The sequence below is a fragment of the Thermosphaera sp. genome (assembly GCF_059755995.1).
This window is the reverse complement of record NZ_DBOUKL010000013.1, coordinates 1-52,979: the sequence shown is the minus strand read 5'-3', so window position 1 is coordinate 52,979 and position 52,979 is coordinate 1. Positions and strand designations below refer to the sequence as shown.

Annotated in this window: 51 protein-coding genes, 3 tRNA genes, 1 other RNA gene and 1 pseudogene; 41 read left to right on the top strand and 15 right to left on the bottom strand. The window is 48.0% G+C overall.

What is annotated here, in order from left to right:
- The first annotated feature begins 28 nt into the window (after positions 1–28).
- Positions 29–113 (top strand) — tRNA-Leu (locus tag AC3OH0_RS01435).
- A gap of 779 nt (positions 114–892) precedes the next feature.
- On the opposite strand, the gene AC3OH0_RS01430 is transcribed toward AC3OH0_RS01435, so the two are convergent.
- The 3 genes from AC3OH0_RS01430 to AC3OH0_RS01420 all read right to left on the bottom strand — a co-directional run bounded on the left by AC3OH0_RS01430 (position 893) and on the right by AC3OH0_RS01420 (position 3,184).
- Positions 893–1,882: a hypothetical protein gene (locus AC3OH0_RS01430; RefSeq protein ID WP_498344496.1), complete on the bottom strand. Its 990-nt coding sequence runs from the start codon at positions 1,880–1,882 to the stop codon at positions 893–895.
- 164 nt (positions 1,883–2,046) lie between these two features.
- Complete coding sequence (locus AC3OH0_RS01425) at positions 2,047–2,244, bottom strand: hypothetical protein (RefSeq protein ID WP_193436311.1); 198 nt, start codon at positions 2,242–2,244, stop codon at positions 2,047–2,049.
- 40 nt (positions 2,245–2,284) lie between these two features.
- The gene (locus tag AC3OH0_RS01420) at positions 2,285–3,184 is read right to left on the bottom strand and encodes an SDR family oxidoreductase (RefSeq protein ID WP_498344495.1); all 900 of its coding nucleotides are present in this window, start codon (positions 3,182–3,184) and stop codon (positions 2,285–2,287) included.
- Positions 3,185–3,305: 121 nt separating this feature from the next.
- On the opposite strand from AC3OH0_RS01420, the gene psmA reads away from it, so the two are divergent.
- From psmA to AC3OH0_RS01365, 11 genes are all read left to right on the top strand, one after another.
- A complete protein-coding gene (psmA, locus tag AC3OH0_RS01415; RefSeq protein ID WP_498344494.1) occupies positions 3,306–4,058 on the top strand; it encodes an archaeal proteasome endopeptidase complex subunit alpha in 753 nt (250 codons plus the stop codon).
- 69 nt (positions 4,059–4,127) lie between these two features.
- Positions 4,128–4,829: a ribosome assembly factor SBDS gene (locus AC3OH0_RS01410; RefSeq protein WP_193436313.1), complete on the top strand. Its 702-nt coding sequence runs from the start codon at positions 4,128–4,130 to the stop codon at positions 4,827–4,829.
- Entirely contained in the window at positions 4,826–5,572 is a 747-nt protein-coding gene (gene rrp4, locus AC3OH0_RS01405; protein ID WP_193436314.1) for an exosome complex RNA-binding protein Rrp4, read from the top strand. The genes AC3OH0_RS01410 and rrp4 overlap by 4 nt, the downstream gene beginning before the upstream one ends.
- Positions 5,556–6,287 (top strand): exosome complex exonuclease Rrp41, encoded by a 732-nt coding sequence (gene rrp41, locus AC3OH0_RS01400; protein ID WP_498344499.1) that lies wholly within the window; start codon positions 5,556–5,558, stop codon positions 6,285–6,287. Before rrp4 ends, rrp41 begins: the two co-directional genes overlap by 17 nt.
- Positions 6,288–7,157: an exosome complex protein Rrp42 gene (gene rrp42, locus AC3OH0_RS01395; protein WP_193436315.1), complete on the top strand. Its 870-nt coding sequence runs from the start codon at positions 6,288–6,290 to the stop codon at positions 7,155–7,157.
- Between the two features lie 14 nt (positions 7,158–7,171).
- A complete protein-coding gene (locus AC3OH0_RS01390; protein WP_193436316.1) occupies positions 7,172–7,432 on the top strand; it encodes a 50S ribosomal protein L37ae in 261 nt (86 codons plus the stop codon).
- A gap of 4 nt (positions 7,433–7,436) precedes the next feature.
- Complete coding sequence (locus AC3OH0_RS01385; protein WP_498344493.1) at positions 7,437–7,976, top strand: Brix domain-containing protein; 540 nt, start codon at positions 7,437–7,439, stop codon at positions 7,974–7,976.
- Positions 7,963–8,283, top strand: a complete 321-nt coding sequence (locus AC3OH0_RS01380) for a KEOPS complex subunit Pcc1 (RefSeq protein WP_498344492.1) — start codon at positions 7,963–7,965, stop codon at positions 8,281–8,283. Before AC3OH0_RS01385 ends, AC3OH0_RS01380 begins: the two co-directional genes overlap by 14 nt.
- Positions 8,207–8,578 (top strand): prefoldin subunit beta, encoded by a 372-nt coding sequence (locus AC3OH0_RS01375; protein ID WP_193436319.1) that lies wholly within the window; start codon positions 8,207–8,209, stop codon positions 8,576–8,578. The genes AC3OH0_RS01380 and AC3OH0_RS01375 overlap by 77 nt, the downstream gene beginning before the upstream one ends.
- Positions 8,565–8,876, top strand: a complete 312-nt coding sequence (locus AC3OH0_RS01370) for a hypothetical protein (protein WP_193436320.1) — start codon at positions 8,565–8,567, stop codon at positions 8,874–8,876. The genes AC3OH0_RS01375 and AC3OH0_RS01370 overlap by 14 nt, the downstream gene beginning before the upstream one ends.
- 89 nt (positions 8,877–8,965) lie before the next feature.
- Positions 8,966–11,176 carry an elongation factor EF-2 gene (locus AC3OH0_RS01365; protein ID WP_498344491.1) on the top strand — a complete coding sequence of 737 codons (2,211 nt, stop codon included), beginning with the start codon at positions 8,966–8,968 and terminating at the stop codon, positions 11,174–11,176.
- Here the strand turns inward: AC3OH0_RS01365 and AC3OH0_RS01360 are convergent.
- Positions 11,163–11,399 carry a hypothetical protein gene (locus AC3OH0_RS01360; protein WP_193436322.1) on the bottom strand — a complete coding sequence of 79 codons (237 nt, stop codon included), beginning with the start codon at positions 11,397–11,399 and terminating at the stop codon, positions 11,163–11,165. The two genes, AC3OH0_RS01365 and AC3OH0_RS01360, sit on opposite strands and share 14 nt — an antisense overlap.
- Before the next feature lie 96 nt (positions 11,400–11,495).
- On the opposite strand from AC3OH0_RS01360, the gene AC3OH0_RS01355 reads away from it, so the two are divergent.
- A tRNA-Asn gene (locus tag AC3OH0_RS01355) sits at positions 11,496–11,629 on the top strand.
- 12 nt (positions 11,630–11,641) lie between these two features.
- Here the strand turns inward: AC3OH0_RS01355 and AC3OH0_RS01350 are convergent.
- The gene (locus tag AC3OH0_RS01350) at positions 11,642–12,928 is read right to left on the bottom strand and encodes an MBL fold metallo-hydrolase (protein ID WP_498344490.1); all 1,287 of its coding nucleotides are present in this window, start codon (positions 12,926–12,928) and stop codon (positions 11,642–11,644) included.
- A 101-nt stretch (positions 12,929–13,029) separates the two neighbouring features.
- Here AC3OH0_RS01350 and AC3OH0_RS01345 point away from each other — a divergent pair, with 101 nt between their 5' ends.
- The 6 genes from AC3OH0_RS01345 (at position 13,030) to AC3OH0_RS01320 (ending at position 17,683) form a co-directional block, all read left to right on the top strand.
- Positions 13,030–13,398: a nascent polypeptide-associated complex protein gene (locus AC3OH0_RS01345; RefSeq protein WP_498344489.1), complete on the top strand. Its 369-nt coding sequence runs from the start codon at positions 13,030–13,032 to the stop codon at positions 13,396–13,398.
- A gap of 4 nt (positions 13,399–13,402) precedes the next feature.
- Positions 13,403–15,985: a DNA-directed DNA polymerase I gene (locus tag AC3OH0_RS01340; protein WP_498344488.1), complete on the top strand. Its 2,583-nt coding sequence runs from the start codon at positions 13,403–13,405 to the stop codon at positions 15,983–15,985.
- A gap of 77 nt (positions 15,986–16,062) precedes the next feature.
- The gene (locus tag AC3OH0_RS01335) at positions 16,063–16,350 is read left to right on the top strand and encodes a 30S ribosomal protein S26e (RefSeq protein WP_013130177.1); all 288 of its coding nucleotides are present in this window, start codon (positions 16,063–16,065) and stop codon (positions 16,348–16,350) included.
- Between the two features lie 3 nt (positions 16,351–16,353).
- Positions 16,354–16,809 carry an RNA methyltransferase gene (locus AC3OH0_RS01330; RefSeq protein ID WP_498344487.1) on the top strand — a complete coding sequence of 152 codons (456 nt, stop codon included), beginning with the start codon at positions 16,354–16,356 and terminating at the stop codon, positions 16,807–16,809.
- Between the two features lie 31 nt (positions 16,810–16,840).
- Positions 16,841–17,194 carry a hypothetical protein gene (locus AC3OH0_RS01325; RefSeq protein WP_013130175.1) on the top strand — a complete coding sequence of 118 codons (354 nt, stop codon included), beginning with the start codon at positions 16,841–16,843 and terminating at the stop codon, positions 17,192–17,194.
- Between the two features lie 54 nt (positions 17,195–17,248).
- Complete coding sequence (locus tag AC3OH0_RS01320; protein WP_498344498.1) at positions 17,249–17,683, top strand: protein-lysine N-methyltransferase; 435 nt, start codon at positions 17,249–17,251, stop codon at positions 17,681–17,683.
- On the opposite strand, the gene AC3OH0_RS01315 is transcribed toward AC3OH0_RS01320, so the two are convergent.
- The gene (locus tag AC3OH0_RS01315) at positions 17,680–18,456 is read right to left on the bottom strand and encodes a tRNA (adenine-N1)-methyltransferase (protein ID WP_498344486.1); all 777 of its coding nucleotides are present in this window, start codon (positions 18,454–18,456) and stop codon (positions 17,680–17,682) included. The genes AC3OH0_RS01320 and AC3OH0_RS01315 overlap by 4 nt on opposite strands.
- 116 nt (positions 18,457–18,572) lie before the next feature.
- Between AC3OH0_RS01315 and AC3OH0_RS01310 the strand changes: the two genes are divergently transcribed.
- A complete protein-coding gene (locus AC3OH0_RS01310; RefSeq protein ID WP_498344485.1) occupies positions 18,573–19,049 on the top strand; it encodes an ASCH domain-containing protein in 477 nt (158 codons plus the stop codon).
- Here AC3OH0_RS01310 and AC3OH0_RS01305 read toward each other — a convergent pair.
- Positions 19,020–19,199: a ribbon-helix-helix domain-containing protein gene (locus tag AC3OH0_RS01305; protein WP_052891753.1), complete on the bottom strand. Its 180-nt coding sequence runs from the start codon at positions 19,197–19,199 to the stop codon at positions 19,020–19,022. The two genes, AC3OH0_RS01310 and AC3OH0_RS01305, sit on opposite strands and share 30 nt — an antisense overlap.
- 54 nt (positions 19,200–19,253) lie before the next feature.
- Positions 19,254–20,696, bottom strand: coding sequence for a phospholipid carrier-dependent glycosyltransferase (locus AC3OH0_RS01300; protein WP_498344484.1), 1,443 nt, complete (start codon positions 20,694–20,696; stop codon positions 19,254–19,256).
- 69 nt (positions 20,697–20,765) lie between these two features.
- Between AC3OH0_RS01300 and AC3OH0_RS01295 the strand changes: the two genes are divergently transcribed.
- The 7 genes from AC3OH0_RS01295 to AC3OH0_RS01265 all read left to right on the top strand — a co-directional run bounded on the left by AC3OH0_RS01295 (position 20,766) and on the right by AC3OH0_RS01265 (position 28,215).
- A complete protein-coding gene (locus AC3OH0_RS01295; protein WP_498344483.1) occupies positions 20,766–22,007 on the top strand; it encodes a hypothetical protein in 1,242 nt (413 codons plus the stop codon).
- Positions 22,008–22,061: 54 nt separating this feature from the next.
- Positions 22,062–22,145, top strand: a tRNA-Ser gene (locus AC3OH0_RS01290).
- A gap of 294 nt (positions 22,146–22,439) precedes the next feature.
- Positions 22,440–23,645, top strand: coding sequence for a PLP-dependent cysteine synthase family protein (locus AC3OH0_RS01285; protein ID WP_498344482.1), 1,206 nt, complete (start codon positions 22,440–22,442; stop codon positions 23,643–23,645).
- A gap of 564 nt (positions 23,646–24,209) precedes the next feature.
- Positions 24,210–25,400 (top strand): DUF401 family protein, encoded by a 1,191-nt coding sequence (locus tag AC3OH0_RS01280; RefSeq protein ID WP_498344481.1) that lies wholly within the window; start codon positions 24,210–24,212, stop codon positions 25,398–25,400.
- Between the two features lie 76 nt (positions 25,401–25,476).
- A complete protein-coding gene (locus AC3OH0_RS01275; protein ID WP_498344480.1) occupies positions 25,477–26,196 on the top strand; it encodes a helix-turn-helix domain-containing protein in 720 nt (239 codons plus the stop codon).
- 108 nt (positions 26,197–26,304) lie between these two features.
- Positions 26,305–27,216 (top strand): dihydrodipicolinate synthase family protein, encoded by a 912-nt coding sequence (locus AC3OH0_RS01270; RefSeq protein WP_498344479.1) that lies wholly within the window; start codon positions 26,305–26,307, stop codon positions 27,214–27,216.
- 21 nt (positions 27,217–27,237) lie between these two features.
- A complete protein-coding gene (locus AC3OH0_RS01265; protein WP_498344478.1) occupies positions 27,238–28,215 on the top strand; it encodes a PfkB family carbohydrate kinase in 978 nt (325 codons plus the stop codon).
- Here the strand turns inward: AC3OH0_RS01265 and AC3OH0_RS01260 are convergent, their stop codons facing one another.
- Positions 28,216–29,250 (bottom strand): alcohol dehydrogenase catalytic domain-containing protein, encoded by a 1,035-nt coding sequence (locus AC3OH0_RS01260; RefSeq protein WP_498344477.1) that lies wholly within the window; start codon positions 29,248–29,250, stop codon positions 28,216–28,218.
- Positions 29,251–29,363: 113 nt separating this feature from the next.
- On the opposite strand from AC3OH0_RS01260, the gene AC3OH0_RS01255 reads away from it, so the two are divergent.
- From AC3OH0_RS01255 to AC3OH0_RS01205, 11 genes and pseudogenes are all read left to right on the top strand, one after another.
- Entirely contained in the window at positions 29,364–30,095 is a 732-nt protein-coding gene (locus tag AC3OH0_RS01255; RefSeq protein WP_498344476.1) for an amidohydrolase family protein, read from the top strand.
- Positions 30,096–30,155: 60 nt separating this feature from the next.
- The gene (locus tag AC3OH0_RS01250) at positions 30,156–30,416 is read left to right on the top strand and encodes a twin-arginine translocase TatA/TatE family subunit (RefSeq protein WP_498344475.1); all 261 of its coding nucleotides are present in this window, start codon (positions 30,156–30,158) and stop codon (positions 30,414–30,416) included.
- Between the two features lie 20 nt (positions 30,417–30,436).
- Positions 30,437–31,246 (top strand): twin-arginine translocase subunit TatC, encoded by an 810-nt coding sequence (gene tatC, locus AC3OH0_RS01245; RefSeq protein WP_498344474.1) that lies wholly within the window; start codon positions 30,437–30,439, stop codon positions 31,244–31,246.
- 96 nt (positions 31,247–31,342) lie between these two features.
- Complete coding sequence (locus tag AC3OH0_RS01240; RefSeq protein ID WP_498344473.1) at positions 31,343–32,965, top strand: ABC transporter substrate-binding protein; 1,623 nt, start codon at positions 31,343–31,345, stop codon at positions 32,963–32,965.
- A gap of 77 nt (positions 32,966–33,042) precedes the next feature.
- Entirely contained in the window at positions 33,043–33,930 is an 888-nt protein-coding gene (locus AC3OH0_RS01235) for a carbohydrate ABC transporter permease (RefSeq protein ID WP_498344472.1), read from the top strand.
- A 5-nt stretch (positions 33,931–33,935) separates the two neighbouring features.
- Positions 33,936–34,790 (top strand): carbohydrate ABC transporter permease, encoded by an 855-nt coding sequence (locus AC3OH0_RS01230; protein WP_498344471.1) that lies wholly within the window; start codon positions 33,936–33,938, stop codon positions 34,788–34,790.
- Entirely contained in the window at positions 34,787–35,896 is a 1,110-nt protein-coding gene (locus tag AC3OH0_RS01225; protein WP_498344470.1) for an ABC transporter ATP-binding protein, read from the top strand. Before AC3OH0_RS01230 ends, AC3OH0_RS01225 begins: the two co-directional genes overlap by 4 nt.
- Positions 35,893–36,975 (top strand): ABC transporter ATP-binding protein, encoded by a 1,083-nt coding sequence (locus tag AC3OH0_RS01220; RefSeq protein ID WP_498344469.1) that lies wholly within the window; start codon positions 35,893–35,895, stop codon positions 36,973–36,975. Before AC3OH0_RS01225 ends, AC3OH0_RS01220 begins: the two co-directional genes overlap by 4 nt.
- Before the next feature lie 134 nt (positions 36,976–37,109).
- Complete coding sequence (locus AC3OH0_RS01215; protein ID WP_498344468.1) at positions 37,110–37,961, top strand: fumarylacetoacetate hydrolase family protein; 852 nt, start codon at positions 37,110–37,112, stop codon at positions 37,959–37,961.
- Between the two features lie 148 nt (positions 37,962–38,109).
- A pseudogene (locus tag AC3OH0_RS01210) lies at positions 38,110–40,224 on the top strand (cation-translocating P-type ATPase); the annotation flags it as partial.
- Positions 40,222–40,746, top strand: a complete 525-nt coding sequence (locus AC3OH0_RS01205) for a cation transporting ATPase C-terminal domain-containing protein (protein ID WP_498344497.1) — start codon at positions 40,222–40,224, stop codon at positions 40,744–40,746. The pseudogene AC3OH0_RS01210 and the gene AC3OH0_RS01205, both read left to right, overlap by 3 nt.
- On the opposite strand, the gene AC3OH0_RS01200 is transcribed toward AC3OH0_RS01205, so the two are convergent.
- Genes AC3OH0_RS01200 through sufC form a run of 3 tightly spaced genes read right to left on the bottom strand, consistent with a single transcriptional unit; the run spans position 40,743 to position 43,943 of the window.
- Positions 40,743–41,804, bottom strand: coding sequence for a SufD family Fe-S cluster assembly protein (locus AC3OH0_RS01200; protein ID WP_498344467.1), 1,062 nt, complete (start codon positions 41,802–41,804; stop codon positions 40,743–40,745). The two genes, AC3OH0_RS01205 and AC3OH0_RS01200, sit on opposite strands and share 4 nt — an antisense overlap.
- The gene (gene sufB, locus AC3OH0_RS01195) at positions 41,801–43,201 is read right to left on the bottom strand and encodes a Fe-S cluster assembly protein SufB (RefSeq protein ID WP_498344466.1); all 1,401 of its coding nucleotides are present in this window, start codon (positions 43,199–43,201) and stop codon (positions 41,801–41,803) included. Before sufB ends, AC3OH0_RS01200 begins: the two co-directional genes overlap by 4 nt.
- Entirely contained in the window at positions 43,182–43,943 is a 762-nt protein-coding gene (gene sufC / locus AC3OH0_RS01190) for a Fe-S cluster assembly ATPase SufC (RefSeq protein ID WP_498344465.1), read from the bottom strand. Before sufC ends, sufB begins: the two co-directional genes overlap by 20 nt.
- Before the next feature lie 133 nt (positions 43,944–44,076).
- Here sufC and AC3OH0_RS01185 point away from each other — a divergent pair, with 133 nt between their 5' ends.
- From AC3OH0_RS01185 to AC3OH0_RS01175, 3 genes are all read left to right on the top strand, one after another.
- Positions 44,077–45,627 carry an extracellular solute-binding protein gene (locus AC3OH0_RS01185; protein WP_498344464.1) on the top strand — a complete coding sequence of 517 codons (1,551 nt, stop codon included), beginning with the start codon at positions 44,077–44,079 and terminating at the stop codon, positions 45,625–45,627.
- Between the two features lie 77 nt (positions 45,628–45,704).
- Positions 45,705–47,147, top strand: a complete 1,443-nt coding sequence (locus AC3OH0_RS01180; RefSeq protein ID WP_498344463.1) for a carbohydrate ABC transporter permease — start codon at positions 45,705–45,707, stop codon at positions 47,145–47,147.
- Positions 47,137–48,006 (top strand): ABC transporter permease subunit, encoded by an 870-nt coding sequence (locus AC3OH0_RS01175; protein WP_498344462.1) that lies wholly within the window; start codon positions 47,137–47,139, stop codon positions 48,004–48,006. Before AC3OH0_RS01180 ends, AC3OH0_RS01175 begins: the two co-directional genes overlap by 11 nt.
- A 6-nt stretch (positions 48,007–48,012) precedes the next feature.
- Here AC3OH0_RS01175 and AC3OH0_RS01170 read toward each other — a convergent pair whose 3' ends face one another.
- From AC3OH0_RS01170 to ffs, 3 genes are all read right to left on the bottom strand, one after another.
- A complete protein-coding gene (locus AC3OH0_RS01170) occupies positions 48,013–49,185 on the bottom strand; it encodes an ABC transporter ATP-binding protein (protein ID WP_498344461.1) in 1,173 nt (390 codons plus the stop codon).
- A gap of 53 nt (positions 49,186–49,238) precedes the next feature.
- Complete coding sequence (locus tag AC3OH0_RS01165; RefSeq protein ID WP_498344460.1) at positions 49,239–52,658, bottom strand: glucodextranase DOMON-like domain-containing protein; 3,420 nt, start codon at positions 52,656–52,658, stop codon at positions 49,239–49,241.
- Positions 52,659–52,767: 109 nt separating this feature from the next.
- Positions 52,768–52,976, bottom strand: an RNA gene (gene ffs, locus AC3OH0_RS01160) — signal recognition particle sRNA.
- Between the last annotated feature and the right edge of the window lie 3 nt (positions 52,977–52,979).

Genomic DNA, 52,979 nt, shown 5'->3' with positions numbered 1-52,979 from the left:
CTTGATCACAGATAACTTAATGAAAAGTGCGGGGGTGCCCGAGCTTGGTCAAAGGGGGCGGACTTAAGATCCGCTGGCATAGGCCTGCGTGGGTTCAAATCCCACCCCCCGCACTAATTTACTGGTGTATTCTTGCTTATGTGTGCTGAATTCATGGGGTGGTTAGATTCCCCAATTGGGTAAGTAAAATATCGCGAAAACCAAAAAGAACAATCTTAATGGGCCTGTCTTTGTTGGTATTTGGTATTGCTGGGACATTAGTAAACATAGTTCTTCAGAGAACTATTGGCGTAGTTTTATTTGCAAGCATGGCTTTCCTCGGCATTATTGTTCTATTTTTCTATGAATGATTAATGCGGAACGCTGATAGGCTGTAAAAGCCTTGAAACACAAATTCTTCCTAGAACATGCCGTGGATCAAGCCAGTAGCCACGTGAAACCTCAGAAACAAGATAAACACTAAAAGAGTTGCCTTCATCAATAAAAACCACACCGGAGCCTAAACCATTCAAACCCGTTGGAAAAACCCTGTAAACACATAAGATAGAACTATTGACCTATGATTTCTCAGAACATGGAAATACTCAATCCTACGTGGAGCTACAATTTCACTGACGACTAACCCAATGTCTATAGGATTTGCACAGTCAGCTGATGAGGTTTTGACCGAGATTCCTTTTAACACAGGTGAACTGAAAGAACGTCATAGGTTCAGTATGTAATGCATCAAACAACAGCAGATGCTAATTTGAAATCAGTGACCATAAACGACAATGTTGAAGAAGCTTTCAACCTGCCCGGATGAATTTACTGGGAAATTCAGCACGAATTCCCCCACACTAGCAGGAAAGGCTAGCTCTTACTACGCCTAGGTGGGGGAAGAGGGGAAAAACTACTTCCTCCTCCTGAGAAGGAAGACCATTGCGAACGCTGCAACCGCTGTGACGGTAACTACCATTAAGCCTGGCTCCGGGATCGGGTAGTGCGGCGGTGTGGTTGCAAAGTACAGGTCAATATAGTAGTCTACGAATCCATCGCTAACCTCCTCCCAGGTGTTACCCGTTACGTTGGTAATCGCGTCCAGCGCATTGCTTACATCGTTCCTATTCTGATCAATATCCCACAAATTTCCTCGATCTGCTCCGTCACCGTAACCCCTGCCCGTTATCAACCCCATCCTAAGGTAGAAGCTGTCACCACTTGGTATGCCTCCCAGCGTGTCCCACTTGATCCTGAACTCTATCGCATTGTATGATTTGTCAGCAGCCATTAAGCTACTGTCATCTGTGAGGCGGTTCCAGCCCTCGTCAAAGACTAGGAAGGCTTTGCCCCAGTTGTCTCCCAAGGAATTGCTACCTTGCGTGCCGCTGAGCTCTGCGCTGCCGAGGTTTACAATTACTTGTCTAAACCATTTAGCATCGGGACTTATTTTAGTCTCGGACCATAATCCGAACCATTCTTGGCTCCCCGCCCCGTTCCTGTTAATAGTGATCAACACTGCTGTCGCACCACTTTCCCCTAACTGGTTGAAATTCATGTTGTTAACAATTACCAGCCCGTACAGGTAGTTCTCGTCGCCGGTCACTCTGAACTGTACCAGGTCTGCCCTCGGGTCCGGGTCCGGGTATGAGAAGTCTGTTCTCTCATCTCCCAGGGGGTCGCACCATATCCACTGGGGTATCTCGTTGACTGTTTCAAGGTGTAGTCCTGGGGCTTTGCCGGTGCAGTCGAATACTCCCCACTCGACCGGGTCTCCGTCAACGCTTATTGATCCTCCTGATAAACCGGCTAACGGTAGTGCCTTGTCAACCGAGCCTGCTGATGCTGTGAGTGATACGCTGAGAACTAATAGTGTTATGAAAGCTAGTGCGAGAGATCTCATTAACCCACCTTCACATTCATATATATTATTTGCTAGTGGATCATATATAAGTATTCGCAGGGTTTAAACGCTTGTTGAAAAACTACTCGCTCTAACCTCCCGTGTTCAAACCTGCTACGCTGGTGCTGTCTAACCCCTCACTTCTTTACTATAAGGTTTCCCGCTCACTGCTTCCTACGTCCTATTCTGAAGTAGAAGTCGCTTTTCTTCCCCGTAGGGGTTGTGCCGTGGTAGTGGTTCACTCTTCCATGGCATTTCGGGCATTCAAGCATTTCGACAGTGTACCAGCGCATTCTCCACTGCTTTATCTTGAGGAACTCCCCTTCGAAACCGCAGTAGGGGCATTTCAAGCCTGATCCCACTATATATCTCCTGCTCCGGAAATATAATAATTTTTCCCAGCTAACGCATAAGCATAGACCTTATCTTCTCGAGAACAGCCTTATCCTCCCTGGCCTTGTAAGCCAGCTTCACAACCAGCTCGCCAAGCCCTGGGTCTCCGAGAAGGGTTGACAAGCCCTGCTTAATCACCTCCTCGTCAAGGTAGACCATTCTCGACGACACGCCTCCATCTATCACCACGTTAACCCCTGTCATCCACCCAGCCTCGTCCGAGGCTAGGAACGCTACCAGTGAGGCAACATCCTCGGGCTTGCCGACTCTCCCGGCAGGATGCCATGCATGGTCGAGCGGGGTGAGGGATGGCTTCCTCGGAGGCACCTGCCACTCACTAGTGTCTATCCAGCCTGGTGAGACAGCTAGCACTCTGATCCCGTACTTGGCTAGGGAGATGGCTAGCGAGTGTGTAAGAGCTAGCAGGCCGCCCTTCGAGGCTGAGTACGGCTCGGTGTTAGGTTCTGACTGAAGCGCTCTTGTAGAAGCAATGTTAACTATTACCCCGCCGGTTTTCTTCATGTATTTCACAGCGTGCTTGCTGCACAGCCACGGCCCTGTGAGGTTTACGTCTATTATTCTCCTCCACTCATCAATGCTCTGCTCTTCAATACTTCTGCCGGTGAACCCTATTCCCGCATTGTTTACTAGGACGTTGATCCTGCCGAAATCAGCGTAGACGTTTTCAACCCCGGTTGAGACCTCATCCTCTCTTGAAACATCAACCCTGTAGAAGCGTGCTTCAACCCCTGCCTTGGCGAGCTCTCCAACCCTGTAGACACCGGCCTCCTCGTCAATGTCGAAAACCGCTATGCTGCAGCCTTCAACCCCCAGCCTCCACGCTATTGCAGCTCCAATACCTTTAGCGCCGCCTGTTACAATGCATGTTTTCCCTTCAAACCTTTTCACAGGAGACTCCCCCAAGATATAATTGTGGTCCCCGCGTGTTTTAAACACGGTTTGAATGCGTGAGAAAAAGTCTTATTATTCCCTTTAAATGTAGTTTTTACCTAAAAGAGGGTTGATTGATATGGGTCTTTCAATGGCTGCTGCTTATGACAGGGCTATCACCATATTCTCGCCTGATGGCAGGATCTACCAGGTTGAGTATGCTTTCGAAGCGGTTAGAAGAGGCTGGACCACCCTAGGCGTTAGAACGAAGAACGCGGCCGTGGTGGTTGCTGAGAAGCAGAAGATCTCGCCTTTAACCGATGAGAAGGCTATTCAGAAAGTGTTTAAAGTAGACGATCACATCGGGGTAAGCTTCGCCGGCATGGCCGGTGATGGCAGGATCCTGATAGACTACGCTATTCACCAAGCCTTGATACACAAGTTCTACTATGATGAGCCAATCCCAGTGGAGTATTTGACGAAGCTGGTGTGCGATGTGAAGCAGGCTTACACCCAGCACGCGGGCGTGAGACCATTCGGCGTCTCAATGATATTCGTAGGCGTGGATGAAAAGGGTACCCAGTTATTCATGACGGAGCCGAGCGGTAGGTACCTCAGCTACTACGGTGTTGCAATAGGTGAGAAAAGCGGTAACGTCACGGAGTTCCTCGAGAAAAACTACAGCTACGACCTCAGCGCCAGGGAAACGATTAAGCTGGGGATTCTCGCAATAGCCTCCATAGTGGAGAGCAGGCCTCTCCAAGACTATATTGAAGCCGGCTACATAGATGTTGAGACGAAGCAGTTCAGGATTATGGGGAAGAGCGAGATAGAGGAGCTTCTCGCAGAGCTTGAGAAGGAAGGCCGTCTCAAACAGGAGGGTAGGAAGTAGCCTGTTTTTCAAGAATCATTTTAATCAAGTCTTTCAATAACTATATCTTATGGATGCATGGTGGTTTTTGTGAAGGATAAGCTGGTAGTAGCCAAGTATGAGGCTAAGGGGCACAGGTTTGAAATCCTCGTCGACCCCGACCTAGCCCTCAAGGTGAAGGAGGGGAAGCCGGTCAGCATTGACGAAGTTGTAGCAGGAGACTTCATATATAAGGATGCGAGGAAGGGTTTGAAAGCCTCGCCAGAATCCTTGAAGGCTGTGTTCGGCACTGACGATCCTAGAGTGGTCGCTATGGAGATTATTAAGAAGGGGGAGCTGCAGTTCACGGCTGAGCAGAGGAGGAAGCTACTGGAGGATAAGAAGAACCAGATCGTGAACTTGATAGCGAAGAACGCTGTCGACCCTAAGACAAAGCTCCCCATTCCTGCGAAAAGGATTGAGCTGGCGATGGAGCAGGCAAGGGTTACGATAGACCCTTACAAGCCTGCTGAGCAGCAGGTTGAGGAGATTGTGTCCAAGATAGCCAGGTTCATACCTATAAAGCTTGCTAAAGCATATGTATCGGTTAAAATACCCGCTGAGTATGCTAGCAAGGCATATAAGTCTGTGCAGTCACTCGGGGTTGTGAAGAAGTCTAACTGGGGGAGTGATGGAAGCGTGAGCGTGGAGCTTGAAATACCTGCCGGTATGCAGCAGGAGTTTATAGATAAGGTGAACGCGTTAACCAAGGGTAGTGCTGAAATAAAGATTGTGAGCGTGGGGGAGAAATGAAGCTCAGGGTAATCGTGGCTGACAGGCAACTGGTCAGGCCCGGGGATACTTTAGCATATATTGAGGAAGCCGGCGAGCTTATCAAGTTCAAGAAGATCCCGGATAAGCACGTGTACATTTTCGAGAACAAGATCATAAGCGACGTAGTAGGGGTTGTCAGCGTTAACGGTGAGGAAATACAGGTGATACCGCTAGAGGGTGTCTACATCCCTCGGAGAGACGACCTCGTGATAGGTATTGTTGAAAACGTTGGCGTGACAGCGTGGACCCTGGACATAAGAAGCCCCTACCCGGGCGTGCTGAACGCTGGCGAGGTAATAGAGGGCTTCAACCCTCTAACCCACAACCTGAGAAACTATCTCGACATAGGTGATTTCGTCATAGGGAAGATAGCGGTGTTCGACAGGACCAGGGACCCTGTAATAACCGTGAAGGGTAAGGGGTTGGGGAAGATAACCGAGGGAGTAGTGGTCGACGTGAAGCCTAGCAAGGTTCCAAGGCTTATCGGGAAGAAAGGCAGCATGTACAACTTGCTGACAAGCATGAGCGGGTGCGAGATAACCATAGCCCAGAACGGTTTCGTATGGCTTAAATGCCCTGATGAAAACAGGGCTAAGGTTTTAATACAGGCTATAAAGCTTATTGAGTTAAAAGCCCACATGCGTGGTTTAACAGAGGAGGTTAAAATGTTTCTGGAGAGAAAGCTTGGCGGAGGTGTTGGAAGCAGTGAGCAGCAAGCCTAGGTTGCTCAGGGAGGATGGCACGAGGCTGGATGGTAGGCGGCTGGACGAGCTGCGGCCCGTGAAGATCAGGGTAGGGGTTTTGAAGAACGCTAACGGAAGCGCTCTCGTCGAGTACGGGGGGACTAAGGTGCTGGCAGCGGTCTTCGGCCCGAGGGAGGCTTTGCCGAGGCATATAGCACTGCCGGATAGGGCAACGCTGAGGGTTAGATACCACATGGCCCCGTTCTCCACGAGCGAGAGGAAGTCGCCAGCTCCCTCAAGGAGGGAGATAGAGCTCTCCAAGGTTATCAGGGAGGCTCTCGAATCAGTTGTCTTCTCGGAGCAGTTCCCGAGAACATCTATCGACATATTCATTGAGGTTTTACAAGCAGACGGAGGCACCAGGACCGCGGGGTTAACCGCTGCCTCAATAGCTCTAGCAGATGCCGGCATACCTATGAAGGACCTGGTAATAGGTGTTGCGGTCGGGAAGATTGAGGGAAACCTTGCACTAGATATCAACGAGCTCGAGGACGAGTATGGCGAGGCAGACCTGCCCGTTGGGATAGCCCCGAATATTGGGGAAATCCTGCTTCTCCAGCTGAACGGTGTCTTAACACCCGAGGAGCTTAAAGCAGGGATCGAGCTTGCGTGGAGAGGTGTTGAATCCATTTACAAGGTTGCTAAGGAAGCCCTCTACGCTAAGTACATTAAGGCTTTCGAGGAGGTGAAGTAGGTGAGCATTACACCTGTTAAGGAACCGGTCCTGCCTAAAGCCCAGGCAGAGGCTATTATCAAGCTGTTGAGGAAGGGGGAGAGGATTGACGGCAGGGGTCTCCTAGACTACAGACCCATCAGCGTCTACTTAAACCCGATCGAGAAGGCGGATGGAAGCTCCCACGTCATACTGGGGACGACACAGGTGATAACCGGTGTGAAAATAGAGCTTGGAGAACCCTTCGCCGACAGGCCTGACGAAGGAGTTCTACAGGTTCACGCCGAGTTCGTCCCACTGGCGTCGCAGACTTTTGAACCGGGGCCGCCGGATGAGAACTCTATTGAAGTAGCCAGGGTGGTTGACAGGAGCCTGCGCGAGCCTAAGGCAATAGATTTCAAACAACTGGTTGTAGCCCCCGGGAAGAAGGTATGGGTAGTGTTCAACGACATATACCTTATAGACCATGGAGGAAACATCGTTGACGCCAGCATGCTGTCCAGCATGCTAGCGCTCGCCACGGCTAAAATACCCTACTACGAGGAGAAGGAGCCAGGGGTTTACGTAGTAGATAATAAGAGGCATGTGTCCTCTCTACCCGTGAACACGCTGGTGGCTACGGTAACAATGGGGGTTCACGAGGACATCATAGTTGTTGATCCCTCAATAGAGGAAGAAGTGGTGTTAAACACCTTCCTAACCATAGCTGTTGACGAGAAGGGCAGGGTGTGCGGGATACAGAAGAAAGGTATTGCAGGAATCAGCAGGAAGACCCTGGAGCAGGCTGTTGAGATAGCCCTTAAACAGGGAGGCTTCCTTATAGATTTAATAAGGAAAATATTAAATAATCCCAGTGACTACATGAAACCGTTAGAAACCAACCAGTATTAACGTGGTGCTTAGAAATGGGGAGGACTAAAGTAGTTAAGATAGCGGGAAGGTACGGTGCGAGATACGGGTCTACTTTGAGAAAGAAGGTTAGAGACATCTTAATGAAGCGCTACGCCCCTCACACATGCCCGTTCTGCGGATACCAGGGCAAGGTTGTCAGGGTTTCAACAGGGCTCTGGATGTGTAGGAAGTGCGGGAACAAATGGGCTGGAGGAGCTTACGTCCCCAGGACCGAGGTGGCCAGGTACTTCCCCAACGTCATAGTCAGGGAGTAAGTTTTTGATCCTCATAACCACATCTCACAGATCCTCTCAGAGAACAAGGAGTTTTGTGAAAGACCTGTCAAGCATCATCCCCTTCTCCGAGAAAACTACTAGAGGGAAGAAGACTCTTCAGGAATTGTTCACTGAAGCATACCTCAAGGGTTTTAAATGGCTACTAGTAGTTGATGAGAAAAACGGAAACCCTTCACGACTGAGATTCTACTATGTAGAGTTCAAGAGCGTTAAGCCTGAGGGAAGGGAGATCGGCTGGGTTACTATAAGAGGGGTGAGGCTTGTCCGGGAAAACCCTAGCGCTGTGAAGATCTCCAATCCTTCAACAATAAGCGTTGACTACGGATCATGCACCAGGGAAGAGTGCTTCAACCTGGCAGACCTTTTCCTAATGGTGTTCTCCAAGGCTTTAAGCAACCGCGCCGACGTTACCGTTAAGCTTGAAGAATGGAAAGGGTTGAGGGTTAGGTTTCTCGGGAAAGGAGGGGTTGAAATAGGGCCTTGGTTAAAGGTTTCAAGGGTTGTGCTGAATGAACGAGTATAGAGTTGAGTATTCTCTAAACGGCCTACCCCAGCAACTCTGCATGTCTCTTGAGAAAGCGTTGAAGCCTGAGGCTGGGTCAGCCCCTAAGAGTGTTGAAATAATAGTGGAGTGCTCGGAGGGTGTTTTAACCTTGAAGATGCGGTCGACGGAAATAAATATTTTAAGAGCTCTTCACAATAGCTTTATAGGATTAATTATAATGTTGCTGGAGTTGAGCGAGGGGTTAAGGAATGAGCAGGAAGACGCTTCCGCCCGAGGTTCAGCAGTTAATAGTTCAATACCAGACTTTAAAGGAGACTCACGCTAAGATAGACGCCGAGTTAAAGCTCACCGAGGCAGAGCTGACGGATGTTGACACTGTTTTAAACACTGTGAAGAATCTTGAAGACACGGCCGAGCTCTACAAGGTTGTCGGCCACATACTTGTTAAGAAGGGGAAGAACGACGTGATCAAGGAGCTGGAGGAGAGGAAGGAGATCCTGTCCTTGAAAAAAGATAAGTATAAGAAGCAGCTGGACTTCCTTGTGAAACAGATAAGCGAGCTTGAAGCAAAGCTTAAGGAAGCTTTAGGGAGATACGGGATTCCTGTTGGGCAAGCCTAGAGAGCTTAACTTAAAAATCAACGAGATCACTCCCGAGGTCATGGAGGAGCTGGCCTCGCTGGCCGAGGAGAAAATCTCCTCCTTCCTCAGCGAGAACCTCCCGTTTAAAGGCGATTTCTCAATCATAGTGAGTGTTGAAAAAGCCAGCGACTCCTTGAACATCGTGATGGACGTAGGGGTTCGCGGAGGATTCAAGGACATGGTTGACTACAACGAGTATATTGAGAAAGCGATCCAGTATGCGAGGAAGTTTTTAGAGGAGAAGCTTAAAGAGTACTCCTCCCGGGAGGCCGTGTAAGGTTTTCAGGCTAAATCTTTATAATTCGTTTATAAAATTATTGTTTTAAGCATCAAATGCTTATCCATGTGGGTATGGGTTGATAAATCATGGTTAGGTATAAGCAGACGAGCGAAGTGCTCAAGATAATGAAGAATGTTGAGCAAGTTAGGAACGTGGGTATAACAGCTCATGTTGACCACGGTAAGACAACGCTCTCTGACTCGCTACTAGGGGCTGCCGGGCTGATCTCTGAGAAGATAGCTGGGCAGGCACTGGCTCTCGACTACCTGGATGTTGAGCAGAAGAGGCAGATGACTGTTAAAGCAGCTAACGTCAGCCTTTACCACGAGTACAAGGGTAAGCCGTTCGTCATCAACCTTATCGACACACCGGGGCACGTTGACTTCCAGGCTAAGACAACCCGTGCTCTCAGAGTAATAGACGGGGCGATCGTTGTCGTTGACGCTGTCGAGGGAGTTATGACTCAGACGGAGATGTACCTGCGCGTAGCGCTGGAGGAGAGGGTTAGGCCAATCCTGTTCATCAATAAGATTGACAGGTTGATCAAGGAGCTGAGGCTGTCCCCTAACGAGATCCAGCAGAGGCTTATACAGATAATAAAGGATGTTAACTCCTTGATCGGCTCATACGCTGATAAGGAGTTCCAGCAGGCCTGGCAGCTGGACCCTGCTAAGGGGCAGGTAGCGTTCGGCTCTGCAAGGGATAGGTGGGGCTTCACAATCCCCATGGCTCAGCAAAGGGGTATAAAGTTCTCCGACGTAGTGGACGTGTACACCCGTGGGAAGGAAGCCGTGCCTGAACTGCAGAAGGTTGCACCCCTGCACGAAGCAGTTCTCGACATGGTTGTGAAGTTCGTGCCAAACCCGAGGGAGGCTCAGAAGTACAGGATTCCGAAGATCTGGCATGGAGATGTTAACAGCGAGCTCGCCAAGTACATGATGGATGCAGACCCGAACGGCCCGTTGATAATGCTCGTCAACGATGTTAGGGTTGACCCGCACGCGGGGCTGGTGGCTACAGGCAGGGTTTACTCCGGCACTGTTAGAGCTGGAGAGGAAGTGTGGCTTGTCAACGCGCGCATGCCTCAGAAAATACTCCAGGTCAGCCTCTACATGGGTCTGTACAGGGAGCTGGCTGACGAGATAACCGCTGGCAACATAGCAGCAGTGCTGGGAGCTGACAAGGCAAGGTCTGGTGAGACCCTGGTTTCAATGAACTACAAGGACTTGATGACGCCTTTCGAGAAGCTGAGAATGATCACCGAGTCAGTTGTCACAGTCGCCATAGAGCCGAAGAACCCGTCTCAGCTTACAAAGCTCATAGACTCCCTCCACAAGCTGAGCATTGAAGACCCGAGCCTTATAATCAAGATCAACGAGGAGACCGGTGAGTACTTGCTCAGTGGTGTTGGAACACTCCACATAGAGATCGCTCTAACACTGCTGAAAGACCTCTACGGCCTAGACGTGGTGTCCTCGCAACCCGTCATAGTCTACAGGGAGACTGTCAGGGATAAGAGCCAGGTGTACGAGGGCAAGTCCCCGAACAAGCACAACAGGTTCTACATCAGCGTCTCCCCGCTGAACGAGGAAACCATTAGGCTGATACAGGACGGGATCATAACGGAGGACATGGATGCTAGGGAGAGGGCTAAGATCCTGAGGGATCAGGCTGGCTGGGATGCTGACGAGGCTAGGAGGATATGGGCTATTGATGAGAACATCAACCTACTGGTTGACATGACCTCGGGTGTCCAGTACTTAAGGGAGATAAAGGACACTATTGTGCAAGGCTTCAGGCTAGCCATGAAGGAGGGGCCGCTTGCCAACGAGCCTGTCAGAGGCGTTAAAGTCGTCCTGCACGACGCAATGGTTCACGAGGACCCGGCTCACAGGGGTCCAGCCCAGATATTCCCCGCGGTTAGAAACGCCATATTCCTGGGCTTCCTAACCTCGAGGCCAACCCTGCTCGAGCCTATCATGAAGCTGGATATTAGGAGCCCGATGGAGTACATAGGCAACATCACCACAGTGCTGACGAAGAAGAGGGGTAAGCTGATCGACGTTCAACAGTCCGGCGCGCTTGCGAGAGTGATAGCTGAAATACCCGTGGCCGAGTCATTCGACCTTGCAGAACTCCTGAGAAGCGTGACAGCGGGTAAGGCAATATGGGGCCAGGAGTTCAGCAGGTGGTCCTATATCCCCGACAGCATGCTAATGGACTTGATCGCTAAGATAAGGCAGAGGAAAGGGTTGAAGCCGGAGCCTCCGAGGCCCGAGGACTTCATGAGTCTCTAAGACCGGTTCGCTTCACATCCGTTTTCAACAAGTATATTCCATTACCCCATTTCTCGAGAAAACCTTTTTCAGCCATCCTTGAAAGCAACCTCCCAGCACTCTTCTCCGAAATGCACAGGTATCCCGCGACCTCGTCAACCCTTACATGCATCTTGCCCCGCTTCAGAAGCTTCTCGTAAAGCTTCTCAATGTTCACGGAAACAGTGGATCTTCTCATAAACATCCTTTAAGCCTTCCGCCGGTTTCAAGCAGGGGGAGTGGTAAAACTATTGATTTATTTAGAGTTTATAAACCCGCTAAAGATTTAATCATTAATAGCGCCGGGGTAGCTCAGCACGGTAGAGCGCCGGGCTGTTAAAGGGGGTTGGAAACCAGCCCCCTGCAGAAACCCGTTTCGAAAAGCCTGGTATGGCGGATACCCGGTGGTCCGGGGTTCGAGTCCCCGCCCCGGCGCTACCCTGCTTCTCACGGGCTCAGGACTATCTCGTCACCCGTCCTGGGCGCGATGATGTTGACGTCTCCCCCAAGCCTCTCGCTCAGCTCCTTCCTGAGGGCTTCCTGGTCGTCGTCTCCCCCGTGGATCAGGACGATGTTTTTCACGCTTGCCTTGTACTTCTCAGCTATCTCCGCGAGGCCGTCCCTCCCAGCGTGGCTTGAGAAATCATACCACTCAACCCTGGCCTTAACCTCGTTAAGCTCCATCTCCGGGAGCCTGCCCTCCTCGAGGAGCTTGTGACCATTGCTCGCTGGTGCTTGATAGCTCACCAGGAGGACAGCGTTCCTCGGGTTATCCGCAATCTTCTTGAAATAGTACACGCTTGGACCGCCCTTCAACATTCCAGCGGAGGCTATTATCACGCAGGGCTTGTTGACAAGCTTCTTCCTCTCGCTCGCCTTGGTTACGAAGTTAACGTTCTCCACGGTTTTCATGAACAAGCTGGGGTCTCTAAGGAACTTCCTGTGTTTCAAGTAGATCTCGCTGATGTCTTTAACCATGCCGTCGATGTAGACGTCAACATATGGTAGCTCGCTCGTGAGAAGGGTCATCAACTCCTGGCTCCTGCCAACGCTGAAGGCAGGTATCAGTACTGTGCCCCCCTTGTCCACAACCTCCTCAACCGTTTCGACAAACCTTTTCTCCACTAAATGCCTCTTAGGATGGTTCCTCCCGCCGTAGGTTGACTCCATAATAATAGTGTCAACGCTCGCGGGCAGGAAATCAGCTCCGGAGAGTGTCCAGGTGGAGATATTGTTAACATCTCCCGTGTAAAGGATTCTCTCCCCGGTTGAGGTTTCGAGATAGACCATGGTGCTACCTAAGATGTGGCCCGCGTTTGAAAACACTAGTTTGAAACCCTGCTCAACAGACTCCTGGTAGTCGACGAAGACCGTGCTGGAGTACATTTTCTCAAACTCCAGCATGTCGTACTCGATCACCGCGGCGTTGAGCTTGAGGAAGTCTATTGTTAGAAGCCTAGCTATGTCAAGGGTTGGGCGTGTCGAGTATATCTTTGGCTTACCGGTGATGAACAGGTATGGAGCTGCACCCACATGGTCTAAGTGGGCGTGCGAGATTACGACAGCGTCAAGGTCGACAGGCCTCACGTGGAGAGGCAGCTGCGGCATATCCTTCTCGTCAAAGTTTACCCCGTAGTCGAAAAGCACTTTCTCCTTGCCTTCTAGGAGGTATGCAGCCCTGCCTACTTCCCTGCCGCCGCCTAAAATCCTTAGCTTAACCGTCAAACATATCACTCACTAACTACTTCTTTGGGAAACCTGGTTGATTAAGATATAAATCACATCTATTATATGTTTGTTTAACCAGTGAGAGAGGTGTTTTACACGTGTTTTCCATGAGCCCGAGAGAGCTTAAGCGGATGCTTAAGAAAATGGGTATTGATGTTGAAGAATACGGTGATGTTGACAGGGTTGAGATTTTCCTGAAGAACAAGAAGCTGGTTATAACCAGCCCGCAGGTTGTTGCGTTCAAAACAGGGGGTCAGGTCGCATTCCAAATCTCAGGCGTGGTGAAGGAGGAAGAGGTTTCAGCGCAGCCGGCTCCTCAGCAACCGGTTGCTGAGGAGGTTAAAATACCTGAGGAAGACATCAAGTTCGTCATGGAGCAGACAGGGGTTTCATACGAGGAAGCTCGCAAAGCCCTTGTTAATTCGAAAGGGGATATCATCCAAGCAATACTAGCTATCAAGTCTGCAAAGGGTTAGGTTGATGAGGATTAGCAAGATAGGCTATGTTGCATCCCTCCCTTCTGAAACATATGAGAAGGTTTTGAACAAGCCTCACTACCTTCTAGGAGTCTACTATGATGGTAAGATGGAGAAGGCTATCCTAGAATTCGTTGATGAGAAAGGGGAGAGGCTTGTTAAAATAGCCGACCCCACCAGGCACAAACCATACTTCCTAACATCTGATGACCCGTCGTTGATAAGAGAGAGGCTGGGGAACCTGGAGAACTCCGGGGTAGACTCTATCGAGGAGGAGTACAAGATCAACCCTCTCACCATGGAGAGGGTTCGCCTGGTGAAGGTGGTAACCAAGGACCCCTTGGTCGTGAGGAAGATTAGGAGCAAGTTCAACACCGCGTGGGAGGCTAAGATAAAGTATCATGCAAACTACATCTACGATAACAGGCTGATACCGGGGATGAGGTATGTCACAGACTTCTCCAACGGTGTCCAGAAGCTCGTAATGGTTAAGCCCGAGATCCCTCAATCCCTTGTTGAAAAAGTAAGGGAGTTGTTCAGGAATGAGCCTCCTGAAACAGTGAAGCTTGCCGAGGAGCTCCTCCTCCTGTTCGAGGAGTCCCCGCCAAAGGTGAAGCGTGTAGCAGTTGACATAGAGGTTTTCACCCCGTTCAAAGGGCGTGTCCCAAGCCCGAAGCTTGCTGAATACCCTGTGATTAGCATAGCGTTAGCCGGTAGCGATGGGTTGAAGAAAATACTCCTGCTGGCCAGGGAGTACAAGCATGATTTCGACTACATGATGGAGGACTACCCTGTTGAAGCCGAGGTGGAGGTGTTTGACTCTGAGAAAGACATGTTGCTGGAAGCTTTCAGAATAATGGGGGGTTACCCGGTAGTCCTCACTTACAACGGCGATAACTTCGACCTTCAATACCTGTACATGAGGGCTTTCAAGCTGGGCATACCGAGAAGCCACATCCCGTTGAAGATAGGGGAGGACATGATCAGGATTGACACGAGCATTCACCTAGACCTTTACAAGTTCTTCTCGAACAGGGCTGTTAAAAACTATGCCTTCGGGGGGAAATACCAGGAGGAGAAGCTTGACGCTGTCTCTGGAGCACTGCTCGGAGTGTCGAAAATAGGTTTTGAGGAAACCATAGGCGACATATCAGCCTCGCTGCTAGTTGCATACAACTATAGGGATGCTGAGATCACGCTGAACCTGACAATGTTCAGCAATGAACTCGTTTGGAAACTCATTATTCTTCTAGCCAGGGTTTCAAAGACAAGCATTGAAGACCTGTGTAGGAGGCAGATATCGAACTGGATTCAAAATCTGTTCTTCTGGGAGCACAGGAAGCTCGGCTACCTCATACCTAACAAGGAGGATATTCTGAGGCATGTAAGGAGCACTGGGACGAAGGCGATTATTGAGGGTAAGAAGTACGCTGGAGCCTTAGTGGTTGAGCCTCCGAAAGGGGCTTTCTTCAACGTGGTCGTCCTCGACATAGCCTCCCTATACCCTAGCATTATCAAAAAATACAATCTGAGCTATGAGACCGTTGACATGAAGTGGTGTAGCAAGACAATAGATATTGTCGATGAAACCGGGAGAAGGCTTCACGAAGTCTGCGTTGACAAGCCCGGGTTGACCGCGCAACTAACCGGTATTCTAAGGGATTACAGGGTTGGAATATATAAGAAGAGGTCTAAGGATAAGAGCCTTCCCCCTGAAACCCTAGCCTGGTACGAGGTGGTTCAGAGAGCTATCAAGGTCTTCATAAACGCTAGCTACGGGGTCTTCGGGGATGAGAAGTTCTCCCTTTACTCCCCAGCCGTGGCTGAAAGCGTTACCGCGATGGGCAGGAAGTCCTTCTACACTATTGTGAGGAAGGCCGCGGATCTCGGGGTTAAAACACTGTACGGTGACACAGATTCAATATTCGTCTGGGCCCCAACCCAGGAGCAGTTGAGGAAGCTGCAGTCATGGATCCTTGAGAAACTAGGGCTTGAGATCGAGATTGACAAGTCTTTTACATACGTGGTTTTCACAGGGCTTAAGAAGAACTACCTGGGCAGAACGGTTGACGGCGGCATAGAGATCAAGGGGCTTGTCGCGAAGAAGAGGAATACTCCGGAGTTCCTGAAAGACTTGTTCGAGAATGTTATCGAAAAGCTTAGAAGCGTTGAAAACCCCGCGGGTTTCATAGAGTTCGTCAAGTGGTTGGAGCATCAGGTGAAGACAATACATAACGATATTAGGAGGAAGGAGATAACGCTCGACCGGCTCGCCATAAGGGTGGCCTTAACCAAGACGCCATCCCTCTACACTAAGACTAAGCCGCCGCATGTTAAGGCAGCCCTCCAATTAATGAACTACGGGTACAGCGTGGAGGAGGGGGATATTATAACGTTTGTCAAGGTGAAGAGCAAGGAGGGCTATAAGGCTATACAGTTAACGAGGCTTCACGAAGTAGACCCTGATAAGTACATTGAGCTTGTTAAAAGCGGGCTTGAACAATTCCTCTCAGCCTTCGGAATAAGGTGGGAGGATATCATAGGCTCCGGCGGGTTAACCGAGCTTTTGAGAAACAATAGGGCGTAGCGGGCGCGGTGGCAATAGTTTTATAACAGTATTATTTTATAGATTCAGCAAGATTGTTTAACGAGGTGTTTACACACATGCCTAAGAAAAGGGAGAGCAGGGGTAGGCACAAGGGCGATAAAGGTAAGGTTGAGATTGTCCAATGCGATAACTGCGGGAGAAGGGTTCCAAGCGATAAAGCCATATGTGTAACCAGGATGTACAGCCCGGTCCCACCGCAACTCGCGGAGGAGCTTGAGAAGAAGGGGGCTGTGATACAAAGATACCCTGTGACGAAATGCTACTGCGTCTCGTGCGCAATCCACTACGGTATTGTCAAGGTGAGGGCTGAGGAGGAGAGAAAGCCTAAGCCCCCGCCAGTGTAGGGAATGAGACTCCTCTATGTGGAGTTAACGCCGGGTTTCAAGCGCAGAGATATTTTTGAAAGGATAAGAGCACTCTATGGGAAACTATCCTATGAAAACTTTGAGGTGGGATTGCTAACCACTGGTGGCAAGGAATACATTCTTGAAAAACTGGGGCGAGGCTCCTCCACGCTCCTGTTCTCCACAACTCTAGAGGATTTGTTGAAAGAGTTTTTCAATGGTTGCAGAAGCATCCATGTTTTAAGAGAGGACGGGGCAGTTTTAAGACCTGTCGAAGACTGCTTCATCTCGGGCGTTCACTCGGATCCTCCGGAGGAGCTGGAGCGGGTTTTAACAGCCCTATTCTACAGTGTTTTCAAAACCTCCCTAGGGCCCACTCCTTACTTGGCGAGCGCCCTGATCCCAATCCTGTATCGTTTGAGAAGTCTAGAGCACATATTTAATATGTTTACAGTATAATCTTAGATCTAGACATGGAGGTAGTTGATTAATGGTTAAAATCAAAAAGGTCGTATTGGTCACGGCTAAACACCACCCCTACCATAAAATGTGGGTTAAAATGGCCGAGGATTTGAGCAAGAGAGTTAACTCTGAGCTAGAGGTTAAGGAGGAGGATTACGTCTACCTTGTCGAGCACGGGGATAAGGATGAGTTCGGCATGGCGTGGGCGCCGCAAATACTCGTGGAGCTTGATGACGGAAGAGTCCAGTGGCTTCTTTCCCAGCTACCGTTAAACGAGGCTCTCCAGCCGGATGAGTCTAAGGCTCAGGAGATAATGCTGGAGAAGATCAGGAGCCTTGGCGTCGAGATTGCTGCTTCACCAACGGAGCATGAGGGAACCTGAGTTTTGCCACCCTACGTGCCATACGTTCCCTCCCCTTACCCCGTGGTAAGGGAGATGCTTAAATTATCGAACGCTGGCCCCGAAGACGTTCTCTACGATCTAGGATGCGGTGATGGCAGAATACTTATCACTGCCGTTAAAGAGTTCAACGTTAAGAAGGCTGTAGGGATAGAGAAGGATTTGGAAAGGGTTAAGGAGGCTTCCTTAAAGATAAAGAAGGCTAACATCTCCGACAGGGCGTTCATAATTCATGGCGATTTTTTCGAGGTAAGCATCGAGGAGGCAACCATTGTAACTCTATTCCTCCTCACATCAGTTAATGAAGCATTGAAACCGAAGTTTGAGAAAGAGCTGAGAGACGGGACTAGAATAGTTAGCCACGAGTTTAGAATACCCGGGTGGAGAGAGGAGAGGGTGGTGGACGTGAGAGATGATAACGGTTTATCCCATACTATCTACCTGTACGTGAAGGGGAAGCATCGCTTCTAGGATACTACTATTTTTCTCGCAAACACGATGAAGCCTGTATGCCCAACCATGAGAGTATGGGGTCTGGTGGCACCCTCCTCAACGCTGTACTCTCTAAGCAGTGTTTCATAAGCATGAATATCTGCGAACCCGCCGTGCCTCTCCATCGATAGGACTGTTTTCTCGACCTGGTTCACGGTGGGGACGTATGCTAAAACGGTTCCCGCTGGTTTAACCGCCTGGTAAACACTGTCGAGAGCGTTCCATGGATCAGGCATGTCCAGGAAGAACGCGTCAAGCCCTGTTACACCTAATGGTTCCCTGACATCGTGTTTAATCAGCCTTACCCTACTGCTCAAACCATGAATCTCTAAATGCGCCCTGGCATTCTCAAGAGCCTTCTCGTTCACGTCGAAACCGTATACTAGCCCATTCTCCCCCACTATTTCGGCTAGCGAGAGCGTTAGAACTCCTGAGCCAACCCCTGCCTCGCCAGCAATGCCGCCGGGTTTCAGGCCGGAGTAGTAAATCATTAGTGAAGCATCCTTCGGGTATATTATTTGAGTAATCCTCCTCACTGTGGATGAGTAATCATGTCTCAAGGGATGGAGCAGTAGGGCTTTAACCCCTTGGCTCGTGACCACGCTTTCACCGTAAAGTCTTCCTATCAGATCCTCGTGCTTGATGAAGCCTTTGTCTGTTCCAAGGATCTTCCCCGGCGTTACTTTCACGACAAACTTTCTCGAATCATCTATGTATACGAGTACGACGTCCCCGGGTTTTACCGAGCTCATTGCGATCATCTTCAGCACTGGTGTCAATCATCACTGATCAGATATACCAACCTTCAACATCAAGAAATAAATAATTCTAAGCAATCTTATTAAAATACTCGTTGAAAGGTGGTTAATTGGCCATCTACATCTTCAGCATTAAGCCAGTGTACGCTTACAGAATTTTCACCGGCGTGAAGAAGTATGAGTTGAGGAGGTACATGGGTTTCGAAGTGAGAAGGGGTGACAGGATAATCCTATATGTCAGCGGACGCGTCAAATCATTAATGGGTGAGTTCACCGCTGGAAAAGTTATAACTGGCACGCCCGAGGAGGTTTGGAAAAGGCTGTCTAAAATCCTTGACACAGGTGTTGGGGAAGGAGATTTTAAGTATATCAAGGGTTCGAGGCAGGCCATGGCTATTGAAGTGTTAAACCCTATAGTATACCCCACACCTGTTGAGCTTGAAACCCTGAGGAGAATACTACCCGATTTCAACCCCCCGTTAAGCATGAGGCAACTAGACGAGGACGACCCTTTAATAAAGCTTGTAATTAGGAGAATTAGAGAACGGTTTGAAAAATCAGGAGAACTCGCCTTCACTAATCCATAACTCCTTCTTCAACAAATCCCTTATAGCAACCCTGATAACCTCGCTCCTACTGCTATATCTCCCTATTTTAACAAGCTCGTCCAATCCCTCAACATAAATCTCAGGCATCTTAACAGTTATCAAACGCATCCTCGAGATAACGCCAGCCATGTTAAGCCCCGTTTAGAAATCGATACGTATTGATTTAAAAACCCGGGGATAGTGTTAAGCGATCACTGCTTTAAGGATCAACTCTTTAAGCCTACCCCAGTAGCCCAGGGTCTCTATCAGCAAGCCCCTGTCAAAGATTATGGAGGGTACAGCGTATACCAGGGTTGAGTAAACCAGTGGCGCTAGCTGTATACTGTAGAAGCTGTACTGGCTTCTACCCCCCACCACCCATAGGAGGAGGTAGCCTGAGAAAACCCCTATGTAGAAAACCCACAGCCTTCCAAACCTCCTATCCTTGAAGCACGCCGGGGCTAGTGTTATTGAAAGAGTGAGCGAGGAGACCCAGAAAGGCCAGGTGCCCGACGCCTTCAACGCCGAGCCGTCGGGATAAATGTAGAGTGGAAAGGAGTTGACGCTCATGAACCACTCCCACGGGGCTGATGAAATAGGGCAGTTAGCCCCAGTGCATTTCACGCTTGTATGCCATGTGAAAGACCCTATCAGAGAGTATTTAACCCAGTTTGAAAACCCCATGTAAGATGCTATTGGTAGGGAAACCAGTGTTGTCAGGGCAAGGAATAACGCCCCAGCCAACATGATGTTGAGGATGAGCGATGATATAAGCGTGGTGAAGGAGGGCTTGCTCCTCACATCCCTCCTAACCGTGAGGAAGACAACCGGGAGAAGGAGGAACAGTGCTGAGAACTTGAACGTCCCGCCCACCACAGCCGCGATCATAGCATGCTTCAGCAAGCCCTTCACAGCTAGAAGGGTTGTCAAAACCGTGAAGAATGCTATGTAAACGTCTAGCAACATTATGCTGGCCAAGGCCTTGGACAAGGGGTCCAACATTAACAGGAGGCTGGCGGTCAGGGATACCGCCTGATTCCCTGTAAGGCTAAGCATTAAAAGGTACGTTAGCACAACTGTTAAAGCCCCGGTTAATATTGCTGGAAGCCTCCAGTGAAGCGGGTAATCGCCTAGAAGCCAAATTGATGCTGCAACAAAATACTTGCCCACGGGCGGGTGCTCCCAGTTTATGTACTCGTTAACCCTCTCTGCATCAGGAAGCATCCACCCCGGCACAATATCTGTTACGTTAACATATTCCCTAATCCTCGACAAGTATGCGTTAAAACTTTCCTCAGAGGGCGCTACCACGTAGAAGCCTTTCAGCTTGGAGTAGTCTGCTCTAACAGATATGTTTAAATCCCTTGCATCTGCTTTAAGCCTGAACGAGTTGATGTATCCCTCGTAGATTATCGTTGCCCCGTAAGAACCGTTTGAAAGCCTCGGCTCCACGTGAAAAATCTTGTACAAAATATTCCTGGCTGACGAAACATACCATACCTCGTCGGAAACATAACCCCTCCCCCCTCTCTCAATCTCTAGCCTCGTGAAATCAGAAGCACTCTGGTAGAAAACCATGAGCGATAATGTGAAGAGCAAGGCTATGATCAAGTAGTGGGAAATACTTGTTAAATCAAGCTTTGACAATTCCCCCCGCCACCGATAGTATAATTAATGCTCTCCTTCAATATAAAACAAGGTATGGTGACCTCTGAAATGAGGTTTAAAACCCTTTTAGCATTAGTCATAGCGATCCTGGCCACAGGTTTCATCCTGCACATGCCTGTTGAGGTGCAGGAGTATGTTTTCCACGGTGTTTTCAACCCCCACCCGATCTACAATGACCTCTACAGCTCATATTATAAGGGGATTCTCGCAAACCCCTGCAGCAACCCGAACCAATGGTTTAACCAGGCAAAGAGGGGTGCGCTATGCAGTGGTGAAAACATCTTTCCCATCCCATACCTGGATTACAAGCTACCCGAGCCTCCCCTGGCAGGGTTGGCTTTTACTGTTTTAACCGCCTTAGCCTTCCTGTTCTCAAGCAATGTTTTCTCAACCGCTTACGCAACCGCCCTCTACACCGCACAGTCAATAGTCTCGATTATCTCAACCCTCTCAGCCCTAATCCTGTTCAAAAAGAAGCTCTCGAACAGACTTAATGAGCGGTGGCTTCCCATAGGCTTCGCGAGCCTCCTGGTTTACGGGATTTACAGTCTCGACTCTCTAGTACTGCCGTTGTACATTCCGTTTCTATCCAGCCTCCTCGATAAGGAGTATCACAAGGCCCTCTTGTACGCTGGGTTGTTAACGGCTTGGAACCCGTTTTTCACAATCCTATTCGGCCTAAGCCTCGCCTACATGCTGGGGTCGACGCGCCCGTTGAAACACTATGCCGGGCTTCTCCCGCCTCTCATAGCTTTCGCAACACTATACGTTGCCAACCCATCTTCCCTGGAGTATCTTGTTTCCAACTACCTTACCCCCGCGTTTAACAGTAGTGTTTACTGGTTGTTCACGGGCAGTGTGAATACTCAGGCATTGTACGCTGTGTCGTGGGGGGTGCTGTCAACCATCATACTCATACTCTACGGGTTGAGACCGTTGGGAGATCATATAGCGTTACACGCAACCATCCTAATCCTGGCATCCTGGACCCTAAACCCCGTCGCCGTCCCACAAACCATACTGTTAGCAATACCACTATTGTATCTCTGCAACAGTGACCCCAGGCTCCGGGCCTCTGCTTTGGTTTCCGAGGTTTTAAACGCATTAATAATCCTTCTATGGTTCCGGGACGGGTTTTTAAGAGAGGTTTTAAACAAGACCCTTGGGCTCGGACTCCCTATCGAAAACAACCCTGCCTCAACATCCTCACTAGTTTTCTGGATAATCCAGGTGAGGAACGTACTCCTGCTGGCTTTAACCGTGAGGATGATCTCGGACTACTGGAGCTAGCAATTAATGCGGAGAAACATTAATAAGTAGTCGAGGAATAATATGAAAACCGAAGCCGGGGTCGCCTAGCCTGGTAGGGCGCCGGCCTGCTAAGCCGGTGGGGGATTCCCCGCGCGGGTTCAAATCCCGCCCCCGGCGCTACTTCTATATTCGTACACCATGTTTCATATACAAATAAGGTATAGCTTTGCACATCCTCCTCTAACGTTTCAACATGGATTAACCCGTATGTTGTTCTAAGGTGCCCCGGCCTCCTCAAGCTTAACTGTTGCCTCTACCTTGTTGAAGCCTTTCCTGAAGATTCCGTGGATGGTTCCTCGGAGGGCTTGTTAAGCAGAACTGGTTTTTCACAATTTAACTTTCTTAAACCTGCTTCTTCTCGGACTAGGTTTATAAAACTATTACATCTATTCATAGAACTAGTGGTCAGCGATGAGACTCCTAGAGTCTGTTGCTGTGAGAGGGAGATCGCTTCCGCTGGAACACTACATAGATGTTGTAAAAGAGATTCTACGCAGGAAGAGAACTCGACCCGTTATGATTGATAAAGAAGGCTATGTTGAAACAGGGCTTGAGGTTTTTAATGGGCTAGAAGCCATTGGCACAAGGCTCATACCAGTAGCCGAGGAGGAGTCCGAGCTCAGTGTTGAAGTGCCTATTGAACAGCTCGGCTTTTACGACAATGTTATCGGGGATTCTGCACGCGTTTACACTGGCCTGCTAGAGCTACTCGAGCGGGATGTACCTACCCCCTTGTTAAGGATCAAAAACCTCAGTAGCAACACGGTCACTGTCTGGGCTAAGTTAGAATGGTACCACCCATTAAGCCTGAGCATTAAGGATAGAATTGCCTGGTACATGGTGAAGCGTGCACGAGAATATGGCTTGTTGCAGGCGGAGAGAATTTACGAAGCCACGTCAACTAACACTGGACTAGGCATAGTCGGCATTGCAAACTATTTGGGGTTAAAAACTAGGGTGTATCTTCCAATAACAGCTCAACACTGTGTTGACTACTTGTTCAAAGCGCTGGGGAGCGAGGTTGTCAGAGTACCCACACAACTGACAGTTGAAGCCGTGAAAAAAGTCATCGAGGACGCTACGAGGGACAACGCATACACACTCAATCAGTTCGAAAACGATAACAACTTCATCGTGCACTTGAAGTACACTGCGAAGGAGATTGATTACCAGTTAAGGAAGATGGGTAGAAGACCGCGCGCCATCGTGAGCGGTCTCGGCACATCAGGACACATTTCGGCACTCGCTGTCTACTTTAAGAGCATGTATGGGGATGTCAAGGTTTACGGTGTTCAACCATCGAAAGACAGCTTCATACCTGGTCTTAGAAGGGTTGAAACTGGGATGAAATGGCTTGGCTATGCAGAGCTAGACGGGGTTACGGATGTTTCGCTTGAAGAAGCCTTCAACACTGTAATACATCTTGCGAGAAAAGAAGGCCTGCTCATAGGTCTCAGCGGCGGTGCCGTAGTCTACGCCGCCAAGAAGCTAATAGAGGCTGGAGCAATAGATGGGGATGTCGTCATCGTAATACCGGATCATGGCATGAAGTATATAGAGCTCTTCGAATACCTAATCGAAAAATGCGTTGAAGAACCAGGAGGTGCCAGGGAGTAGCCCCACCCTAAAGGGCGGGCCCTCCACGCTACAGTTCACCCTTCTCTACTTCAGAATTTATTAAAAACTTGTAGATCACCGCGATTCTTTCCCCTCGCTCTTTTCCAAGAGGAAAAGAATACAAGGGCCATCATTCAACTGAATCCAACCAATTTTTGTAAAAAATGCTTAAACCATTATGCAACATTTCAAGAAGCATAACCAAGCTACTGCGAGCGTGTTTGCAACATTAAAGGAGAGTACTGTCCTCTTTATAAATGAATAAGACTCTTATGCCTTTGTCTTCTAAGACGCGAACTGTCGCCATGTTCGCTCTCCTTCCAATATACGTGTAACCTTCCACCGCGAGACCTGATAGTACTTCCCACGCAGGGTTACTGGTCCTGTTAAAAGACTCGATGAAGCAATATCTAACATCGGGAACAGCGTTAGCGTTGCTGGAATGTTCACGGTGAAAGGGTTCTCCAACCCATGCTATGGTTTCGCCGATTTAACAACCGGGTTGAAGAGCTTTAAACTTGATTCCCTATCATGAATGGCTGATGGCGTGTGGTGAATTGACTGTTGACCCTGGGGCCGGACCCTGTGTTAGTGTTTGCAGTATCGGTCTGCTCGGCAATTATCCTTGTGTTGAAGAGAGTTAACATTGCATTAGCAATAACAACCGCTTTTTTACTCTATTCTATTCCACTGCTAGGTGTGAATGCTTTCAACGTGGTGGTTGAATCTTTCAACGCTACAATGCTTAACACCGTGTTATCTCTAACCTTTGCGATGGTTCTCGCAAACCTCTATAGGAATACTAAAGCTTCTAAGGAGATGGTTGATTCTTTCGAATCACTAGGCTGGAGAACAGCATCTATCGGTGTGCCGGCGGCGATCGGGTTGCTCCCAATGCCCGCCGGTGCATATGTTTCAGCCACAATGATCGATCCTATATACTCGAAAGCAGGGTTTAACGGGGTGGAGAAGACCTTTCTCAATTACTGGTTTAGACACATATGGGTTTCAACCTGGCCTCTCTATCAGAACATCATACTTGCTTCCGCAGTGCTTGGACTATCGTACGGTGAGCTCTTCGCTAGGACCTGGGTTGTAATGGTTTCCTCAGCCATTTCCGGAGCCGTATTGTTCACATATATTTCTAGGGGAAGGGCTGTCAACTCGGATGAGAATCGTAGGTTGAAGGGGTTGATCCACCTCTGGCCCTTCCCGTTGATAGCACTCCTCTCCATCTACCTCAACCTGCCGCTCTACTCGGCCCTTTTAATAGTGGTGGCATTGTTCCTGATACTTTACCGTCCCGATGCCGGCGTGATTAAACAGGCCGTTAAGAAGTCTCTCGACCCGACATTGATAGGCTTAATAATAATCTCCCTCGTCTTCGGCAACTCTATAAGGGTTAGTGGTTTGGCGAATACTCTAGCAGAGCGCTTAGCAGGCTACGGTGTCCTGGCAGTATTTGCTGTTCCATTCTCAATAGTTATAGCCACTGGTTTCGAGTTCACGTTCGTGGCACTGGGCTTCCCGGCTTTGAAAAACCTGTTAACAACGTCATGGTATTATACAACCCTTGCATTCCTGGGAGGCTTCCTCGGCGCAATGCTCTCTCCGGCTCATGCATGCCTAGTAATGTCTGCGAAACACTTCAACACCCCTCTTCATAAAGTATACAAGTACACGTTTCCCGCAACCTTAATGACAGTGTTTGCATCACTCTTCCTTATCTTCCTCTCGAACACCCTGTATGTGTGACACTATTTCAATGGACAAGTGTTCACGTTAAAGATTAATAGACAGTGTATTTTATAATTATTTATGGCGAGTTTGCTTGAGTTCGACCGTGCTTTTTGATCAGAATATTGCTTTCTACAATATTAGAGTTAAAACTGCAAAGAATAGTTTTCTCGGCAAAATCAGCGAGCTTAATGATTCAAGAGTTTTAGTTAATGTTTACAAGTTACCAGGTCGTGACTACTACTTCATCGTTGCCCTAACTTACGGGGGAGAGATAAACAAAATCGTTAAGCAGTTAATGATAGATGATTATTATCTGAGGAAAAGTAAGATTGTCAAAATACGTATTCAAAAAATAGACGAACTATACGTGATATATGGTTTGAAAAGAGTTTGCGAGTTCTACAAGCTAGCCCAGGACAATAATATTCAAATCATCTCACCATATTTGTTCGACAAAGGAAGCAGAGATTACTTGGTTTTGGGAGACCGGGAAGACCTGGAAAAATATCTCAAAATGTTGAAAAACTATTATGGTAGCCACAACGTCGAGTACTCTAGTATTGATTCTATTGAGAAACTTTCTTCAACACTCATGAAGGAGTCGGTTTTAAATATCATATTGGACAAACTTACCCCGTCTGAGCGGAGAATTTTGAAAATGGCTTTTGAAACAGGGTATTTCGAATATCCGAAGAGCGCTGGGCAGTATGAAATAGGTTCTTATTTAGGTTTATCCAAAGTTACTGTTAGCATTCATTTGAGAAAGGCTTTTAAGAAGATTATAAAAGACTTTATAGAGTTTGTTGATTGAAGACGCCAATGCTTCAAAGCCCTTTATTGAAGTAATTAAACATTGTTTTATGTTTTATTTAATACCTACTTTACACGCATAGAAGAATGAATCCCTCGGGTGCTAGAAATGCCTAAACCCGGATTACCAAGAGGTATTTTAACGGCGCTTATTACACCGGTGCATGAAAAAGAAGATACTCTCAGGGAATCCCTATCCAGGCTTATAGAGTTCCAGTTGAAAAGCGGTATAAAAGGGTTTTACACTCTCGGCACCTATGGCGAGGGTCTCTTACTACCTGTTAGTAAGAGAAAGAAGATTATTTCATTAATCGCGGACCTGGTACCAAGCAATTATTTAATAATAAATAACGTATCAGCGGCTAGTTTAGAGGATAGCTTGGAGTTGGCGAAGCATTCAATAGAACTTGGGGTCGAGAACATCGCATCACTTCCCCCCTTATACTATAAGGCTGGTATGAAAGAACTAAAGAATTACTATGGTAGACTTGGCAAATTAGAATGTAACCTCTTCGTGTACAATAATCCTTCGAAAACAGGGGTTGACGTTACCCCAAGCATTATTAAGCAACTTAAACGAGACATTCAGAACCTGGCCGGTGTGAAAGACTCGACAGGCTCGGTGGAAAGAGTGATTGATATCGTGTCAAACCTGCTGGAGGATTTCTACGTGGGAATAGCCAGCGACTCCTTAATCCTCGACTCTTTAATATATGGAGCAGATGCTCACATATGTGGCGTGTGCAATGCCATACCAGAAATCGCGGTTGAAATTGTGAAAAGCTTTGAAGCAGGTGATTTAAAACGAGCCTCACGCTTACAAATCCTTGTTGCAAAATTCCGTGGATTATCAAAGGAATACCAGGTTGAAGGATTGGTTTTAACGAAGGCTGCTTTAAAGGTAAGGGGCTTCGATATCGGTCTCCCAGCAGAACCTTTGAACGCTCTTAGTGAGAACGATATTATCGCTGTAAAGGAAGTATTAGATAATATTTATCGAGAGGCCGGAATAAAAATATAGTTAGAAGAGAGGTTACTGGGATTGGAAAGTTATGATTTTATTTCCATCGGAGAAGTGCTGATCCAGCTCAACAATGTGACTCCGGGACCGTTAAGGTATTCGCGATACTTTGAGGTGCACATAGCAGGAGCCGAGTTTAACGTGCTCTCAGCGCTTTCAAAACTAGGGTTTCGCACGGGTCTAATTACTCGAGTAGGTAAAGACGAATTCGGAGAAATGATCTTAAGAGCGTTGAGGGCTGAAAACATAGATACCAGTTGCATCAAAGCCGTGGATGACGCGCCAACAGGAATATATTTTATTCAAAGACATTACCCTATACCGGGGAAATCCACAGTATTCTACTACAGACACGGATCTGCAGCTTCATACATGGATGAAGAAGATGTTCAAGAAGACTATGTGAGAAGAGCGAGAAGAGTGTTCCTGACCGGAATTACTCCAGCCCTCAGTGAAAGTTGTTACCGTGCTGTTAAAAAGTTAAGCGAGCTTTCCAGGGAGCTTGGAAAAGAAGTTTTCTTCGACACCAATATAAGACTTAAGCTCTGGAGAAACGTTGAAAATGTGAGAGATAGACTTCTCCCCCTTATACATGGTTCAAAAATTGTTTTTACAAACAAAGAGGATTTGAAAATACTGTTCCCACAAAACCTGTTAGAGGAATCTATTTCCAAACTATTCCAATCAGGCATCGATATAGTTGTTGTTAAAAGTGGAGAGGAGGGAAGCAGTTTATACACTAGAGACGGTGAGTTCTATCGCGAATACGCCTATCCAACACCTGTGATTGAGGACGTGATTGGAGCAGGCGATGCTTTCGACGCTGTCTTCATTGCAAGCTTCCTAAAGCAAATCCCATTGAAAGATGCGTTAAAATTAGCAAGTCTCGCAGGAATGCTTGTAGTAACGACCAGAGGAGATGTGGAAGCCCAACCAGATTGGAAAACTCTCGAGGCATTGAAAAAATATTACGAGGAAAAAATGGATCTTTTGAGATAATTAATCCATTAAAAGGATGGGGCGGCCGAGAACTTTTCCCTTTCTCAAATCATCTAGTGCTTCATTAATTTTTTCGATTCCACCCTTATAGACTGTTATCACGGGTTTCACCTTCCCTTGTGAAAGCAACCTAAGGCTTTCAGCAATATCATATCTTGTGAACGCTAGTGAAGCTATAACCGATTTTTCGGTAAGACCCCACTCTATAACGGGTAGGCAAAGCTTGCCCTGCGGATAGCCAAGCAGTATAAGCTTTCCTCCCTTCCTGAGAGAGTTGAACGCCTGCTCGTATGTAGCTACATCTGTGGGGACTAGTTGAAGAGCAATATCAGCTCCACCAGCTGATAGCTCAATGATCTTTTTAACCGGATCCTCTTTATTGGAGTTAACCACGTAGTCTGCTCCAACTTCTAATGCTCTTTTAAGTTTAAACTCGCTCCGCCCTACAGCTATCACCATACATCCCTTAGCCTTAGCAACCTGTATAGCGTTAAATCCGAGAGATCCTATTCCCCATACCGTTACAATATCCCCCTCCATAGCACCAGCAACTCTTAATCCTTTAAACGGTGTGGCAATAGCGTCTGTGGCAGCCGGGGCATACTCCCACGGTACATTGCTTGGAATCGGTAAAACATGAGAAGCCTTTGCAATAACGTATTCAGCATAACCCCCATATACGTGTCTACCTGTTTCAACCAGATTATCACACAATTGCTCATTACCGCGCCTGCAGTGTTGACATTTTCCACAGGTGTGCCAAAGCCATGAGAGAACGACCCTATCCCCTGGCTTAGCATCTTTTACTCCTTTCCCCACCTTAACGATCTCACCCGCTATTTCATGCCCCAGAACTGTAGGCATGAGCGGGGGAGGTGGGAATTCTCCATCTATTGTAGCGAGATCTGTGTGGCATACACCTACGGCTTTAACTTTGATTAAAACCTCGTCATACGAGGGATCGGGGAATTCTATCTCTTTGATTTGAAGCGGCTTCTTTGGTTCAAGGAATAGTGCAACCTTTCCTTTAACCAATAACCCCACCGATTTAAAATTACTTAACAAGGACTCATAATGAAATCATAGAACATGTTATAATACTCCTATTTATCACGTTTTCACAACTACTTTAATAATGAGGGATGAATGTGAAAGTCATAGATACCCACATACATCTGGGAGAATGCCGTATCTTCGGATTAAACATTAAAGAGGAAGACCTGATCGAATATTTAAACAAGCATGATGTTGCAATCATAGTTCAGCCATTCCCAGGTGCTCCCGACCCGGTTAAGGTTCACGATAGGATTCACGAATTAAGCATTAAGTACAAGGGTAGAATCTATGGTTTAGCAAGCATCAACCCGTATTTCAACGAAGAGTTAGTAGTTAAGGAATTGGATCGAGCTTTAAACCAGTTGAAGTTCGTGGGGGTTAAGCTACATACGGCAGGTCACTCTATCTCGCCTCAAAACCCTAAGGCCTCAATACTCTTCGATGCCGCCGCCAAGCATAAAGTCCCCGTGATGATTCATACAGGTCCTGGTTCGTTCTCAGACCCTATTCTCGCTGCCCCTAGGGCAGAAGAATACCCTGATGTGAAGATCGTGCTCGCGCATGCAGGGTTTGGAACGTACGTAAACGCTGCGTTATGGCTTGCTAAGAAATATGATAACATTTACCTAGAAACATCATGGAGCCACACATTCGATCTCCAAGTGTTTCTAGCCACTGTTCCGGATAAGGTCGTTTTCGGAACAGACCTAATAGAAAACATCCCTGTCGAATACGCAAAAATCGAGGGGTTGAAACTGACTGGTGATCTGAGGGACAAATTCTTATTCTCCAACGCCAAGAAACTCTTCAAGCTTAATGTTTAATAAAAAAATATATTGGTGAAAAACCATGTCTTTAATGGGTCTTAGGGGGTTTGGTCGAAATTGATCTCTGGTGCAGAATGGGTTGTAATAATAATTCTCGTCCTAGCACTCCTTATATTCGGCCCTAGCAAGATACCGGAGCTTGCAAAGGCGTTAGGAAGGGCCAAGCGAGAATACGAGAAAGCATCGCGCGGTGAAGAACAAGAAATGGACGAGATATCGGCTCTGGCTAAAGAACTGGGCATACCTACCGAAGGTAAAACAAAAGAGGAAATATTGAGCGAGATCAAAAAAAGAGTTAAAACCGAGGCCAAGGAGTAAGCTCCAAGGGTTTTTGAAGATTGACATCCTCAGAGCTTATAAAATACTATGAGAGGCATGTAAAAGAGCTTATTTCCAGGCTGAGAAAGGCTTTTATAGTGTGGTTTATCTCGCTGATACTAATGCTTTCATTACCTGCATCATTAGTAACCCCAGAGTCCTTCATGAGCGGTTACTACCTCCCGCTTTCGGTTTACCTTGTTAACGAGATAGCGTCATACATCCTGTCATCACCTCTCATCGGACCAGTAAATGTTACTTTCATAGCAGAACATCTCAGCATGGGTTTCGAAGTATGGTTTCTATCCTCACTATTTTTCTCTGTGACGATCACCTTACCCATGTTTATTTATGAATTATGGGAGTTCATAGAACCAGGGCTGTACGAGCACGAGAAACGTATTTTACGAAGGGTTTTCCTCCCCGTAATAGGGAGTTTCATACTGGGATGCTTATTCGGGCTTTTCATTCTAGTCCCAATCATATTAAAAGCCTTCGTAATAGTTAACCTATGGTTCAACATCCAACCAATCATAGCCTACGTAGATTTCATAGGGTTCGTCACATCCACGGTTCTCTTCTCAGGGATCTTCATGACCACTCCTATCATTGTTTATGGACTCATATTGGTGGAAATCCTATCCCCGGAATTACTGGCGAAGTATAGGGCTCCATTATATATCGGAATATATATTGTCGCGGCGATAATCACGCCTGACGGTGGAAGCTTCGGAAGTGCTATTCTAGCATTACCGATCATAGTCTTATTCGAAATAGTTTTACAGCTAGGTAAAAGAAAGAAAAGCAAACGCTCAAGCTGTTGTAGATGATAATGGGAAGCATAAGTAATAAAACCTGTTATAATGCGTCTTTATAAAGTTAATACAAACACATATTTAACATCGTAGGAAAAATGGGGATCTGTGGTGGATGAGGAAAAATCTAAGAGGTTTGACCCTTCTAGAAGACAATTCTTAATAACAATAGGCTCCACGGTAGTTGCCCTGGGCGTTGGCTACGCTCTCGGATATTTAACCAAGCCTGCTGAAATAGTAACTAAAACTATAACAGAAACAACTCCACCACCTATTTCAGAGCTAAGCCCGGTTGCTCAGAGGGCTGTTCAAGGTATTAGAAAGCTTATTGATGACGGAGTCATACCTAGAGGAACTACTCTGAGAATTCTCCACGTCTCGGGCTCAAAGGCCCAGCTTGACAAGGCAATAGAATTATGGAAGAAGTACGTCCCGGATGTAAACATAGAGCTTGTAACCCAGGGTACTGAGCCCGATGTTTACACTAAAGCGATGAACGAGGCTGTCACCAAGACGGGAGCGTACGATATAGTGACGGTTTTCAGTACATGGCTTGGAGATATGGTTGAATCGGGATTAGCCAAGGATATAACAAGCTACTTCAACAAGTACGATCCAGGCTATGTTGGAACCTGTGCTCCAATAGAGCCCCTGGGCTCCTACACTACTCTCTATAAGGGTTCAAGATACGCGTTAACACTAGATTCTGATGTATTTACTCTAACATATAGGAAGGATCTATTAAATAATCAAAACTACAAGGATGAGTTCAAATCGATCTACGGCTATGACTTAAAAGTGCCTGATACATGGGAGGAGGTTATAGACGTTGCCGAGTTCTTTACGGAGAAGAACCTGCAATCACCTAGAGGAGGCAAGGTTTGGGGGGCATACTTCTATGCCGAACCAGCTTTCGCGGCATATATCACATGGACAAATATATTCCTAGAAGCTGGTGGAATATTGTTTGATTTAAACACTATGGATCCAAAGATTGATTCACCCGAAGGAAGGTACGCGTTTGATACTTTACTGAAACTAAAACCCTACATGCCACCGGAAGCTGTCTCAGCTTCGTGGGCAGACCTGTATGATAAATTCATACATGGGGAGTCCGTGCTCACTGCCGCATGGCCTTCCCTAACCAAGATGGCTATATCCTCCCCCGACTCTGTGGTAAAGAATGCTACAGGCACCGCATTAATGCCTGGTGTTAAGATTGAGATTAATGGAACACCAACATTAATTAGGGCTTCGCCAAACCCTGTTAACTGGGTTGGGATAGTCAGCAACTACAGCAGGTACCCTGAAGCTGCCTACCTGTTCCTCCAGTTCATGACAGCCCCTGACATAGGATTAGAAGTAGTGTTGAGCGGTGTTATTCTGGATCTTTACAGAGAATGTTGGTTCACGGACCCGAATTACCGTGCCAAGTCCGTTGAAGGTTATGGAGAAGAATTCGTGAATGCTTACATGGATGCTTTAAAATACTCTTATCCCGACTTCATCATAAGAGGTGGTCCTGAATATACTTCGAAACTAACTACAGCAGTTAACGCTGTGCTAGCTGGCACCATGGACCCGGAGACGGCTCTAAGTAATATTGCAAGCGACTGGGATTCGATAACTAAGAAGTACGGTGTTGATGCACAACTCGCCGCCTGGAGGTCTATAGCACAACTATTTCCTGATACCATTAAGACCGCGTGGAGAGCCAAGGGATATATGCCATAATCCTTTATTTAACCTGTTCTATTATCTTTTTTTAACACTTCCATGGTTTATTCCCTACGTGATAAACGGGGAGATTCATGCCTGAGAAGCCGCCGAAATCTATAAAAATATTGTCATCTCTACCGTTAAACCTCTTATTAAACGGTATCCTTATAATACCGTTTATCATAATGATCTACTTAGCTTTCGTTAAATGGTCCCCATTAATGGGCGTTGAATGGTGGAATGCTCCTTTCAACGGGCTTGTAAACTTTCAAAGAGCTCTTTCGGACACGCGTTTCATTGAAGCTCTTGGGAGAACAGCCCTGTTTGTAGCAATCGCTGTTCCATTAGAATTCTTCATTGGGCTCGCACTAGCATATCTCCTCCAAAAACCGTTTAAAGGGAAGAAATACCTTGTCTCGCTACTCATATATCCATTGATGCTTCCGCCTGTGGTTGTAGCAACCGTGTTCTACCTGTTCTTCCAGCCGTATGGACCCGTGAACAACATATTTCTCCAGTACATCATAGGACCCAGTGCTTTAAACATATACTGGTTTCTGGACAAAACCCTTGCTTTCGTAACAATAATAGTCGCTGACGTTTGGCAATGGACCCCCTTTATGTTCCTAATCCTTTACTCGGGACTGTCAGCTGTGCCTAAAAGATTAGTTGAAGCTGCAGAAGTTCTCGGCGCTAATGAGTGGACAGTCTTCTGGAGAATAAGGCTTCCCCTGATTAAACCCTTAATCCTGATAGCGGTGATACTAAGATCTCTTGAAGCCTTCAAAATATTTGACTACGTTTACGTGATGACAGGGGGAGGCCCTGGTACAACCACCGAAAGCATCTCCCTTTACATTTACAGGCTTGCAATTCTATACTCCGATATATCTTATGCTGCAGCTGTTTCCCTCATAGTTTTAGTCCTAATATTCATCATATCCCGTTTAGCAACAAAGTATCTGCTTGAAAAGAGGTGATCGTGGTGGTTAAAAACATTCTAACCAGAGTTCTCGCATGGCTTATACTGCTAATAATTGTCACCTGGACACTTATCCCAGTTATATGGATAATCTCTTTATCGTTCAAACCCTATGCTGAGTGGAGGACCCCTTCACTGTTTCCGAAAAACCCCACACTAGATAATTACATCATATTGTTCTCACCGCAATCCGTTTCAATATTCATCGCTTATACTGCAATAATAGAGCCGATAACCGGTCCATTAATAAGAAGTATAGCTGTTTCGATCCTGGCAACAGTGATCGCGGTAATAATTGGATTCTTCACAGCCTATGGTGCGAGTCGATACAACACCCCAGGACCCTTCACACTATTTTTCACATTACTGACAAGAATGTTGCCGCCAGCGACGTTTGTAACCCCAATAATGATTTATTTCACAACACTGCGCCTCCTTGACAACGTTCTCGGATTAATACTTCTATACTCTGCGACAACGTTAACATATGCGGTCTGGATATTGAAAGGTTTCATAGACGCTATCCCAGTTGAATGGGAGGAGGCTGCGCTTATGGAGGGTGCAACACCGTTCCAAGTCTTGTTAAAAGTAGTAATACCCATAGCGAGACCCGGCTTCGTAGTATCCGGTCTCTTCATCTTCCTTATGTCATGGACAGAGCTACTATTCGCACTAGTTCTAACAAGCGTCAACGTTACACTACCCGTTCAAATAAGCAAGTATGTCACCGCTGTAGGTGCTCTATGGGGTGTTCAAGCAGCAATCGCCCTGCTGGGCTCTCTAATACCATTGGTGATCGGCTATCTAATTCAAAAACACTTGATCACAGGGTTTACCTTCGGGCTGGTGAGAGGATGAGCAGCCAAGTAGTAGTTAAACTGGAAAATGTTACGAAAAGATTTGAGAACCTGGTAGCAGTTAATAATGTTTCATTTGAAGTCTACAAAGGGGAGCTTTTCACCCTGTTAGGCCCGAGCGGATGTGGGAAGACCACTACTCTCAGAATCATAGCTGGCTTGGAATATCCTGACGAGGGGAAAGTCTACATAGATGGGGTGGACGTTACCGAGAAACCGGCTCGAGAACGCGGAGTGTGCCTTGTTTTCCAAGAATACGCTGTTTTCCCGCATATGAGTGTTTTCGAAAACATTGCTTTCGGGTTGAGGGTAAAGAAGTTGTCGAAAACGGAAGTTGAGAGAAAGGTTAAGGAGATAGCTGAAATACTCGACTTAAGCAACTATCTCAACTTTAAGGGGGGAAAACTAGGGTTAAGTGAGCAACAGAGAGTTGCAATAGCGAGGTGTTTAGCGGTTGAACCAAAGCTGCTATTACTTGATGAGCCTTTAACACTGGCAGATGCTAAGATAAAGGAGAAAATGCGGAGAGAGTTGAGGAAACTGCAAAAAGACCTCGGGGTCACGATGATTTTCGTTACCCATGACCAGCTGGAGGCCTTGATGTTGTCTGACAGGATAGCAATAATGAGAAGTGGGAGGCTAATACAGTTAGGAACCCCCGAGGAAGTATACGATAATCCTGGTGATTTATTCGTTGCGACATTCGTGGGTAGTCCAACAATAAATCTTCTCGAGGGCGTTTTAGAGATTGATGGAAACAGGCTTCTTTTGAAAACGGATTCTCACAAATACGCTGTTGCCTCTGATATTAATGTTAAAACGTTACAAGGCCTGGTGGGCTCCGAGGTCGTAATTGGTTTTAGGCCCGAAGACGTGGAAGTAATGCCCGAAGGGGTTCTAGAAGGAGTAGTAAAGCTTGCTGAGATTGCAGAAGATAAGAGAATCCTTTACGTTAAACTCAACGACCATGAGGTAAAAGTATTCGTGGATCTATTCACTAGTTTTAACGAAGGACAAAAAGTAATATTAAAAATAAATCCGTTGAAACTCCACATATTTGATAAGAAAACTGGGAAAAAACTTCTAAAAGGGGTGATTCCTGGATGACCTATCTAGAATTGCAAGGGATTAGTAAATCAATAAGTGGAAAAACGATACTGGAGAGAATAGATTTTAAGATTGAAAAAGGCGAAATACTAGCAATCACTGGGCCGCCGGGGTCCGGTAAGACGACGCTACTAAAAATCATTGGCGGGCTTGTGACTCCAACAACCGGTAAAGTCTACCTAGAGGGGAGAGACATAACCAAACTACCTCCTCATGAAAGAAGTTTTTCAATGGTTTTCGAAATACCCCCGGTATACCCTGATAGAACCGGTTACGAGAACATAGCGTTCCCGTTAAAGATTAGAAGACTCAGCGAGGAAGAAATTAGGAGGAAAGTGTTGTCAATTTCCGAGTTGCTTGGAATAAGGCACATCTTAAATAGAAAGCCGAGCACTTTTAGCGGGGGCGAATATCAAAGAGTTGCTCTTGCAAGAGCACTTGTCACCGAGCCAAAGCTACTCTTGCTGGACGAACCGTTCAAATCTTTAGATGCGAAGATTAGGGAGGCGATGATCGCCTGGATGAAGGATCTTCAGAAGAAAATAGGAGTCACAGTGATATATTCAACCCATGATCCACTTGAAAGCATGTCGATTGGGGATAAGGTTCTGGTCTTATTAAAGGGTGTGCAGAAACAGCTTGACCAACCAATCGAATTACTTGCAAAGCCTGTTGACTTAGACGTTGACGAGTTTATCTCAATACCAGCTTTAAACATCATAAAGGGGCGCTTAGAAAAGTGTGCAGAAAACCGGCTTGACATATCTCTCGACAATACTAAGATGTCGATCCCCAGAAGAATAACGCAGTGTGAAGAAGGAAGTGAAGTACTTGTTGCGTTTAGACCTCAGGACGTTAAATTCCACACCACTGAAACCTTGGGCGCGTTAAAAGGACGCATTATCACTGTGAACTATATGGGTCGAAACAGATTAGTTTCGTTAGAAGTAAACGGAATAGTTTTAAGAGCAATAGCTGAGAAGGAAGCAAGGATGGAAATAGGAGATACAGCTTGTTTAACAGTAGATCCTGATAAGGTAAGATTATACGATGTTAAGACGAGAAAACTCCTGTCTTGAGGTGATCTAGAACGCGCATAGTTTCCTTCTCGGACGGAAAAACGACTTCACCTAGATATGGTGTCTTAATATCTGCAGACAAGATAGTTGATATTCAAAAACTTTTACAGAGATACTACGTTGAAGAATATGATATGGGCTTGGAAAACGCTAACTCGCTCACCGAATCTATATTCTCGGTTGGAAGCCGTAATATGCTTCACAGAATAATGGTTTTTAAGCCTACCATAGAGAAGGCCCTGTCCAAGATATGCCCAGGAAGCAAGTGCGATGAAGCCGAGATAGTTAGAGATGTAAACGAAATCCGCTTCCTTCCACCGGTGTACGACCCGTTGAAAATTATCGGAATAGGGCAAAATTATGAGGAATACCGTTTAATGCTAAAGTATCCTAAGCCGGAAGTACCATTATTTTTCTTCAAACCCGTTAATACCTTGATAGGCCACAGAGAAAAGGTTGTAATACCTAAGGGCGGAAAGTGGCCTGGAACCTCATCCAAGATAGTTTTCCACGAATACGAGCTTGCAGTAGTTATCGGGAGAAGGGCGAGATTCGTGGAGAAAAACAGAGTATTCGACTACATTTACGGTTTCACAATATTCAGCGATATAACAGCCCACGACATAGAAATGATTCAACCAGGCTATGTTCTCTACCAGCAACGCGCGAAAGCCTTTGACACGTTCTCTCCCATGGGGCCTTGGATAGTCACTAAGGACGAATTCGAAAGCAAGGGGGTAGACGTCTATAACCTCAATATTTTGAGAAGAAGAAATGGAACAGTTGAAGGGAAATCAAACACAAAGAATATGGTTTACAGGATCGAGGAAATAATTGAGTTCATGAGCGAAATAATGACGTTGGAACCAGGAGATATAATATCCCTGGGAAGCCCGCCTGCAGGACCTCCCGAAGGGCTACAGCCAGGGGATGTTATCGAGGCAGAAATAGAACATATGGGTGTCTTAACTAATTACGTAGTATAACCTCTACACGTTAAGTTTCAAGTAAGAATTTTCACAACTGAAATCCTCCTTCTTTAAGACGGAGAAGATGTTAATATGATAAGTTTATTACGTTTTTCAAGGATTTACAGCAAAACGGGGTTGAGCATTGAGCAGGCCATGGCACTCCATGAAGCCCGAGGAAGTCCTGGCCCACTTCAACGTTAACCCGGAGGCAGGGCTCTCCAGCGAGGAGGCAACTAGAAGGCTCTCCCAGTACGGCCCTAACGAGATCATGGTTAAGAAGAAGCACCCGGTCTTCCTCCTGCTTCGACAGTTCTCCAACTTCCTTATCATAATCCTTCTAGTAGCCACCGTGATCTCGGCTGCTCTCGGAGAGATTGTGGACGCGGCGGCCATCATAACCATTGTGATCATAATGGGGGTAATGGGTTTTATCCAGGAGTATAAGGCTGAGAAAGCCGTTGAAGCGTTGAAGTCTATGGCTGTTCCCTACTGCACTGTGCTAAGGAATGGTGTAGTAACCGAGATACCTGCTTCACAGCTTGTCCCAGGAGACATTCTCATCGTCAAGGAGGGGGATAAGATCCCGGCTGATGCGAGGATAATAGAGTCAGAAGACCTCCTGGTTGACGAGTCGCCTTTAACCGGGGATTCAACACCCGTTTAGAAGGATTCTGATACAGTGCTCCCGCCGGAAACCCCTGTGAGCGATAGGAGAAACATGGTTTTCAGGGGAACCTATGTAGTTGGAGGTAAGGGGAAGGCTGTCGTTGTTTCAACAGGCTCCTCAACCGAAATAGGAAGGATCGCCAAGGCTATTGCTGAGGCCAAGGAGGAGAAAACCCTTCTAGAACAAGAGCTTGACTCTTTCGGGAAGAAAATAGGACTTATAATACTGGGGATAGCGGCCATAGTCTTCATAACCTCCCTGATAGAGGGCTACCTAGGAGTCATAGACGCCTTCATGGTTTCAGTAGCTCTGGCTGTGGCCGCAATACCTGAAGGCCTCCCCGCAATAGCCACCGCCCTTCTTGCCATAGGTGCTTACAGAATGGCGAAGAAGAAGGCACTGGTGAGGAGGCTTGGAGCTGTTGAAACCCTTGGCGCAGTGGACGTGATCTGCAGTGATAAAACAGGAACAATCACCAAGGGAGAGATGACCGTTAAAATAGTGAAAATGCTGGGAAAACACTGCACGGTCGAGGGCGCGGGATATGAGCCGTCGGGGAAGGTGCTGTGTAATCCGGGAGAACCCGGTGAAGACTTGTTCCTGTATGAAATTATAGCCGCTCACACAAGCGTCGACGTTGCATTAACAAGGGAGGGCTCCTCGTGGAGGGTGAAGGGCTCACCCACCGAGGGGGCGGCCCTAGTGCTAGCGTACAAAGCCCTGGGGGAAGAAGGTGTTAGGAAGGCTGTTGAAAAATACCCGTTGGTGAAAACATATCCCTTCGACAGGTTCAGGAAGAGGAAGACAACTGTTCACCAGGTGGGAGGGAAATACCTAGTGGTGTCAACCGGGGCTCCCGAGCTCTTGCTCGATATTTCAACGAAAGTACAGGGGAGTAGTGAGGAAGAGTTGACGAGAGAGGTTAAAGAGGCCTTGTCAGCAGAGATTGAGAAGCTGGCTTCCCAAGGCTACAGGACGTTCGGGGTCGCCTATAAATGGATAGATGTTTTCAGCGAGGATTACGATGTATCACAGGTTGAAACAGGCCTAGTCTTCTACGCCGTCCTCGGGATAATAGACCCGCCGCGGGAAGAAGTCGTAGAGGCCTTGAAAACCGCCAGCAGGGCCGGTATTAAAACAATCATGGTTACAGGAGACCATAAGTTAACAGCTATCGCTGTAGCAAGGATGATAGGTTTGGAAGCCAGCAAGGAAACAGTCCTGGAGGGAAGGGAGCTGGATAAGATGAGCGATGAGGAACTTGCCAGAGTAGTCGACAAGATAAACGTCTACGCGAGAGTCACCCCCGAGCACAAGGCAAGGATTGTTAAAGCGTTGAAGGCGAAAGGCTATAAGGTCGCGATGACGGGGGACGGGGTTAACGATGCCCCAGCGTTAAAGCTCGCTGACGTTGGGATTGCAATGGGGGTGAGGGGGACTGACGTTGCTAAAGAGGCTTCACAGCTCATCCTTCTAGACGACAACTACTCCACTATAGTTGAAGCTGTTAAGGAGGGCAGGATTATATTTGATAATTTGAAGAAGCCGATAAACTACCTGTTAACAGCCAACATGGGCGAGGTCGGCACGGTTTTCGGTGCTGAACTACTGTATCTCCCACCCCCGCTCAGACCCATCCACCTACTATGGGTTAACGTTGTCACTGACGCTCTTCCCGCAGTAGCCCTCGGCCTCGAGCCGGCTGAGCCGGGCATTATGGAGAAGCCTCCCACTGAGTACAGGGGAGGGTTGATAACTCGAAGGAAAATACTATACTATGTTGTGTTCGGAGCACTCATATCCGGGTTCACAATACTTGCTTTCACCATGAATTCTCAATCTCTGCTAATGGCCCAGACAGCTGCTTTCACGACAATAGTGCTCTCAGAGTTCGGCAGGGCCCTAGCCTCGAGGAGTGAGAACAAGCCTTTGTGGAGGATAAGGTTTAACAAGTGGCTTATCCCGGCGCTGGCTACATCGCTAGCGTTACATGTCGTCACAATCTACACCCCGCTGAACCAGGTATTCTACACTACCCCGCTACCGCTGAGCATGTGGATTTACGGGCTGGCTGCTTCATTCCTAATATGGCTTATAGATGAGGTAAGGAAGGCTATCGGGGTTAAAATCTAGTCCTCCGGGAGACTCCTCATTCTTCTTTTTATTTCACTGTAGCAGTAGCTCCTGAGCTCGCCCGGCATTAGACTGGTTAACAACCCTGTCAGAACGATGTTCTTAGCCTCGCTGAAGCTCAACCCTCTCGTTGCTAGGTAGAAGAGCTTGTCAACAGTAACTAGGTAGTTTCTAGCATAGTGCCTAGCCTCCAAAACCCTGTTACTGTTTACCTCGAGAAATGGTTGCATATACGCTACAGCCTCCTCCTCAAGGATCGATTCAAACCCGTACACAAGCCTCGCATCCGAGGCTTTCGAAGATATTGTCCCCCTACCTCGCACACTGCCTGTTGAATGCTTACTCAGGTAGAGTGTCGAGTATAGGTTTAACGTAGTGTTTAAACCATCAATAAGCCCGTCAACAACCGCGTCAATCCTACTGTCCTCGTTTAAAACACCTGTTAACCTGGCAAGCACGAGTGAGTTGTCGCCAGGCTTTACCAAGCCCTCCATCCTCATCATCCTCCCAGGGCTTACGAGGAAGACGAGATTGCTTATCGAGCCCCTCCCTGTCCCCACTCTGAAGTTGATGCTTGAAGCAGACCCGGAGGCCTCCTCCACGTCGACGATGATGCTTGCCTCAACATTATCGGCTACATTAATGTTTAATCCAAATAGAAGTAAACCATTAGATACGTTGTTAACGACCTTTAATACAAGCGTACCCGGTGAGTCAATCCTTGCAATGAGGTTCCCGATGTTCACGCCCGCCTCAGCTACTGGTTTCACGTTGATGAAGCCCTTACCCCCGTGGAAACCTGCGACAATGGCCTCGTTGCTCAGGATCATGTGGTATTTAGAAAGGTTCGAGTTTTGCTCGTAAAGACTTATCTCGCCCCGCCCCTCTATTCGCACACCGCCTGATGCTTCAACCAAAATCTTCCTCTCTAACCCCAATTCCCCGTTAGCAAGGCTCTCGAAAACATCCCTGTAAACGCCCCAATCAGTGTAGTGTTTCACGGTCGGCGAGTCCCCGTGTCTTTGAAACCCCTCCCTAAGTAGATCAGTAATGCTCAACCCACACCACCCATCTCGCTGAACTCTAGCTGGATAACCTTGGTGAGCATTGAAACGTATTCGAAGGGGAGCCTCGGGAAAACCTCCCTTATAAAGCCAAGTATCATCAATGAAAGGGATTCTCTCTCTGAAAGACCTCTCGATTTCAAGTAGAATAATTGATCCTCGCTTATCCTTGCAGTAGTTGCCTCGTGAGCTATGTCGGCATCGTTCTCGAAAGCGTGTATGATAGGGTACGTGTAGCTCTTGCTGTCCTTGTCCAGGATCAGGCTCTCACACTGGACGAAGCTCTTGGCTCCCTTAGCCCCCTTGTTGACCTGCACCATACCCCTGTAAATGTTTATACCCCGCTTAGCGCTAATGCTCTTGGATACTACCCTGCTCGACGTGTAAGGGGCTGCGTGAACTATTTTCGAACCAGTATCCTTTATGAACGGTCCGTTTGCAATTCCGACCACAGTGCTGTTCGTCTTCGCATACTCTCCCTTCAAGATGGTTGAAGGATAGGTAATGGTTATCTTGCTCCCGATGCTCCCCTCTATCCACTCAATAATCGCGTTTCTCTCCGCAATCCCTCTTTTATTATTGAAGTTGACAATATCCCTGCTCCAGTTTTGAACAGTTACGAAGTTGAGCCTCGACCCCTGGTGGGCGTAAAGCTCAACCATTCCATCGTGGAAGCTGAAGGTTTTAAGCCTCGGAGCGCTACATCCTTCGATGAAGGTTATCTCGCTATTCTCGTCAGTCACCACAATAGTGTGCTCAAACTGCCCCTCGAGCTCGCTTCCTATGAAGAAGAATGCTTCAACAGGGTAGGGTATTCTAACGTTCCTGGGCACGTACACGAATACCCCGCCGCTCCATAAGGCATGGTGGAGGGCGGCGAACTTGTGATCTGTGTAGGGGAAGACTCTCCCGAAGTATTGTTTAACAATATCGGGGTATTTTTGAACAGCCTCCTCCATTGAAACCATTATGACGCCTAGGTCTTTGAGCAAATCCTTCATTGTGGTGTAGACGCTCTCGCTATCCAGCACTGTCGTTAAGCCCGCGAGATATTTAGCATAAGTCTCTGGAAGGTTGAGTTTCTCGTAAATCCTCCTGATCTCCTCCGGTAGGTCCTCCCACTTCTCAGCCTTAGGGTGAGCCGGCTTAATGTAGTATGATGATATTTCATCGAGGTCTATGCTCCAGATACCGGTCAACCACTTGGGCATGGGGGCTTTCTCGAAGTACTCGAGAGCTCTTAGCCTGTGGCGGGTCATCCATTCAGGCTCCTTCTTAAGCCTTGAGATCTCCTCTACAAGCCCTTTAGAAATCCTCCCTCTTAACTCAACCTCCTTGGGGTAAGATACCCCCTCAATATAGATTTGCTCATCAAGTTCCAGCGCTTTCAACGCCCACAGCCTCCAGCCATCTGTAGCCCTCCCTGTTGATCTTGTCTATAAGCTCCAAACCGCCCTCAGCCACGAACCTGCCGCGATACATGACGTAGACTTTGCTGGGGGAAACGTATTCTACAACCCTAGGGTAATGGGTAATCAGTATTATTGAGGAACCCGCAAGTAATGCCTCCTTAATATAATCCGCTACACTCCTGACACCGTCAACGTCCAAGCCGCTGTCCGGCTCGTCTAGAATTATGTATTTAGGCCTGATCACGCGCGCCTGAAGGATCTCGGATCTCTTCTTCTCTCCCCCGCTGAAACCCGTGTTTAAATCCCGCTCAAGCAGCTCCTCCTTCAACCCTATTAGAATAGCTTCATTCCTAACCCTCTTCTCCAATCCTTCAACATACTCCGAAATATCCGTTCTCCCCATCTTCTTGTTTAAAACACTCCTCAGGAGCATGTAGAGGTTTACACCGGGGATCTCCACAGGGTTTTGGAAACCTAGGAAAAGCCCTGCTAACGCGCGCTCGTGAGTCGGCCTGTAAGTGTAGTCCACCCCATCTATTATCACGCTACCGGAGACCACCTTGTACTGAGGATGCCCCATGATGGCGTAGGCTAGGCTGCTCTTACCGCTACCGTTAGGGCCCATTATCACCGCCAGCTCGCCAGCGTCAACCTTGAAACTAACCCCGTTAACCACTCTCCGCTCTGAAACCTCGACCACGAGATCCTTGACCTCGAGCATTGTTGACTCCCTTGAATATTAACATTGTTATTGATGTTTAAAAATCAGTATGAAGCAGGAGCTGATTAAAACGAGGAGTTAAACTCTCCCCAAAAAAGTTTTTTAGAATAAAGGCGTGATTATTTAATTAAAGGTGAAACCCTTGAGTAAGGCTCTCACAAAGATTCAAGCCATAATAATAGTTTTGATCGTAGCTGTTGCGGCAATTGCCGGAGCATACCTTATTTCACAGCAAACAGGAGTCCAGCAAACCACGACAACCCCGACGCCAACTGGTACGACAACCACGCCCACTACCACGCCGACCGTGACGGAAACTACGACAACCCCGACCACCACTCCTCCTCCGGGCAACGTGATATTGATTGGCGATTTATCCATCACGGTACCCGCCGACTTCAAAGCATTCGTTGATGCCGCCAAGAACGGGGAGGTTTCCGTTACAATATACTTCGGCCACGCTTTATCCGAGGCCGAGCTCAACGCGTTCCAGCAAGTAATCGACATGTTCAAACAGGAATATCCTGGCATCAACGTTATCCAACTACGCTATTCCAGCATGGATCAATTGAAAACACAGATCTCCGCGATAGCCGCACTCCCGCCTGAGCAGAGGGAGAGCTTTATTGGGCAGGCTCCCGACGTTTTCACGTGGGCGCATGACTGGATAGGCTCCTTCGCTGATAAGGGATGGATATTAGACCTTGAAGCATATATCGGAACCGAGGCGATAATCAACAACATTGCCCCAGCTATACAGCCCTTGGCCATGTCGGCAGTAACCTATAAGCTTAAGACTTATGGACTGCCCTATGCGGGCGAGGCGATCGCCCTCATCGTCAACAAGCAACTGGTTCCCAACCCGCCCACAACCTTCGAGGAGATGAAGAATATTATGCAACAATTCCACAATCCTAGTCAAGGAAAATATGGTTTATCCTATCAGTTCGACCCCTACCATCTCTACCCATTCATCACAGCGTTTGGAGGATACTATTACAATGAGGAAACCGGATCCGTGGGCGTTAACACCACTGGAACAAAGGATGGTGTCAAGTTTTATATCCAAAACATTTTACCATACTTAGACACCACCGACCTAGGCTTCAACAATCAATTAAACAACTTCCTCACAGGTAAAACACCAATGATCATCACAGGTCCATGGGCTCTGCCCTCAATTAAAAGCGCTCTCGGGCTAGAAAATATTGAAGTAATTCCTATTCCAAACATAGGCAACAATGTTCCGAAACCCTTCAGTGGTTTCAGAAACCTGTATCTCACAATACTAGCTGCATCTGGAGGCGTCCAGAGGACATATGCGAGCGTTCTCTTCATACTATACGTGGCTTTAAACGATGACGCATTGAAAATACTTGTCGAGCAGAACGGTTACGTTCCCGTTAAACAAACAGTAATCCAGTACGTTGTCAACAATAGGTCTCAATTCCCGGTAGTGTACGGTTTCATGCAACAGGTGCTGAGGAGTTCCCCAATGCCTAAAGATCCCAAGATGGATAAGGTATGGGGTGTAGGTACCAACCTGAACGCTATAATCGGCGAGTACACTAATGCCCTAGCAGAGGGTAAGACTGTTGAAGAAGCTGTTCAGGCTGCTCTTGCCGCCGTGGATCCGCAACTTGATGAGGCGTATGCAACTATAATGCAGAGCCTAGGTGGGTGATAATTATCTACTACTCCTCTTTTTCCCCATTAACCCTTACGGGAGCCTAGCACAGACTGTTTGATAGGGGTTTTCCCATGAGCGTTAAAAAGATTTTATACCCCTCTCGCATCGGGATCGCTCTTGCCCTGGCAAGCATTGTTCTTTACGTGTTTTTCAGTATTTGGCCTCTTTTCTTCTCCATCGGCATAGCTTTCACCAATGCCACTGAGGAAAATCTCCTCCCCAACCCTGAGGTTTTAAAGGAAATAGATAACACGTTAGCATGCATTAATGTGATCACGACACAGGAGAACCTGACAGAGAGAGCGGAAGACGTTGTTGAAAAAGTCGCTAACACGTTGAGAGCGCTTGAAAAAGAGTTAATCGCTTTCAAGCAAGCTATTGAGGAATCGGAGGATCACACTACTGATTTATACGTGATGCTTAACGCTTCAGCAATATATGTCACGGTTCAAGGACTTAGGTTGATACCGGAGCAGGTTCAGAAAACTTTCAACTGTACTGAAATAGGTTTCCAGCCGACAAGGCCCCTGATCTCCTCGGAGGCTGTTAGAAACCTCAGCGTAATATACGACTCGGTATCCCGGCTATCCTCACAGTACCTCGTGATGGGTAGGGATGATTTGCTAAACAGTATCAACCTTACAATCTACTTGATACGCAGTGCTGAGGAATACTTCACGGGGATGAGCAGTGACCTGCAAGGCTACTTCGAAATAGTTTCCCAGAGCTTGATAAGCGACCGCGAAAGGTTGACAATGAGGTATGTAGGGCTTGAAAACTTTAAGAAACTGTTCGCTGACCCGAGATTCGTTTACTCTCTTTATAAGACAGCGGTTTTCGTAGCTACAAGCGTGCCCCTCAAACTCCTGGTGGGCGTTGCGCTCGCATTCATCTACTCCTCGCCACTGGTATGGGGACGAAAGGTGTTGAGAGGTCTAATACTCGCGCCATGGGCGATCCCAATCCTTCTCTCAGGCCTGACATGGAGATTCCTGTTCAACCCGAACGGTCAGCTCGGAAAGATGCTTGGATTAGACATATACAACTACGAGTGGGATGCTTTCATAGTGTACAACTTGTTCGAGACCTGGCTTGCATACCCGTTCGTAATGACGGTGACCATGGGGGCTCTTGCAGGGGTTTCCAAAGACCTCGTGGAAGCGTCATACATAGATGGGGCCTCAGCTTTCACAAGGCTGAGAAGGGTTGTACTACCCCTTATCTCAAAGCCCTTAATGTTCGCTGCAATACTTACTACAGGAGCATCCCTACAGGCGTTCATGGTTCCACTACTTCTCAACGGAGGCGGCCCTACAAAACCTATTTCAATCCCGGGACTTGGAACACGCTCGGGAAACGTCAACGAATTCCTCATACTTTTCGGCTACAACAGGGTTTCAATAGACAAAGACTACGGGTATGCTGCGGCAACATACCTGGTTATAGTCCTCTTACTGCTGGTGTACGTAACCATATGGTTTGTTTCCTCGAAGAAGCTGAGAGGTGGGCGTTGAAGTGGGCTTCAGCATTGGTAAAACGGTTTTAAAAATCTTCGCCACGGTAATGGGGTTTACAATACTGTTCGTGATGCTATACCCTGTGCTATTCATCATAATACAGTCTATAACGCCTGAGAAGGGCATTATTTTAACAAGCCTAACCCAGGTTTTCGAGTACGGGGTGACTTTTGAAAACTACCTGAGAGCGTTCCAGGACCCTCTATTCTACAGCGCGCTGGTTAACAGCGCTATAATATCGTTCCTAACAATCGTGATATCCGTAGTGGTGATCACGCCCGCAGCATACAGCTTTTCAAGGTTCAAATTCTTCGGCAGAGACACACTCTTGTACGTCTACCTTATCCTAAGCCAGGTTGGAGGAGGATTCGGGATCATAGCGGTAATAGCCTTGTTCATGTTCCTCGTAATCCTAAACTCATGGGGGATACCAATATTCAACATGTGGGTCCTACCCTTCATATATGCGTCTGGCGCCGTGCCGTTTCAAACCTGGCTTATAAAAACATACTTCGACAATCTCCCCAAGGAGCTGGATGAAGCGGCTTTCATAGACGGCGCTAGCTGGAGTCAAATAGTCTTCAAAATCGTCCTGCCTGCTTCACGGAGCGCCATGGTAATCATAACACTGTTCTCATTCATGGGGGCCTGGGGCGAGTTCTTCGTGGCAAACCTCTTGAGAGTACAGACTCTTGGAGCATATATTTTCCAGACCGCGATAGGTCCAAGAGGTGAGCAGGCCCCGTCGCTGTTCGCAGCCCTAGCCTTAATCTACGCTATACCCGTCATACTTGTCTACATTTTCGCTCAAAGATATATTGGAGAAGCGTACAGGATGGGGGCCGTTAAAGGTTAGAAGCAGTTAAGCCAGGAGCCTGCCGTTTTTCCTGCTGAACAGTAATGCCTTCCTCAGGTTAAACTCCAGGTAAACCTCCTCTCCAGGCTGGAAGGCCAGGCCTGCTGGTTGCCTAATCTTCAACAAGTCCTCGCCCATCTTAATGTTCAATATGGTTTCAGAACCCAACGGCTCAACAACCTCAACCCTTGTTTTCAAAACACCGAGGCCGCTCCTAGCCTCCTTGAAAACCAGCGTATCCTCCGGCCTCACACCCAGGTAGACCTCGGACTCTCCCTCGCCGAGAAGCTTGGATCCAAGGGAGGGGTCGAGCGGGATGTTCAACCCTTCCCTGCACTCCAGGACAATGCTTGTGGAAACCCTGCCGCTCCCCATGACTCCACCCTCGAGCTCAAGGGGGACAACATACTCTAGAGGCTGCTTCTCAACAACAGTGCACTGGATAAGGTTCATGGGCGGGGAGCCTATGAAGGTTGCGACGAAAATGTCCGCCGGCCTAGAGTATAGCTCATCCGGTGTTCCAACCTGGGCAACCCTCCCCTTGTTCATTACCGCTATCCTGTCAGCCATCCCCATAGCCTCAACCTGGTCATGAGTCACGTATATCGTGGTTATCCCGAGCTGCTTTTGAAGCCTCTTCAGCTCACCCCTCATCAGCACCCTAAGCTTAGCGTCCAGGTTGCTCAAGGGCTCGTCAAGCAGCCAAACCTTCGGCTTCCTCACAAGGGCTCTTGCCAGTGCAACCCTTTGCTGCTGACCCCCGCTCAGCTGGGAGGGATACCTGTCAAGCAACTCCTCAATACCCAGGAATTTAGCGATTTCCAACACCCTCTTTTTAATCTCATCCTTCGAGAGGTTGAGAGCTTTCCTGCGCGATTCAAGCGGAAAGGCTATGTTCTCGAAAACCGTCATGTGAGGGTAGAGAGCGTAGTTTTGGAAAACCATTGCTATATCCCTGTCCTTAGGATGGACATCGTTGACAACCCTGTCGTCAATGTAGATGAACCCCTCGTCAGGGAATTCCAAGCCTGCTATAAGCCTCAGGGTCGTGGTCTTCCCGCAGCCCGAGGGGCCTAGGAGGGAGAAGAATTCCCCATCCCTAATGTCGAGGTCTACGCGGTCAACCGCTACTACCTTGCCGTATTTTTTAACAACCTTCTCAAGCCTTACACGTGCCAAGTATCGTCACACCCTAAGAAAATTAATGTGTTTTCAAGGAAAAAAATTATTCCCTAAGGCCTCCTCCTCATGAACAGGAAGGCTGTCAATCCTACCACTATTAACACGACCACTACGATGATGATTAAGGTGTAATCGAAGGGCTGTGCCGGGGTGGTTGGCTCCGTGGTTGTGGCTGGAGACGTTATTGTAGTTGTCGGGGCGGTCGTGGTTGTAGTGGGGGTTGTTGTCTCAGTGGTTGTCGTGGTTTCTGTTTCAGTAGTCGTGGTGGTTGTAGTTGTCTCCGTAGGCTGCACGACTGCTCCAACACCTCTCACAGTGGCGAGGGTCTTGGCTTCAACACTGTAGCTCCGGAGCATGCTGTACTGGTCCTCCTTAGTCTCCGCCAGCAGGTCGAGCACGTATGGTAGGACGTTGTTGAGGACTGCTAGAGCATAGTCTGATGGAACCCCTACGACCCATTCTCCGCCGCCGATCTGGAAAGCCCTTATCTTGCTTGGCGAGTAGCCATCGTGGCTTGTAACCGCGACCGTGTAGATCCACTTATCAATGTTGCCGGCATCGTAAAGCATTGACTTAGGTATCTCCACGATGATCCTGTTATTGCCTGTGTCAGCGTACACTTTGAAGTCTCCTCCCTGAGCCGTCGGCAACTCCTTATCATAGTAGTATATACCGGTTTTCTCGCCGATTGGAACAGGGTCCGAGCCCCAGCCGGGCGCAACGATGAGGGCCATGTGCCATGCGTGCTCCTCAGCTATCTTCACGTTTAAACCGTAGGTATCGGTTTTACCGCCGCTCATTGTTGTGTGAACGTATATGTGCACCTGCTGCATACTCCACCCATTAGGGCCTCCCCACGGGTTACCGCCCAGGTTTCTGAAAGCAATGGTGAACACTACCTTGTCCCCTGCGTCGGTAACCTGGAATTTAACCAGGTCGAACACTCCAGGCGCGAACACGGGGTTGGATGGGTAGGTGTAGCCTCCCGCGCCGTCGTCGTCGCCCACGGGATCATCCATTTCGAACACTATGGTTCCTGTGACAGCTTCTATTGGAACCTGTAGCTGATGTGTTAAGCCAAGCCTTGAAGACCACTCAACCAGCGCGTTATCATAGTAGACTGCTACCACCAGGTAGGTGTACTCTCCCCTGGGTATTCCCAGCAGGTTCCATGGAACAGCTGCTTCGAAGCTTGTTGAGCCAGCCCCCACGCCGTTGCCCACGCTGATCCATGAGCCGCTCCCGTTCGCAGCATTAACCTTCACCGTTGAGTTAGCCGGGTAGATTAAAACCTCCCTCACCAGGTACATTCCCAGGTCGACAGGGGTATGCCTCGGGTAGACGTTGTAGCCGGGGTTTAACGGTGACAGGGATGTGTTCGAGGATGTGAAGTACACGGCTACCGCCAGCTTGCCGAGATCTATTCCTGTTGCCGAAACATTGAAGCCTATGTAGAGCTTGCCAGGGTCGAACAGTATTAGAGCATTCCTAACATAGGTGGAACCTACTGTAATGTTTAAGCCTGCGCCGCTGGATATGCTGTTCCACCAAAGGCTTTCGAACACGCCGTCAACAGTGACCGGGGTGCTGACGGGGCTTGGAATATTAGTGTTCAACGAGCCTATTGGCCTGCCGTCAGGGTATGCTTTAACGTTGAGATAGTCCGGGACGGTGAGGCCGGCGAGCTCGTACGCTGCTTTCAAGTATGCTTTGAAAATCGGGTCGAAAGTCTCAGGAGAGCCTCCCCCATCCCCACCGTACCACCACCACCAGTCGCTTGCCTCTGCTTTCAACAAGTATTTCGCGATATCAGGCCTCTGCTCATACAGTTGCTTAAAGCTCCCTAATCCCAGCCTCTCCAGTATGCCACTCCTAGCCCTTGCAAGCCACATCCAAGCCACGTTCTCCTGCCTGTCACCAATCCAAGTGGTTAGCTCTCCGCCCGACCACGAGCCCTCTGGCAGCCTTGCCTGCACAGTCTTCCTCGGGAGGCTCCCGTAATCATCGCCGTAGCCGACTGGAGGGATGTTTGAAATATCCTTACCGGCGAGATCCAGGTACTGGTAGTTCTGAAGCGGGAGCTGCTTAGCCGTACCTGGGAATCTCTCTATAAACTCGCGTGGGGTAACAGTCTCCAGCACTCCCTGCCCCTGGAGCTCTGTGATCCTCTGGTAGAGCGTGTTCAGGAACAGGTCTCCAAAATTCTCATAGTTCTCCCAGGGGTTTTCACCGTCGAGCGCTACCACCACGAGCCTCGGCCCCGTGGCCTGGTTCCTGAATGACAGGATCTTGTTGACGAAATCGTTAACCGCGTCCACATGGTTCCAGTTGCTGTACTGGAAGCTTAAGAGATTGCTCAGCTCCGTGTTCCTGAAGAAGACGTATATCCTGCCGGACGGGAAGTCTATGTACCATGGAACGCCCAGGTTGTTTATATCGCTCGTTGATACGCCGGTCTTAGCCAGTATTGACTCATCCGTGATAGTCCAGGTGATACCGGCTTTCCTGAAAGCCTCAACAACGTAGGAGTTCACGGCTTGCTCCGCAGGCCACGCCCCAACCGGCGTGTAGTTGAAGTGCCTCTTAAACAGCTCTATGCTAACGTTAACGTGTACTTCAATATCCTCCGGCCAGCCTAAGTCTACGATGATAGGTGCTAGAGGGTGGCTGTACGGTACAGGTATCAGCTCAGCCTGACCCGTTGAGGTGAGGTTGCGGTAGATCTGGGTTATCCTGGACATTATGTCCTCGTGAACCTCGAGAATCCTCTGCAAGTCGCTAACGGTGAAGCCTGGTGAGCTATACTGTTTTGCACGGTTCATTAACTGGTAGATGTCAGGGTACTGCTCCTCCGCAACACTAGGGTCGATCCAGAACAGGTTGAACAGTACCGCAAGGTCGACAACGTTCTGACCCGTCAGGTTCCCGCCTGTGAACTGGTTCACGACGCAGTCAACAAGCTCCTGCTCAGTAACCGCTGTAGCCGAGCATGTTGAGAAGGCTGACTGGGCAAGGCTCCTGAGCTGGCTGAATCTTGGGATAACGTTGACAATCCTGTTCCAGTTTATGTCGAAGAACCCGCCCGGGGTTCTCAGCATGGAGAATACTTCAGTCTTGTTCACAGTACCGTTGACAATCTTCCACGATATGTTCTGCCTAATATCCATCTTGCCGTTCTCAACATAGTCGACAAGCATCTCTAGCAGTGAGCCTGAGAATGTGAAGGTGCCCTTCACATCCGGGTACTTGCTGAGGATGTAGGCCATCTTGTAGTAGTTTCCAACACTGTGCATCCTAACCCATGGAAGGGTGAAGTAGGACTCGTCCACGCTGTAATACCATGGCTGATGATAATGCCATACAAGCGCTAGATATATCTTCTGCTCAGCAGACTCCGCCCTCGGAGGAATTAACGCTAGGCTGAATAGTAACATGGTTAGTAGTAGAATGGATACTAATCCCCTATACATTCAACCACCATGATCATTAAAATACGTCTCCAACGCTTATTAATCTGCCTTCAATCAGTGTTTAAACAATTGATTAAACAACCCGCGGGCCGCAGCCCCATGCACAGCGTGGAAGACCCTGCCAGAGCCCTTCCACGCAGGTCTCGGCCCCGGTGACCCATGAACGCTTGCGGCCAGGGTTAGGTTGCTCCCTTCCGGGCCTGGCCAGGTTCCCCTGGCTAAGGCGGTTCACCCTCCCCCTCCAGGGAGGGCTCCGCCACCGCAAGCCCCATGGGGCGGGGGTCATTGCCTTACGTGGGGGTTGACAGGGCCCTGCCACGC

Coding starts and splice junctions, on each gene's coding strand:
- AC3OH0_RS01430 (WP_498344496.1), bottom strand. CDS start 1,882: ATGAGATCTCTCGCACTAGCTTTCATAACACTATTAGTTCTCAGCGTA.
- psmA (WP_498344494.1), top strand. CDS start 3,306: ATGGGTCTTTCAATGGCTGCTGCTTATGACAGGGCTATCACCATATTC.
- rrp4 (WP_193436314.1), top strand. CDS start 4,826: ATGAAGCTCAGGGTAATCGTGGCTGACAGGCAACTGGTCAGGCCCGGG.
- AC3OH0_RS01390 (WP_193436316.1), top strand. CDS start 7,172: ATGGGGAGGACTAAAGTAGTTAAGATAGCGGGAAGGTACGGTGCGAGA.
- AC3OH0_RS01380 (WP_498344492.1), top strand. CDS start 7,963: ATGAACGAGTATAGAGTTGAGTATTCTCTAAACGGCCTACCCCAGCAA.
- AC3OH0_RS01375 (WP_193436319.1), top strand. CDS start 8,207: ATGAGCAGGAAGACGCTTCCGCCCGAGGTTCAGCAGTTAATAGTTCAA.
- AC3OH0_RS01365 (WP_498344491.1), top strand. CDS start 8,966: ATGGTTAGGTATAAGCAGACGAGCGAAGTGCTCAAGATAATGAAGAAT.
- AC3OH0_RS01360 (WP_193436322.1), bottom strand. CDS start 11,399: ATGTTTATGAGAAGATCCACTGTTTCCGTGAACATTGAGAAGCTTTAC.
- AC3OH0_RS01345 (WP_498344489.1), top strand. CDS start 13,030: ATGAGCCCGAGAGAGCTTAAGCGGATGCTTAAGAAAATGGGTATTGAT.
- AC3OH0_RS01340 (WP_498344488.1), top strand. CDS start 13,403: ATGAGGATTAGCAAGATAGGCTATGTTGCATCCCTCCCTTCTGAAACA.
- AC3OH0_RS01335 (WP_013130177.1), top strand. CDS start 16,063: ATGCCTAAGAAAAGGGAGAGCAGGGGTAGGCACAAGGGCGATAAAGGT.
- AC3OH0_RS01330 (WP_498344487.1), top strand. CDS start 16,354: ATGAGACTCCTCTATGTGGAGTTAACGCCGGGTTTCAAGCGCAGAGAT.
- AC3OH0_RS01325 (WP_013130175.1), top strand. CDS start 16,841: ATGGTTAAAATCAAAAAGGTCGTATTGGTCACGGCTAAACACCACCCC.
- AC3OH0_RS01320 (WP_498344498.1), top strand. CDS start 17,249: ATGCTTAAATTATCGAACGCTGGCCCCGAAGACGTTCTCTACGATCTA.
- AC3OH0_RS01315 (WP_498344486.1), bottom strand. CDS start 18,456: ATGAGCTCGGTAAAACCCGGGGACGTCGTACTCGTATACATAGATGAT.
- AC3OH0_RS01305 (WP_052891753.1), bottom strand. CDS start 19,199: ATGGCTGGCGTTATCTCGAGGATGCGTTTGATAACTGTTAAGATGCCT.
- AC3OH0_RS01295 (WP_498344483.1), top strand. CDS start 20,766: ATGAGGTTTAAAACCCTTTTAGCATTAGTCATAGCGATCCTGGCCACA.
- AC3OH0_RS01285 (WP_498344482.1), top strand. CDS start 22,440: ATGAGACTCCTAGAGTCTGTTGCTGTGAGAGGGAGATCGCTTCCGCTG.
- AC3OH0_RS01270 (WP_498344479.1), top strand. CDS start 26,305: ATGCCTAAACCCGGATTACCAAGAGGTATTTTAACGGCGCTTATTACA.
- AC3OH0_RS01235 (WP_498344472.1), top strand. CDS start 33,043: ATGCCTGAGAAGCCGCCGAAATCTATAAAAATATTGTCATCTCTACCG.
- AC3OH0_RS01225 (WP_498344470.1), top strand. CDS start 34,787: ATGAGCAGCCAAGTAGTAGTTAAACTGGAAAATGTTACGAAAAGATTT.
- AC3OH0_RS01220 (WP_498344469.1), top strand. CDS start 35,893: ATGACCTATCTAGAATTGCAAGGGATTAGTAAATCAATAAGTGGAAAA.
- AC3OH0_RS01215 (WP_498344468.1), top strand. CDS start 37,110: ATGGGCTTGGAAAACGCTAACTCGCTCACCGAATCTATATTCTCGGTT.
- sufC (WP_498344465.1), bottom strand. CDS start 43,943: ATGCTCGAGGTCAAGGATCTCGTGGTCGAGGTTTCAGAGCGGAGAGTG.
- AC3OH0_RS01180 (WP_498344463.1), top strand. CDS start 45,705: ATGAGCGTTAAAAAGATTTTATACCCCTCTCGCATCGGGATCGCTCTT.
- AC3OH0_RS01165 (WP_498344460.1), bottom strand. CDS start 52,658: ATGTATAGGGGATTAGTATCCATTCTACTACTAACCATGTTACTATTC.